This window comes from Arthrobacter sp. P2b, assembly GCF_900168295.1.
Taxonomy (GTDB): domain Bacteria; phylum Actinomycetota; class Actinomycetes; order Actinomycetales; family Micrococcaceae; genus Arthrobacter.
In genome coordinates this window covers 227,413-282,605 of sequence record NZ_FVZL01000001.1, presented here as the reverse complement: position 1 = coordinate 282,605, position 55,193 = coordinate 227,413, and the positions used below count along the sequence as shown (strand labels likewise).

55 protein-coding genes (2 of these 55 only partly in view) are annotated in these 55,193 nt (G+C 66.5%); 19 read left to right on the top strand and 36 right to left on the bottom strand.

The genetic code is table 11. The features are described 5' to 3' along the window. Positions 1–1,158 carry the end of an FdhF/YdeP family oxidoreductase gene (locus B5520_RS01245; RefSeq protein WP_079595241.1) on the top strand. It extends 1,194 nt beyond the left edge of the window, so the window shows 1,158 of its 2,352 coding nt (coding positions 1,195–2,352); its start codon lies off the left edge, out of view; the stop codon is at positions 1,156–1,158. A 169-nt stretch (positions 1,159–1,327) separates the two neighbouring features. Next, positions 1,328–2,152, top strand: a complete 825-nt coding sequence (locus B5520_RS01240) for a PhzF family phenazine biosynthesis protein (RefSeq protein WP_079595240.1) — start codon at positions 1,328–1,330, stop codon at positions 2,150–2,152. A gap of 82 nt (positions 2,153–2,234) precedes the next feature. Here the strand turns inward: B5520_RS01240 and B5520_RS01235 are convergent, their stop codons facing one another. The 4 genes from B5520_RS01235 to uraD form a co-directional block, all read right to left on the bottom strand. Then, positions 2,235–4,742, bottom strand: a complete 2,508-nt coding sequence (locus B5520_RS01235) for a GcvT family protein (protein WP_079595239.1) — start codon at positions 4,740–4,742, stop codon at positions 2,235–2,237. Between the two features lie 219 nt (positions 4,743–4,961). Continuing rightward, positions 4,962–5,774, bottom strand: coding sequence for an IclR family transcriptional regulator (locus B5520_RS01230; RefSeq protein ID WP_079595238.1), 813 nt, complete (start codon positions 5,772–5,774; stop codon positions 4,962–4,964). A 143-nt stretch (positions 5,775–5,917) separates the two neighbouring features. Next, complete coding sequence (gene uraH, locus B5520_RS01225) at positions 5,918–6,256, bottom strand: hydroxyisourate hydrolase (RefSeq protein WP_079595237.1); 339 nt, start codon at positions 6,254–6,256, stop codon at positions 5,918–5,920. After that, positions 6,253–6,750, bottom strand: a complete 498-nt coding sequence (uraD, locus tag B5520_RS01220) for a 2-oxo-4-hydroxy-4-carboxy-5-ureidoimidazoline decarboxylase (protein ID WP_079595236.1) — start codon at positions 6,748–6,750, stop codon at positions 6,253–6,255. The genes uraH and uraD overlap by 4 nt, the downstream gene beginning before the upstream one ends. A gap of 266 nt (positions 6,751–7,016) precedes the next feature. Between uraD and B5520_RS01215 the strand changes: the two genes are divergently transcribed. After that, positions 7,017–8,243: a GAF domain-containing sensor histidine kinase gene (locus tag B5520_RS01215; protein ID WP_079595235.1), complete on the top strand. Its 1,227-nt coding sequence runs from the start codon at positions 7,017–7,019 to the stop codon at positions 8,241–8,243. A 45-nt stretch (positions 8,244–8,288) separates the two neighbouring features. Here B5520_RS01215 and B5520_RS01210 read toward each other — a convergent pair whose 3' ends face one another. From B5520_RS01210 to B5520_RS01195, 4 genes are read right to left on the bottom strand one after another with little or no spacing between them, the layout of a single operon-like run. Next, entirely contained in the window at positions 8,289–8,714 is a 426-nt protein-coding gene (locus tag B5520_RS01210; RefSeq protein WP_079595234.1) for an ATP-binding protein, read from the bottom strand. Beyond that, complete coding sequence (locus tag B5520_RS01205; RefSeq protein WP_079595233.1) at positions 8,707–9,039, bottom strand: STAS domain-containing protein; 333 nt, start codon at positions 9,037–9,039, stop codon at positions 8,707–8,709. The genes B5520_RS01210 and B5520_RS01205 overlap by 8 nt, the downstream gene beginning before the upstream one ends. Beyond that, positions 9,029–10,999 (bottom strand): glycosyltransferase family 2 protein, encoded by a 1,971-nt coding sequence (locus B5520_RS01200; RefSeq protein ID WP_079595232.1) that lies wholly within the window; start codon positions 10,997–10,999, stop codon positions 9,029–9,031. Before B5520_RS01200 ends, B5520_RS01205 begins: the two co-directional genes overlap by 11 nt. After that, positions 10,996–12,108 carry a PP2C family protein-serine/threonine phosphatase gene (locus B5520_RS01195; RefSeq protein WP_079595231.1) on the bottom strand — a complete coding sequence of 371 codons (1,113 nt, stop codon included), beginning with the start codon at positions 12,106–12,108 and terminating at the stop codon, positions 10,996–10,998. The genes B5520_RS01200 and B5520_RS01195 overlap by 4 nt, the downstream gene beginning before the upstream one ends. 263 nt (positions 12,109–12,371) lie before the next feature. On the opposite strand from B5520_RS01195, the gene B5520_RS22950 reads away from it, so the two are divergent. Together B5520_RS22950 and katG are read left to right on the top strand one after the other, a co-directional pair. After that, positions 12,372–12,824: a hypothetical protein gene (locus B5520_RS22950; RefSeq protein WP_254865436.1), complete on the top strand. Its 453-nt coding sequence runs from the start codon at positions 12,372–12,374 to the stop codon at positions 12,822–12,824. Between the two features lie 332 nt (positions 12,825–13,156). Continuing rightward, positions 13,157–15,451 carry a catalase/peroxidase HPI gene (gene katG, locus B5520_RS01185; protein ID WP_079595230.1) on the top strand — a complete coding sequence of 765 codons (2,295 nt, stop codon included), beginning with the start codon at positions 13,157–13,159 and terminating at the stop codon, positions 15,449–15,451. A 62-nt stretch (positions 15,452–15,513) separates the two neighbouring features. Here the strand turns inward: katG and B5520_RS01180 are convergent, their stop codons facing one another. From B5520_RS01180 to B5520_RS22310, 10 genes are all read right to left on the bottom strand, one after another. Continuing rightward, positions 15,514–16,086, bottom strand: a complete 573-nt coding sequence (locus tag B5520_RS01180) for a GNAT family N-acetyltransferase (RefSeq protein ID WP_079595229.1) — start codon at positions 16,084–16,086, stop codon at positions 15,514–15,516. Positions 16,087–16,098: 12 nt separating this feature from the next. After that, positions 16,099–16,914 (bottom strand): glycoside hydrolase family 16 protein, encoded by an 816-nt coding sequence (locus B5520_RS01175; protein ID WP_079595228.1) that lies wholly within the window; start codon positions 16,912–16,914, stop codon positions 16,099–16,101. Positions 16,915–17,122: 208 nt separating this feature from the next. Further along, on the bottom strand, positions 17,123–17,602 hold the full coding sequence (gene bcp / locus B5520_RS01170; RefSeq protein ID WP_079595227.1) for a thioredoxin-dependent thiol peroxidase: 480 nt from the start codon (positions 17,600–17,602) through the stop codon (positions 17,123–17,125). 80 nt (positions 17,603–17,682) lie between these two features. Next, positions 17,683–18,357 carry a winged helix-turn-helix domain-containing protein gene (locus B5520_RS01165; RefSeq protein ID WP_079595226.1) on the bottom strand — a complete coding sequence of 225 codons (675 nt, stop codon included), beginning with the start codon at positions 18,355–18,357 and terminating at the stop codon, positions 17,683–17,685. A gap of 9 nt (positions 18,358–18,366) precedes the next feature. Beyond that, complete coding sequence (gene allB, locus B5520_RS01160) at positions 18,367–19,710, bottom strand: allantoinase AllB (protein ID WP_079595225.1); 1,344 nt, start codon at positions 19,708–19,710, stop codon at positions 18,367–18,369. Further along, positions 19,703–20,899, bottom strand: coding sequence for a glycerate kinase (locus tag B5520_RS01155; protein ID WP_079595224.1), 1,197 nt, complete (start codon positions 20,897–20,899; stop codon positions 19,703–19,705). The genes allB and B5520_RS01155 overlap by 8 nt, the downstream gene beginning before the upstream one ends. A gap of 21 nt (positions 20,900–20,920) precedes the next feature. Then, positions 20,921–22,711 carry a glyoxylate carboligase gene (gene gcl, locus B5520_RS01150; protein ID WP_079595223.1) on the bottom strand — a complete coding sequence of 597 codons (1,791 nt, stop codon included), beginning with the start codon at positions 22,709–22,711 and terminating at the stop codon, positions 20,921–20,923. A 283-nt stretch (positions 22,712–22,994) separates the two neighbouring features. Next, complete coding sequence (locus B5520_RS01145) at positions 22,995–23,873, bottom strand: 2-hydroxy-3-oxopropionate reductase (protein ID WP_079595222.1); 879 nt, start codon at positions 23,871–23,873, stop codon at positions 22,995–22,997. A 111-nt stretch (positions 23,874–23,984) separates the two neighbouring features. Further along, positions 23,985–24,785 (bottom strand): hydroxypyruvate isomerase family protein, encoded by an 801-nt coding sequence (locus B5520_RS01140; RefSeq protein ID WP_079595221.1) that lies wholly within the window; start codon positions 24,783–24,785, stop codon positions 23,985–23,987. Positions 24,786–25,038: 253 nt separating this feature from the next. Further along, positions 25,039–25,551 carry a hypothetical protein gene (locus B5520_RS22310; protein WP_139386195.1) on the bottom strand — a complete coding sequence of 171 codons (513 nt, stop codon included), beginning with the start codon at positions 25,549–25,551 and terminating at the stop codon, positions 25,039–25,041. 546 nt (positions 25,552–26,097) lie between these two features. On the opposite strand from B5520_RS22310, the gene B5520_RS22665 reads away from it, so the two are divergent. Next, positions 26,098–26,268, top strand: a complete 171-nt coding sequence (locus B5520_RS22665; RefSeq protein WP_176156719.1) for a hypothetical protein — start codon at positions 26,098–26,100, stop codon at positions 26,266–26,268. 9 nt (positions 26,269–26,277) lie between these two features. Here the strand turns inward: B5520_RS22665 and B5520_RS01130 are convergent, their stop codons facing one another. Both B5520_RS01130 and B5520_RS01125 read right to left on the bottom strand, forming a co-directional pair. Then, a complete protein-coding gene (locus B5520_RS01130) occupies positions 26,278–27,567 on the bottom strand; it encodes an MFS transporter (protein ID WP_079595219.1) in 1,290 nt (429 codons plus the stop codon). Between the two features lie 70 nt (positions 27,568–27,637). After that, a complete protein-coding gene (locus B5520_RS01125) occupies positions 27,638–28,870 on the bottom strand; it encodes a M20 metallopeptidase family protein (protein WP_079595218.1) in 1,233 nt (410 codons plus the stop codon). A gap of 138 nt (positions 28,871–29,008) precedes the next feature. On the opposite strand from B5520_RS01125, the gene B5520_RS01120 reads away from it, so the two are divergent. After that, complete coding sequence (locus tag B5520_RS01120) at positions 29,009–30,037, top strand: Lrp/AsnC family transcriptional regulator (protein WP_079595217.1); 1,029 nt, start codon at positions 29,009–29,011, stop codon at positions 30,035–30,037. A gap of 3 nt (positions 30,038–30,040) precedes the next feature. On the opposite strand, the gene glgX is transcribed toward B5520_RS01120, so the two are convergent. Further along, the gene (gene glgX / locus B5520_RS01115; protein WP_079595216.1) at positions 30,041–32,227 is read right to left on the bottom strand and encodes a glycogen debranching protein GlgX; all 2,187 of its coding nucleotides are present in this window, start codon (positions 32,225–32,227) and stop codon (positions 30,041–30,043) included. 166 nt (positions 32,228–32,393) lie between these two features. Here glgX and B5520_RS01110 point away from each other — a divergent pair, with 166 nt between their 5' ends. Continuing rightward, positions 32,394–32,693: a putative quinol monooxygenase gene (locus B5520_RS01110; protein ID WP_079595215.1), complete on the top strand. Its 300-nt coding sequence runs from the start codon at positions 32,394–32,396 to the stop codon at positions 32,691–32,693. 101 nt (positions 32,694–32,794) lie between these two features. Continuing rightward, positions 32,795–33,691 carry a Rieske 2Fe-2S domain-containing protein gene (locus tag B5520_RS01105; RefSeq protein ID WP_079595214.1) on the top strand — a complete coding sequence of 299 codons (897 nt, stop codon included), beginning with the start codon at positions 32,795–32,797 and terminating at the stop codon, positions 33,689–33,691. Between the two features lie 7 nt (positions 33,692–33,698). Here the strand turns inward: B5520_RS01105 and B5520_RS01100 are convergent, their stop codons facing one another. Genes B5520_RS01100 through B5520_RS01085 form a run of 4 tightly spaced genes read right to left on the bottom strand, consistent with a single transcriptional unit; the run spans position 33,699 to position 37,757 of the window. Next, entirely contained in the window at positions 33,699–34,904 is a 1,206-nt protein-coding gene (locus B5520_RS01100) for an N-acetylglucosamine-6-phosphate deacetylase (protein ID WP_079595213.1), read from the bottom strand. Between the two features lie 2 nt (positions 34,905–34,906). After that, positions 34,907–35,671 (bottom strand): copper homeostasis protein CutC, encoded by a 765-nt coding sequence (locus B5520_RS01095; protein WP_079595212.1) that lies wholly within the window; start codon positions 35,669–35,671, stop codon positions 34,907–34,909. 2 nt (positions 35,672–35,673) lie between these two features. Then, complete coding sequence (gene nagB / locus B5520_RS01090; protein ID WP_079595211.1) at positions 35,674–36,453, bottom strand: glucosamine-6-phosphate deaminase; 780 nt, start codon at positions 36,451–36,453, stop codon at positions 35,674–35,676. Between the two features lie 53 nt (positions 36,454–36,506). Continuing rightward, positions 36,507–37,757, bottom strand: a complete 1,251-nt coding sequence (locus tag B5520_RS01085) for a PTS transporter subunit EIIC (protein WP_079595210.1) — start codon at positions 37,755–37,757, stop codon at positions 36,507–36,509. Positions 37,758–37,988: 231 nt separating this feature from the next. On the opposite strand from B5520_RS01085, the gene B5520_RS01080 reads away from it, so the two are divergent. Further along, the gene (locus B5520_RS01080) at positions 37,989–38,219 is read left to right on the top strand and encodes a glucose PTS transporter subunit EIIB (protein ID WP_079595209.1); all 231 of its coding nucleotides are present in this window, start codon (positions 37,989–37,991) and stop codon (positions 38,217–38,219) included. Continuing rightward, complete coding sequence (locus B5520_RS01075) at positions 38,219–38,677, top strand: PTS sugar transporter subunit IIA (RefSeq protein ID WP_079595208.1); 459 nt, start codon at positions 38,219–38,221, stop codon at positions 38,675–38,677. Before B5520_RS01080 ends, B5520_RS01075 begins: the two co-directional genes overlap by 1 nt. Positions 38,678–38,713: 36 nt before the next feature. Here the strand turns inward: B5520_RS01075 and B5520_RS01070 are convergent, their stop codons facing one another. Then, on the bottom strand, positions 38,714–39,466 hold the full coding sequence (locus tag B5520_RS01070; RefSeq protein ID WP_079595858.1) for a GntR family transcriptional regulator: 753 nt from the start codon (positions 39,464–39,466) through the stop codon (positions 38,714–38,716). 111 nt (positions 39,467–39,577) lie between these two features. Beyond that, positions 39,578–40,876 carry an MFS transporter gene (locus B5520_RS01065; protein WP_079595207.1) on the bottom strand — a complete coding sequence of 433 codons (1,299 nt, stop codon included), beginning with the start codon at positions 40,874–40,876 and terminating at the stop codon, positions 39,578–39,580. A gap of 172 nt (positions 40,877–41,048) precedes the next feature. On the opposite strand from B5520_RS01065, the gene B5520_RS01060 reads away from it, so the two are divergent. Together B5520_RS01060 and B5520_RS01055 are read left to right on the top strand one after the other, a co-directional pair. Beyond that, positions 41,049–41,891 carry an IclR family transcriptional regulator gene (locus B5520_RS01060; RefSeq protein WP_079595206.1) on the top strand — a complete coding sequence of 281 codons (843 nt, stop codon included), beginning with the start codon at positions 41,049–41,051 and terminating at the stop codon, positions 41,889–41,891. A 146-nt stretch (positions 41,892–42,037) separates the two neighbouring features. Then, positions 42,038–42,865 (top strand): hypothetical protein, encoded by an 828-nt coding sequence (locus tag B5520_RS01055; RefSeq protein ID WP_254865435.1) that lies wholly within the window; start codon positions 42,038–42,040, stop codon positions 42,863–42,865. 45 nt (positions 42,866–42,910) lie between these two features. On the opposite strand, the gene B5520_RS01050 is transcribed toward B5520_RS01055, so the two are convergent. Further along, positions 42,911–43,519, bottom strand: coding sequence for a dTMP kinase (locus tag B5520_RS01050; protein ID WP_079595205.1), 609 nt, complete (start codon positions 43,517–43,519; stop codon positions 42,911–42,913). Positions 43,520–43,742: 223 nt separating this feature from the next. On the opposite strand from B5520_RS01050, the gene B5520_RS01045 reads away from it, so the two are divergent. Both B5520_RS01045 and B5520_RS01040 read left to right on the top strand, forming a co-directional pair. Continuing rightward, the gene (locus B5520_RS01045; RefSeq protein WP_079595856.1) at positions 43,743–44,015 is read left to right on the top strand and encodes a hypothetical protein; all 273 of its coding nucleotides are present in this window, start codon (positions 43,743–43,745) and stop codon (positions 44,013–44,015) included. A gap of 1 nt (position 44,016) precedes the next feature. After that, positions 44,017–44,949, top strand: coding sequence for a threonine/serine dehydratase (locus B5520_RS01040; protein WP_079595204.1), 933 nt, complete (start codon positions 44,017–44,019; stop codon positions 44,947–44,949). Between the two features lie 34 nt (positions 44,950–44,983). Here the strand turns inward: B5520_RS01040 and B5520_RS01035 are convergent, their stop codons facing one another. After that, positions 44,984–45,322 carry a hypothetical protein gene (locus tag B5520_RS01035; RefSeq protein WP_079595203.1) on the bottom strand — a complete coding sequence of 113 codons (339 nt, stop codon included), beginning with the start codon at positions 45,320–45,322 and terminating at the stop codon, positions 44,984–44,986. Positions 45,323–45,473: 151 nt separating this feature from the next. Between B5520_RS01035 and B5520_RS01030 the strand changes: the two genes are divergently transcribed. After that, positions 45,474–46,412, top strand: a complete 939-nt coding sequence (locus B5520_RS01030) for a hypothetical protein (protein WP_079595202.1) — start codon at positions 45,474–45,476, stop codon at positions 46,410–46,412. A gap of 77 nt (positions 46,413–46,489) precedes the next feature. Here B5520_RS01030 and B5520_RS01025 read toward each other — a convergent pair whose 3' ends face one another. From B5520_RS01025 to B5520_RS01015, 3 genes are all read right to left on the bottom strand, one after another. Continuing rightward, positions 46,490–47,131: an NADPH-dependent F420 reductase gene (locus B5520_RS01025; protein ID WP_079595855.1), complete on the bottom strand. Its 642-nt coding sequence runs from the start codon at positions 47,129–47,131 to the stop codon at positions 46,490–46,492. 70 nt (positions 47,132–47,201) lie between these two features. Beyond that, entirely contained in the window at positions 47,202–47,879 is a 678-nt protein-coding gene (locus B5520_RS01020; protein ID WP_079595201.1) for a YitT family protein, read from the bottom strand. Further along, complete coding sequence (locus B5520_RS01015; protein WP_079595200.1) at positions 47,876–48,970, bottom strand: histidinol-phosphate transaminase; 1,095 nt, start codon at positions 48,968–48,970, stop codon at positions 47,876–47,878. The genes B5520_RS01020 and B5520_RS01015 overlap by 4 nt, the downstream gene beginning before the upstream one ends. A 91-nt stretch (positions 48,971–49,061) precedes the next feature. Here B5520_RS01015 and B5520_RS01010 point away from each other — a divergent pair, with 91 nt between their 5' ends. Together B5520_RS01010 and B5520_RS01005 are read left to right on the top strand one after the other, a co-directional pair. Further along, positions 49,062–49,544 carry an Lrp/AsnC family transcriptional regulator gene (locus B5520_RS01010; protein WP_079595199.1) on the top strand — a complete coding sequence of 161 codons (483 nt, stop codon included), beginning with the start codon at positions 49,062–49,064 and terminating at the stop codon, positions 49,542–49,544. A 227-nt stretch (positions 49,545–49,771) separates the two neighbouring features. Then, entirely contained in the window at positions 49,772–51,766 is a 1,995-nt protein-coding gene (locus B5520_RS01005; RefSeq protein ID WP_079595198.1) for a rhamnogalacturonan lyase, read from the top strand. Between the two features lie 85 nt (positions 51,767–51,851). On the opposite strand, the gene B5520_RS01000 is transcribed toward B5520_RS01005, so the two are convergent. After that, positions 51,852–52,781, bottom strand: coding sequence for an SRPBCC family protein (locus B5520_RS01000; protein ID WP_079595197.1), 930 nt, complete (start codon positions 52,779–52,781; stop codon positions 51,852–51,854). 172 nt (positions 52,782–52,953) lie between these two features. Then, positions 52,954–53,109 carry a hypothetical protein gene (locus B5520_RS22660; RefSeq protein WP_176156718.1) on the bottom strand — a complete coding sequence of 52 codons (156 nt, stop codon included), beginning with the start codon at positions 53,107–53,109 and terminating at the stop codon, positions 52,954–52,956. A 238-nt stretch (positions 53,110–53,347) separates the two neighbouring features. Here B5520_RS22660 and B5520_RS00995 point away from each other — a divergent pair, with 238 nt between their 5' ends. Next, positions 53,348–53,959: an NADPH-dependent FMN reductase gene (locus B5520_RS00995; protein ID WP_079595196.1), complete on the top strand. Its 612-nt coding sequence runs from the start codon at positions 53,348–53,350 to the stop codon at positions 53,957–53,959. Between the two features lie 75 nt (positions 53,960–54,034). Here B5520_RS00995 and B5520_RS00990 read toward each other — a convergent pair whose 3' ends face one another. Both B5520_RS00990 and B5520_RS00985 read right to left on the bottom strand, forming a co-directional pair. Beyond that, complete coding sequence (locus B5520_RS00990; RefSeq protein WP_079595195.1) at positions 54,035–54,508, bottom strand: sensor histidine kinase; 474 nt, start codon at positions 54,506–54,508, stop codon at positions 54,035–54,037. A gap of 187 nt (positions 54,509–54,695) precedes the next feature. Further along, positions 54,696–55,193, bottom strand: the final stretch of a protein-coding gene (locus tag B5520_RS00985) for a rhamnogalacturonan acetylesterase (RefSeq protein WP_254865434.1). The gene runs 711 nt beyond the window's last position; 498 of the gene's 1,209 nt are visible here — the last part of the coding sequence; its start codon lies beyond the right edge, outside the window; its stop codon occupies positions 54,696–54,698.

Here is a 55,193-nt window from a genome sequence, read left to right as displayed (position 1 = left end):
CAGGGCAACTTCGGCAAACCAGGCGCCGGCGCCTGCCCCGTGCGCGGCCACTCCAACGTCCAGGGCGACCGCACCATGGGCATCTGGGAAAAACCCAAGGAATGGCTCCTCACAGCGCTCGACACCGAGTTCGGCATTACCTCCCCGCGGCACCACGGCTACGACGCCGTGGAGTCCATGGAGGCGTTCGAACGCAACGAGGTGGACGTGTTCGTCTCGATGGGCGGCAACTTCTCCCTGGCCTGCTCGGACACCGAAATGCTGGAGGCAGGGATGCAGCGGATCGGGCTGACCGTGCACATCTCCACCAAGCCCAACCGCTCCCACATCGTCCACGGCCGCACCTCGCTGATCCTTCCCACCCTGGGCCGGACCGACAAGGACGACAAACACCCCAAGGGCGCGCAGTTCCTGTCCGTGGAGGACTCCATGTCCGTGGTCCACTCCACGCAGGGCCGGCTGACGCCGGTCTCGGAGCACCTGCTCGCCGAGCCGGTGATCGTAGCCCGGATGGCTGAGGCCACCTTTGGCCCGGACCACTCCGTGGACTGGAAGGCCATGGCCGAGGACTACGACGTGATCCGGGACCACATCGAACGGGTCCTTCCCGGGTTCGAGGACTTCAACGCCCGGGTCCGGACCAAAAACGGTTTCGTGCTGCCCAACCCGCCCCGGGACACCCGCTCGTTCGCCACGGACATCGGCCGCGGCCGGTTCACCGTCAGCCCGCTGGAATACCTCACCCCGCCGGCCGGGCACCTGGTGCTGCAGACCATCCGCAGCCACGACCAGTACAACACCACCTACTACGGCCTGGACGACCGCTACCGCGGCATCTCCGGCGGCCGCCGCGTGATCCTCATCCACCCCGAGGACCTCGCCGAACAGGGCTACAACGACCGCGACCTCGTGGACGTCGTCAGCACCTTCGGCGGCGTTGACCGCCGCGCGGAGAAGTTCCGGCTCGTGGCCTACCCCACCGCGAAGGGCTGCGCCGCCGCGTACTTCCCCGAAGCCAACGCCCTGGTCCACAAGGAAAACGTCGCCCGGGAATCCAACACCCCGGGCTTCAAAGCCATGTTCGTCCGCTTCGAACCGCACACCGAAGCAACAGCGGAGGATGCTGCCGGGGCGCTGGAGCCGGCCACGGCCGGATAACCCGCGGCTACCCCCACAAACAGCGACGGCGGCCTTCCGTTTAGTGCGGAAGGCCGCCGTCGCCGTGTGCGCCAAGGCCACTTCCTCCAACTGGCTCTAACTTTGCAGTCCAGTCCGCCGCTACGGTAGTGGGAATGTTCCCGGCTATACGTAGGAAAGCGGACACAGTATGCGCATACCCCTGATCCAGATTGACGCCTTCGCCACCCGGCCTTTCGAAGGGAATCCGGCGGCCGTGATGCCCCTGGAGCGCTGGCTGGACGACAGCGTCCTCCAGCAGCTGGCCGAGGAGAACAACCTCTCCGAGACCGCCTTCATCGTCCCGGAGATCCCGGATGGGGCCACGCCCTTCGACTTTGTGCAGCCCGCCTACCACCTCCGTTGGTTCACGCCGGCTATCGAGGTGGACCTGTGCGGGCATGCAACCCTGGCCACGGCGTCGTACCTCTTCACCGATGTCCACCCGGACGCCAAGCGCCTGCAGTTCTGGAGCCGCAGCGGCTGGCTGTATGTGGAGCGGGACGGCGAGGGCTACGTCCTGGATTTCCCTTCCGAAATGCCCGAACCGGTGGCCGTCGACCCGGTTGTCAGCGAGGCCCTCGGGGTTCCGGCGCTGGAGGCTTTCCTGGCCACCGACCTCATCCACCTAGTCGAGGATGCCGAGACAGTGCGCACGCTGTCGCCCGATTTTGGCGCGCTTGCGAAGCTGCCCGTCCGCGGCGTTGTAGTGACCGCTGCAGGCGGTGAAACAGGCTATGACTTTGTCTCCCGGTTCTTCGGTGCCCGGGCCGGCATCGACGAGGACCCCGTGACCGGTTCGGCCCACTCCCAGCTTGCGCCGCTTTGGGCCGGCCGGCTGGGCAGCACAGTCCTGGCCGCCCGGCAGCTCTCGGCCAGGGGCGGCACGGTGCTTTGCCGCGTGGAGGGCGCACGCACCCTGCTCTCCGGCACGTGCGTGCGGTACCTCGAAGGGGCTGTGCAGCTGGGGGGTTAGCGGAACCCAAAGGTGGTTGAGCCCGCCGGGTTTCGACAGGCTCAACCACCGGGGGTTTCGGCGGGCCCAGCCACTGCTTTGCTTAGCCGCGCAGGCGCTCCATGCCCGGGTCGAACAGCGGTTCGGCGGTGACGGTGGCGGCCACGCGCCGGCCGAAGTATTCGATCTCCACGGCGTCCCCGACGTCAACGGCGGACGGCAGCCAGGCGTAGGCGACCGGTTTACCGATGGAGAAGCCGTAGGCGGCGCTGGTGACGTAGCCCGAGGCTTCGCCGTTGACGTAGACAGGCTCCTTGCCCAGCACCACTGAGGTGCCGTCGTCGACCGTCAGGCAACGCAGCGTCTTGGCCGCCGGCTGCGACTTGCGGTCGGCCAGCGCATCGCAGCCCACGTACCCAACCTTGTCCTTGGCCACGGAGAAGCCCAGGCCGGACTGGTAGGGGTGGTGCTCCGTGGTCATGTCCGTGCCCCAGAGCCGGTAGCCCTTTTCCAGCCGCATGCTGTTGAAGGCGCCGCGGCCGGCGGCGATGATGCCGTGCTCCCGGCCCGCTTCGAAGAGCAGGTCCCACAGCTTCAGGCCGTATTCGGCGGTGGTGTACAGCTCCCAGCCGAGCTCGCCCACGTAGGAGAGCCGCATTGCCGTGACGGGAATGCCGCCGATGTTGATTTCCTTGGTGCGGAAGTACTTCAGGCCGTCGTTGCTGAGGTCGTCGGTGCTGACCTTGGCCATCACTTCACGCGCCAGCGGTCCCCACAGGCCGATGCAGCAGGTGCTGCCGGTGATGTCCGTGACATGCACCCACCGCGACGGGTCCCCGGCGGACTGCTTCCGCGCCTCCATGCGCAGGTAATCGAAGTCCACGTTGCTGTTCACGCCCAGCTGGAAGTCCTGCTCGCCAAGCCGCGCGATCGTCACGTCGCTGCGGATGCCGCCGTCGTCCGCCAGCAGCAGGCAGTAGGTGACTGCTCCGGGCTTCTTGGCGATGTTGCCGGTGCTGAGGCGCTGGAGCAGGTCCAGGGCTCCGGGGCCGGTGACGGCGAGCCGCTTGAGCGGCGTCATGTCGTACAGCGCGACGGCGGTACGCGTCTTCCACGCTTCGGCTGCGGAGATGGGGGAGTGGAACATGCCGGACCATTCATCCCGTTCCGGGGCCTGCCATTCGGCGGGCAGCTCCTCCAGCAGGCCGCGGTTGGCCTCGAACCAGTGCGGCCGCTCCCAGGCCGCGGACTCCAGGAAGAACGCCCCCAGTTCCTTCTGCCGGACGTTAAAGGGGCTCACGCGCACGTCCCGCGGGGCTTCCCGGGGCTGTAGCGGGTGCAGGATGTCGTAGATTTCCACGAAGTTCTGCTGGGATGTTTCGCTGACGTATGAGTCGGAGGTCTGCACCTTCTCGAAGCGGGAGATTTCACAGCCGTGCAGGTCCGTGCGGGACTCGCCTTCCACCAGCATCTCGGCCATCGCCTTGGCCACGCCGGCGGAGTGGGTGACCCACACGGCCTCCGCCACGAAGAACCCTTCGACGTCGGGCGATTCGCCCATGAGCGGGCCGCCGTCCGGGGTGAAGGAGAAGATGCCGTTGAAGCCGTCGTTGATCTGTGTCGCGTGCAGGGACGGCAGCAGGTCCTGGCAGTCCTCCCAGGCGGGGGCGAAGTCTTCCAGGGTGAAGTCCAGGCGGGACGGCATGTTGTGGTCCGACATCTCACCGGCACCGACGCGCGGCAGCCGTTCCATGTCCACGGGCATGGGTTTGTGCGCGTAGCTGCCGATGCCGATCCGGTTGCCGTGCTCGCGGAAGTACAGGTCGCGGTCCTGGTAGCGGAGGATGGGCTTGCTGGCGCCGTTCGGAAGCTCGTTGACGTCGCGCAGCCCCTCGAGCGGAGTGGTCTTGACGTACTGGTGCGCCAGGGGAAGGAGCGGCACCTGCAGGCCCACCATCTTGCCGAGCTCGCGGCCCCAGAACCCGGCGCAGGACACCACGATGTCAGCCGGGATCACGCCGTCGGACGTTTCAACACCCGTGACCTTGCCGCCCGACTGCTCGATGCCCGTGACCGGTGTGGAGCCCAGGAACGTCACGCCTGCCGCGCGGGCCTTGGCAATCAGGAGCTGGACGGCGCGGGCTGCGGACGCCAGGCCGTCCGAGGGGACGTACAGGCCGCCCAGGACCCGCCGCCCGTCGGCCAGGGCTCCGCTGTTCAGCAGCGACCAGTGCTTTTCGCATTCGTCCGCGTCGATCAGCCGGCCGTCAACACCCCAGGAGGTGGCGTAGCCGAGCTTGCGCTTCAGGTCCTCGAGCCGCGCCTCGGTGGTGGCCAGCTCGAGCCCGCCCACCTGGTTGAAGCAGGAGACGCCGTCGGCGCTGAGCGAGAGCAGCTTGTTCACGGTGTAGGTGGCGAACTCCGTCATGGTCTTGGACGGATTGGTCTGGAACACCAGGCCCGGTGCGTGCGAGGTTGACCCGCCTGCCAGTTCCAGCGGACCCTGCTCGACGACGGTGATGTTGGTCCAGCCGCGGCCGGCGAGTTCGTCGGCAAGGTTGGTGCCGACGATGCCGGCTCCGATGATGACGACGCGTGGTGATGCGCTCATGGTCTGTGGTTCTCCTGGGGGCGGTGGCGGGAGCTGGCTGTCCAAGCTGCGGTGGCGTTAAACGCGCCGCTCGCTATGAGCAACACGCATCACTATATGCAACACCGTGACGCAGCGCACACGAGATGTCAAGGGTCTTTGCCTTTGTTGCTTGTTAAACACCAAAGGGCTGCGGCCCTCCGCTTTCACGCGAAGAACCGCAGCCCGTCTCGAAGTGGTTCAGCGGCCGCCGGTGTAACCCATCTTTGCGCTGATCTGCAGTCCCGCCTGCTTGAGTGCATCGATGAGGCCGGGCGTCTCCTCGGGAATGAAACGGAAGGCCGGTCCCGAGATGCTCACGGCCCCGACGACGACGCCCAGGTGGTTGAAGACCGGAACGGCGGCAGCCGTCAGGCCGATCTCGAACTCCTCGTTCACCACCGCGTAGCCGTTCCGGGCGACGTCGAGCAGCTGGGTTTCCAGCTCTTTCCTGCTGGTGATGGTCCGCGGAGTCCGCGCCGACAGGCCGGTTTCCTTCAGGATCCGGTCGCGCTCGTCCGCGCTCAGGGCGGCGAGCAGGACCTTCCCGCTGGACGTTGCATGCAGGGGTGTCAGGCTGCCCACCCAGTCGTACGTGGCAAGCGTTGACGGGCCCATGGCCTGGTCCACGTTGACCGCGTAGTTGGAACGCAGGACGGCCAGGTTGACGGTTTCCTTGAATTCCAGGGCCAGGCTCTCCAGCACGGGCCGGGCTTCCTGCACCAGGCTCAGCCGGCCGGGTATGGAACTGGCGAGGCGCAGGATGCCGAACCCCAGCTGGTATTTGCCGCGGTCGCTGTTCTGGTGGACCATCTCGCGGCTCACCAGGGATCCCATCAGGCGGGAGACGGTGGACTTGTGGATCCCCATTTCTTCGGCAATTTCGCTCACGCCGGCATGGCCTTCCCGGGCCAGGATCTCCAGGACGGTCAGTGCCCGTTCCACGGATTGGACTCCGCCGTGCTGGGTGCCCTCGGTATCGGCGTCGGATTCAAGGTCATTGTTCGAAGCCATGATCCACTCTCACGTAGTTTCTGCGGCTCACTGCCCGCCACAAGGCTGCAAAGCGGCCCCTCGGTTAGTCTCCTTCCTGATCCTATGACGGGATCTGTGACGGGGCCGACATTGCGTTAATCCGCTTGACGCCGCCCGCCCGCCTAACTGCCCCGGTAGGTGGAGTAGGCGAACGGGCTCAGGAGCAGCGGCACGTGGTAGTGCTCGGGCCCGGTGACTGCAAAGACCAGATCCACTTCCGGGAAGAATGTGGCCGTCTGCATCCCCGCGTAGTAGTCGCCCGTGGCGAAATTGAGTTTGTAGTGGCCGGGTTCCAGCTGCTCGGGGCCCAGGTCTTTCGCCCTGCCGTCCGCATCGGTGCTGGATGCTGCCAGCCGGCGCCAGGTGCCGCCGTCGTTCTGGAAAAGGACGACGGCGACTCCGGCCGCCGGGCGTCCGGCGCCGGTGTCCAGGATGTGGGTGGTGACGTGGGAGACGCTCATTCGCTGATCAGTCCTTCCAGCCGCAGGACGGCAATTTCACGCAGCTGCTGGGCCACGATGGTGTCCTCCTGGGCGGGGGTGTTGGTGAGGCGTTCGTTGAGGGACTGCAGGATTTCCGGGGCGGTGCGCCCGGCGGCGCGGATCAGGAAGACCCGGCCGAACTTTTCCTCGTAGTCCCGGTTGCCCTTGGCCAGGGCCTCCGCGGCCGCGGCATCGGCGGGGTCGACGCCGGCCTGCTCGGAACGGGACATGGATGCCTCGGTGGTGCCCGCCGTCGGGCGTTCCCCGATCCGTGGATGGTGCGCCATCGCTGATTCCACCTCGGCAGCGGTGAACGGGTTGGCCGCTTCGGATGCGAAGGCCAACAGGGCTTCCTTGCTGGCGAAGGGCCGGGCGGCGGCGACGGTGTCCACCCATCTGGTGATGTCGATGCAGGGCCGGAGGGTGTCCGCGGCGGCGGCCGGGTCCGCGGTGTTGAATTCGGCAAGCTTCATGCTGGCTGGTTCCTCGGTACGAATGCTGGCATCCATGGTGACGGCTATGCGGAGGCCGGACTTCCCGGCACCCGGCAGCGATGAGATCGCAAACCAGGCTTCCGCATCATGGAACTGTTATTTCAGCATACGTAATATCTAAGGGCAGTCAACGACTGGTGTCAAGAGAGTACAACGGCTGTTCCGCGCAGCCGGTATTATCGCGGAGGGGCCGCAGGCCGTGTCAACCAATAATGGAATATCAAGTGAATACGGACGGGGCGGCTATGCAAATGCTGACCGAACAGGATGCCGGGCGGGACGTTGACCTGCGGGAGTACGGGCTGGTGCCCGCGAGCCCCGGGACCATACCGGCGCTGGTCGATGACCGGGCCCAGCGTGCCCTCAATAACCTGGTGCGCCTCGCCGCATCGTTGTGCGGTGTCCCGTACGGCGTTGTCAACATCATCACGTCCAGCCAGCAGCTGCAGGTTGCTGCCTCGGGAATCGACGCCGGCATCTGCTCGCGCGAGGATTCCATGTGCGCCACCGTGTTTATGGGCCCCGGCACCACCGTGGTGCGTGACGCATCCCAGGACCCGCGCTTCGCGGCCAACCCTTTCGTCACAGGGGAAATTGCCGATGTCCGCTTCTATGCGTCGGTGCCGCTGAAAACCTCAGCCGGGCTGGTGCTGGGCTCCCTGTGCGTGTTTTCCACGGAGGCTGCGCTTCCCACGCCGGATCAGATAGACCTGCTGGAGGTGCTGGCGCAGCAGGCAGTGGAGCTCTTCGAGCTGCAGCACCGCACCCTCCAGTTGAACGACGCCCTGGCCGAGCTCCGGCGCAGCAACGCCATGCTGGCAGAGTTCGCGGGACGTGTCAGCCATGACCTGCGGACGCCCCTGACCACCATCCTGGGATACGTGGAGCTCGCGGAAGATGATCCCGGCATCGCACCGGACCATCCGTCCATGGAATACCTGGGGCTGATCGCCAGTGGCGGGCGGCGCATGCTCGGAACCCTCGATGACGTGCTGGATTACTCCCGCACGGACGGCTCCCTGAACCGGGAGCGGGTGTCCCTGCTGGCGGTGACGGCAGAGGCTGCCCAGGACCTTGGCGTGGACCTCGGGCTGGGCAGCGGCATCCTGTGCGAAGACGCAGAGCTGTTTGCCGACCGTGCGCAGCTGCGCACCCTGGTCCAGAACCTGCTGGCCAACGCCATGAACTACCGCAGCCCGCAACGCGCCCTTGAAGTAGCGGTGACTGCCGGCACCTGCCCCCGCGGGGTCACCGTGCACGTGGCGGACAACGGCAAGGGCATCCTGCCGGCCGACCGGGAGCGGGCACTGCAGCCGCTGGTCCGGTTGAACCGTCCCGGTGACGGCCCCGGGACCGGTCTTGGCCTGGCCACCTGCCGGCGGATCGCCCAGTCGCACGGGGGAGAACTGGCCATCAGTGAGACGCCCGGCGGCGGCACCACCGTATCGGTGCACTTTCCCGCCGGTTCCTGAAACGCGAAGGGCGCCGGCCCGCTGCCCGGGCCGGCGCCCACGTTCCTAGTCGCGGGACGAGGTCCGCGACAGTACCCAGGTGTTGGTGCCGTCCTGCCGCTCGAAGGTGACGGTGGTGACCAGCGCCTCAATGAGCGCCAGTCCGCGGCCGGACTCAGCATCCTCGCCGGGCGCCCCGGGTTCCATCGGGCCGAATGGCGGCTTGGCATGGTACGCGCTGACGCGGGCCTGCAGCACGGTGGGCCGGACTTCGATGTCCACGCCCAGCTCCACGGGGTCCTGCCCTGCCGGCTCGGCGTGCTGGACGATGTTGGACGCGGACTCGATCACCGCCGTCGTGAACGTCATCTGGTCCATGTCCCCTACGAACGGGACGTCCAGCCAGAGGCTGTCCAGGTCATTGTGGACTGATTCGATGGCGTCCTCCGCAGCCAGTCCCCGGTAGCTGCGCGAGGCGAGGACCTCAGTCATTGCTGAACGCCTCGGCGGCGGAGGCGTAGGCGGTCAGCACCTTGTCCATGCTGGTGAGCTGCAGGACCATCTTGACCTGCGGCTGGACGGCCGCGATCCGGAGGTCGCCGCCTGCCTGCCGGGCCGCCTTAAGGCAGCCGATCAGCGCGCCGAGCCCCGAGGAGTCCATGAATGCGGTGTTCTCGAGGTTCACCACGATCCGGTTCGATCCGCCGGCGATTACGTCGGTCACAAACTCGCGCAGCTTGGGCGCGGAGACCATGTTGAGCCGCCCGTCCGCCTTGACCTCCGCATATGAGTCCTTGACCTCATAGCTAAACTCCATCGGGATTCCTCTCTGTGTTTGCAGGTTCTGCGGCCGGTTCGTAGCCCTTGTAGAGCACGGCGCGGACCAGGATGCTCATGACCACCAGGTCGAAAATGACCCACGCCACGTTGACGAGGGTGCCCAGCGGTTCGGCCAGTCCGGTGGCCAGGCGGATGATGCCGACGACGGCGGCCACGGCAAGCAGGACCGACACCACGATCTGGGGCTGGATGAGGCTCCAGCTGGGTCCGCCGCTTTGGCGGGCTTTGGGGGTGACGGCGAATCCGAGGGGACGGCCGAACCACACGTTCCGTGCCGCCGTCGAACACGCCTTGATCCAGGTGGGGAACAGCGCCAGGCTGTACTGCTGGCCGCGCCAGGTGGGGATGCCGCGGCCGGCGACGGCGAACAGGAGCTGGTTGACCACCATGAACGGGATGAACCGGACAAAGAAGTCCCAGCTCAGGCTGGTGACCGGCAGGATGCCCAGCAGGAGGTAGATGATGGGGGCCGCGAAGTAGATGACAGCCGCATAGCCGCTCAGGTACGTCCACATGGTGGCGAAGTACATGAGCCGCTGGCCGAGCTTGAGGCCCTTCTGCACCAGCGGGTTTTCCCGGAGCAGCACCTGGATGGTTCCCTGTGCCCAGCGCAGCCGCTGGGTGAGCATCGTCTTCAGGTCCTCCGGGGCCAGGCCGTAGGCGAGGACCTCGTGGTGGTAGACGCTCTGCCAGCCCATGGCGTGCATGCGCATGGCAGTTGCCATGTCCTCCGTGACGGAGATGGTGGCCAGCGGCATCACCGGCTGGGCTTCGTCGTTGCGTTCCACGGAGAGCGCGTCCAGGACGGCCTGGACGGATTCCAGGGCGCCCAGGGGGGACCAGTCGCGGCGCGACATCCGCTGGACGGCGTCGTCCGCCACCACGGGCACGCCGGATTCGCCCACGTGGGCGAGTTCCATGGCGGCGATTTCCTCCAGGTCGGACTGCAGCGCCTCGACGTCGGCCAGCACCAGGGTCTGGACGGCGGAGTCCACGCGGCGGCGGACCCGGTAGGTGATTTCGCTGAGCGGTTGGCCGGCTTCGAGTTCCTGCTGGGCCTCGCGGGTGGCGGCCTCCACTTCGTCCAGCACCTCGGCCACCAGGGGCGTTTCCACGTCGGCGGACTTCCGGGCCTGCCTGATGGCCGAGCGGGAGGCCGCCAGCGCGCGGCGGATGCTCTTCTCGGTTTCCTTCACATAGCCCACCAGGCCCAGCTGCATGAGGGCTTCGCGGCGCAGGATGGCGTTGGAGCCGCAGAAGAAAGCGGCGTTCCAGCCGTCCTTGCCCTGCTGGATGGGGCCGTAGAACAGGGGTGCCTGGCTGCCGAGCGGGTCATCGGCGGGAACGTTGCTGAAGTACTGGGGCGTCTGGACCAGGGCCACCCGGCGGTTGTTGAAGTAGCCGAGGGTCTTTTCCAAAATGTCCGGCTCGGGGATCTGGTCCGCATCCAGGATCAGGAGGAACTCCCCGTCCGTCTGCATCAGTGCGTTGTTGAGGTTGCCGGCCTTGGCGTGCCGGGGGAGGTCCGGAGTCCAGTCCCCGCTGCGCGTGACGTAGCCCAGCCCGTGCTCTTCGGCAAGGGCCTTGAGCTCGGGGCGGGCGCCGTCGTCCAGGATCCAGGTGCTGTGCGGGTGCCGGATCTTCTGGGCGGCCAGCGCGGTGGTCATCACCATATCCAGGTCTTCGTTGTAGGTGGTGATGAAGACGTCCACGGTGGCGTCCGCGGGAGGCGGCGGTGCGCCCTTGCGGATCTTCAGTTTCCAGACCGTCATGCCGAAGAGCATCACGTCGATGAGGCTGTAGGTTTCGGCGATCACCAGCGGCAGCGCGATCCACCACGCATCCCAGTTCAGGGAGGCCGCCCAGCGCCAGGCGATGTAGTTAAGGCCGGTGAGGACGGTCAGCACCACCACCAGCCGCGTCCAGAAGCGGGTCATGCAGCCACCTCCTGCGGCAGCCGGCGGACCACCACCACCGTGACATCGTCCTCGGCGGTCTCGGCCGGGGCAAGAGCCATGATGGCACTGCTGGCTGCCTGCGCAGAGCCGTTGCCCTGCGTTGCCTGCTGGACAGCCGCGGTGAAGTCTTCCACGGAGTCGAAGACGTCCAGCACGCCGTCGCTGACCACCACCAGGGAGTCCCCGGGAGCCAGTTCCAGCCCGGATTGCGGCCACTGCGTTCCTGCCCAGGCGCCGACGGGCGGGCCGCCGGAGGGGAGGCGGTAGGCGGTCCCGCCGGACTGGACGTGCAGCGCAAGCCCGTGTCCGGCGTCGACATAGCTGACGTTCCCGGACGCGGCGTCAAGGCGGGCGTGGAACAGCGTAACGAAGGAGTTGGATGAATCGAGGTCCGTGGCGATGGCCTTGCTGGCGGAGGCGAAGGCCCCGTCAAGGTCCGGACGGTGCCCGGTGGACCGCATGACGGCCCGGACCGTGGCGGCGATCAGCGCAGCACCCATGCCCTTGCCCATGGCGTCAGCAAAGGTGAGGTGGAGTCCCTCGGGGGTCTGGTACCAGTCGTAGAAGTCGCCGCCCACGCTGCGGGACGGGCGGAAAACGCCGGCAACGTCGTAGCCTTCCACCCGGATGTCTTCCTTGGGCAGCAGGCTCTGCTGGACTTCGGTGGCGCGCTCCAGCTCACTGCGGGCCGCGGAGTCCGCCGCGGCGGACGGCCGGCGGCGGAAAAGGGCGTTGATCCGGGACTGGAGTTCGCGCGGGCTGAACGGCTTGCTGATGTATTCGTCCGCGCCGTTGTCCAGGCCGGTGAGCTTGTCCAGCTCATCGGCGCGGGCGGTCAGCATCACGATAAAGGCATCCGAAAACTCGCGAAGCAGCTTGCACACTTCCAGGCCGTCCAGGTCCGGCAGGTTCAGGTCCAGAGTCACCAGGTCCGGCTGGCTGCGGCGGACTTCCTCCACTCCCACCAGGCCCGCAGCCGCGTAGGTGACCTCGAAACCCTGCTTCGTCAGGACACGGACCAGCAGCCCCCGGATGTCCGGATCGTCCTCGATCACGACGGCGCGGCGGAGTTCGGAGGGAGAGACCATTCCTACTTTCTACAGTATTAACCGGCCCGCGGCATGTCACACGCGTACAAAGTGCGAAGCAGCCTTCGCATGTGCCGGCAGCGCCCTATTCGCGGGTTCGCCCCGGGCGCCGGGAACACTGCCGGATCTTGCGCAAATCTTGGGATGCACTTGCCCGGACGTTGAGCAAGGGCCGGGACACTCGTAGCCAGGCAGCAGTCTCCGCGGGCGGGTCAAAGGCGACCCGCCCGCGGGCTGGACGGCTTGGGGAAGGCAAAGCGGCTATGGCACACCACAATTTCAGGAACCACAAAGTGGCGCTCGCCGCTGCGCGGCCGGACGCGTCCACAGCGGACGGGGCCGCGCCCGAAGTGTCCGCGGTGGATGCAGCCGCGAAGCCCGAAGTTCGGATGGAGCACGCAGCCGCGAAGCCCGCCGTCGGACTCGACTTCATAGTGCGGGAGGTACTGGCGGCCGGCGCGGGCAAGGCCAAAGCGCTGCTGCGCCTCTACCTGCACTCCCGGAAGGTGCGGGCCGCCGCCCAAGCACTGGCCGAGGCGCTGGCTGAATCACGGGACGTCTGGAACTGGCCCGGGGACCGGCTTCCGGTGGGGGCGGAGATGTCCCAGCAGGTGGAGAAGCTGACCCGCCGCCTGAAGCTGGAAACCGAGGCGCATTACCGGCTTGAGGCACTTTTCAGGACTGCGGCCGGGGGCCGTTCCGTACCGGCGCTTTAAGTGCCACACTTAGGAGCAATCGAGTGGCTGGGGGATACAGTCAGGAGATTGCCATGGGTTGGTGGACAGGTTGGGCGTACCTTATTGCCGGCCTTATGACAGTTGACGCGCTGCTCCTGGCGTTGTGGGCGATCGACGAAGACTGGCCCGGCAAATGGTGGAAGAAACCATAACCCCCTCCCCGTGATTCCTGGTCCTGGCAGTGCACCGGGCAAGCGATCGTTTTCCATGCCCAACTGGACTCTCGCTGTGGCTTCCGCTCATGGTCAAATAGGAGGGTTGAACCGGCTGCCCGAGTCCGACCACGGCCTCGGCCATATGGAAGGAAGCACATGACCGATCGTCAGGACCACCCCCCGGTCCCTACCCCGGGAAGCGCCCAGGGCCTGGACAGCAAGGTTGAGGGTGGCTGCCCGGTTGCCCATGACAGCGTGACCTCGCACGGCAGCGAGAGCGAAAATCCCGCCATCGATTCGCCGCAACCCAAGGCTCACCGGCCGCGCACCGTCGCCGACTGGTGGCCGAACCAGCTCGACCTCTCCGTGCTCCACGCGCACAACCCGGCCGGCAACCCGCTCGGCCCCACTTTCAGCTACCGCGAGGAATTCCAGAAGCTCGACGTTGAGGCCCTCAAGCAGGACATCACCCAGGTCCTGACCACCTCCCAGGACTGGTGGCCCGCGGACTTCGGCCACTACGGCGGCCTGATGATCCGGCTGAGCTGGCATGCAGCCGGCACCTACCGCGTCCACGACGGCCGCGGCGGTGCCGGGGACGGCAGCCAGCGGTTCGCGCCGCTCAACAGCTGGCCGGACAACGCCAACCTGGACAAAGCCCGCCGGCTCCTGTGGCCGGTGAAGCAGAAGTACGGCCAAAAGCTCTCCTGGGCAGACCTTCTGGTCCTCGCCGGCAACGTGGCCCTCGAGTCCATGGGTTTCAAGACCTTCGGCTTCGCCTTCGGCCGCGAGGACGTGTGGGAGCCCGAGGAAATCTTCTGGGGCCCGGAGGACACCTGGCTCGGCGACGAACGCTACATCGGCGAAGGCCAGATGGCAGAGGACGTGGGCTCCACCGAGATGGGCCTGATCTACGTCAACCCCGAGGGGCCGATGGGCAACCCGGATCCCAAACTCGCCGCAGCGTTTATCCGCGAGACGTTCAAGCGGATGGCGATGAACGACGAAGAGACCTTCGCGCTGATCGCCGGCGGACACACCTTCGGCAAGACCCACGGCGCCGCTGACGCCGACGCGCATGTGGGTCCCGAGCCGGAGGCTGCCAATCTCGAGACGCAGGGGCTGGGCTGGCTCAGCACCTACGGCAGCGGAAAGGGCGGCGATACGATCACCTCCGGCCTTGAGGTCACCTGGACGGACCGGCCCACCCAGTGGAGCAACCGCTTCCTGGAGATCCTGTTCGAGTACGAGTGGGAACTGGTCAAGAGCCCGGCCGGAGCCCACCAGTGGGTGGCCAAGGATGCCCCGGAGATCATCCCGGACGCGCACGACCCCGCGAAAAAGCACCGGCCCACCATGCTGACGACGGACCTGTCGCTGCGCTTCGACCCGGTCTACGAGGAAATCGGGCGGCGCTTCCTGAAGAACCCCGACGAGTTCCAGCTCGCCTTCGCCAAGGCCTGGTACAAGCTGCTGCACCGTGACATGGGACCTGTCGGCCCGCACATGCTCGGACCGTGGGTTCCGGAGGCCCAGCTCTGGCAGGACCCGGTCCCGAACGTTGACCACGAGCTGGTCAACGAGGAGGACATCGCCTCGCTGAAGGCACGGCTCCTGGACTCCGGCCTGACCGTCCCGCAGCTCGCCGGCACGGCGTGGGCCGCGGCCTCCACCTTCCGCAAGACCGACAAGCGCGGCGGCGCCAACGGTGCCCGGATCCGGCTGGAACCCCAGCGCGGCTGGGAAGTCAACGAACCGGAGCAGCTGGCCACCACGCTGCAGAAGATCGAGGCGGTGCAGCAGGAGTTCAACTCGGGCCAGGCCGGGGGCAAGAAGGTTTCGCTGGCGGACCTTATTGTGCTGGGTGGCTGCGCAGCGGTGGAGAAGGCGGCGAGGGACGCCGGGTTTGCCGTCACCGTGCCGTTCCGGCCCGGCCGCACCGACGCCTCCCAGGACCAGACCGACGTCGAGCAGTTCCAGTACCTGAAGCCGCGCGCGGACGGGTTCCGCAACTACGTGCGCCCCGGCGAGAAGCTCCAGCCGGAGACCCTCCTGCTGGACAAGGCGTTCATGCTGGACCTGTCGGCACCGGAAATGACGGTGCTCGTCGGCGGCATGCGGGCCCTCGGCACCAACGTGGGCGGTTCCAGCCACGGCGTCCTCACCGACAGGCCGCAGGTCCTGACGAACGACTTCTTCGTCAACCTGCTCTCGCCGGGGACCAAGTGGAAGGCCTCGGAAGGCGAGGAGAACGTCTACGAGATCACCGACGTCTCCACCGGCGAGCTGAAGTGGACGGCCACGCCGGTGGACCTGGTCTTCGGGTCCAACTCGCAGCTCCGGGCGCTCGCAGAGGTCTACGCGAGCGAGGACGGCGGGGAGAAGTTCGTTAACGACTTCGTGGCGGCCTGGGTGAAGGTCATGGAGCTGGACCGCTTCGACCTGGGCTGACCCCCAAGGCACTGGATGGTCTGTCCGGGCCGGCTGCACCTGCGGCCGGCCCGGACGCCGTCTTACCGCAGCGAAAGCCGCATCAGCACCCGCGGAAAGCCGTTCAGCACCGAGTCCGTGTCCGCCGCCTTGGTGAAGCCTGCGTCCTCGAAGAGTTTGCGGGTGCCAACATAGGCCATGGTGAGGTCCACTTTCTTCCCGCCGTTGTCCACCGGATAGCCTTCGACGGCGGGCGCCCCGTACGAGCGGGCGAGCTCCACCGCGCCTGCCAATAGTGCGTGCGAAATGCCGTTGCCGCGGTGGCCGGGCCGGACACGGATGCACCACACGGACCACACATCCAGGTCATCCACGTGCGGGATGCGGCGGTTGGTGGCGAAACTTGTGTCCGCGCGGGGGTGGACCGCGGCCCACCCCACTGGCTCGCCGCCGTCGTACGCCAGCACACCCGGCGGCGGATCCTCCGCCACCAACTGCTTTACCAGCTCCCCGCGCTCCGTTCCGTGCAGCGCCTGGTTCTGCTTGGACGGGATGCGGTAGCTCAGGCACCAGCAGACGTTCGCGTCGGGCCGTTTGGGCCCGACGAGCGCGCGGACGTCCTGGAAACTGGTGGCCGGACGGACCTCGATGACCATGCGGCCATCCTGTCATTGGGCCGGGGAAGCGGCAACGGGATTCGGTTCGCGACGGTAACCGCGGACCCAGTCCACCAGGAACTCCTTCGGATACGTGGACGCCGACGGGGATGCGCCTTCAAACTCGTAGACGTTGAGCATGAGCTGCATGGGATAGTCCGGCGACTGTTCCACCGCGGCCACAAACCGGTCATCAACATAAAAATCGACACCGTCCGCCGTCCAGTCGGCGCTGTAGGAATGAAATTCGGTCACGTCCGCAGCCAGTTCTATTTTCCGGAAATCGTCCTGGATACGGGGGTCCCCGAAGGGATGCACTCCCATGCCGACCTTTGCGGTGCCGGCACCAATATCCGAGCCGAAGATCTCGAAGATGCAGATCTCGGCGGAGTGTTCCGGGATGTCTTCGAAGCCGATCATCCACAGGGCAACCATGCAGGCGGGATCGGCGATGGCGGCAACGCGGGCCTCGATGAGCCCGTCGTGCGGGGTGTACAGCCGCTGCTCTGCCTGGGCCTCGGTGACCCTGAGGCCGGGGGTGAAGTGGTGCTGGCCTTCGGTGCTCCCCAGCGGCCCGGAAAAAACACCTGTCTGGAGGTTGGAAACGCGCAGGCCCCCGTTGTGCTCAGGGGACCACGGAGCCTGGTCCTCCTCGATCATCAACGCCAGCCCGTCGGAGGTGAAACGGTACCTGGCGCGGGCGCTATCGGAGTTGCTCCACTGCGGAAGGTAGCGCGGGATCCACTTGCTGCTGTCCAGGTCCGGTCCTTCAAACTCGTCCTCGAACTGCAGGACTAACCCGCTGCGGTCCAGTTCTTTCCTTGCCATCCGGGTCCTCCTTTCAAAGCAGCTGCAGGGCGACATTGCCATTGTGCCCGGTCCACCGGGCTGTCGGCTCCGGCTTTGCCCGGAAAACGCCTAACGCCCCCGCAGGATCTGCAGGGGCGTTAGGGGAAAACACGCAGGACGTGATGGAGCGTCCTGAAAAAACACGCAAGACGTGATGGAGCGTCCCGGTGGTGGGAAGACGGGGAGGTTAGATTCCCAGGGCTTCCTTCAGCGCTGCGACGTGTCCGTCAGCCTGGACCTGGTACTGGGCCAGGGTGACGTTGCCGTCCGGGTCCACCACCACGGTGGAGCGGACGATGCCCTCAACGATCTCGCCGTTGACCAGCTTCTCGCCCCGGGCGCCGTAGGCCAGGGCAACCGCGTGGTCCTCGTCGGAGAGCAGCGGGAAGGTCAGGGAGAAGTCGCCGGTGAAGCCGGCCAGGGCCTCCGGGGCATCCGGGGAGATGCCGATGACCTCGTAGCCCTTGCCCTGCAGGGAGGCCAGGCTGTCGCGGAAATCGCAGGCCTCGGTGGTGCAGCCGGGGGTGGCGGCCTTGGGGTAGAAGTACACGATGACATTTTTGCCACGGTAGTCGGCCAAGGCAGTCTGGCGGCCCTGGGCGTCCTGGAGGGTGAAGTCAGGGGCCTGGGTTCCGGGCTGAAGCTTGGTGGTCAGGGTGTGGCTCATGGCGTTCCTTTGGAAGGGTTTGTCATTACTGGCAAGACATCAAGTGAAGCGGCTTCCCGCTCAGTCATACAACTCCGGCGTCATATGCAGTATTCCGCCGGGCCGCGAACTGTTGCCGATTTTCCCGGCACGAACTGGTATCCGCCGCCGCGGACAGTGGCCACGGCATGGCGCGCATTGCCCAGTTTCCGGCGGATCCGGCCCACGTAAACATCGATGGATCGAGCCGAGGCGCCGGGGGTTTCGAACGAGTCCAGGAACTCCTGCAGCTCCTCCCGGCCCACCGTGCGGGACAGGTGGGTCACCAGGTAGCGGAGCACCTTGAATTCGACGCCGGTGAGCGGCACCGGCCTGCCGTCCAGGAGGACGGTATCGGCGGCCAGGTCCACGGCCATGCGGCTGACGGGGCCGGCCGACGGCGGCAGCCGGGTGCCGCCGTCGTCGTCCGTTTGTGCGCCACGAGAGGCGGCGCTGGGGTTCTCCGCTGCGGAGGAAGGCTGAGAGGAGTCGTCTGCGGCTCCTTCCGCCGAGGCGGAGACCCCGGACGTGGGAGCTCCGGCAGCAGGCCAATGGACTTCCGCCTCCGGAGCAGTCTGCAGGGCCCTGGCAAGGACCAGTTGGGCGGCGCGGGCAAGGAGTTCCGGGCTGGTGCCCTCCCCGGGAACCACCCACACGGCGAGGCCGCGGGCGGCAGCTTTGGGCTGGGCCAGCCGCGGACGGTAAGCCGTCCGCGGATGGTGGACTTCCACTGCCATGGCGCGTCCTTACACTCCGCCGCGGCGGATCAGCTTGCCCGTGGGGGTCTGGCCGTCCACCACGGCGCCGCGCAGGAACGTCTTGCGGACCACTCCGGAGAGCGCCTTGCCGTCGTACGGGGTGATGGGGTTCTTGTGCTTGAGCTTGGAGACGTCCACCACGAAGGCCTCATCCGGCGCGAACACCGCGAAGTCGGCGTCGTAGCCCAGCGCCAGCTGGCCCTTGTTGGTGAGCCGGGCCAGGTTGGCGGGCTTCTCCGCCATCCAGCTGACAACCTGCTCCAGCGGGATGCCGCGGTGCCGGGCTTCGCTCCAGATCAGGGACAGGCCCAGCTGCAGCGAGGAGACCCCGCCCCAGGCCACGGCGAAGTCGCCGTTTTCCAGGTCCTTCAGGTCCAGGGTGGAGGGGGAGTGATCCGAAACGATGCAGTCGATGGTGCCGTCCTGCAGGCCCTGCCACAGCAGCTCCCGGTTGGAGGCCTCGCGGATCGGCGGGCAGCACTTGTACGCGGTGGCGCCGTCGGGGATTTCCTCGGCCATCAGCGTCAGGTAGTGCGGGCACGTCTCCACGGTGAGCTTGACGCCGTCGCGCTTTGCGGAGGCGATCATGGGCAGCGCGTCCGACGACGACAGGTGCAGGATGTGCGCACGCGCACCGGTCCAGCGGGCCCGTTCGATGACCTCGGCGATGGCCTTGTTCTCGGCGCCGCGTGGGCGGGAGGCCAGGAACGTGGAGTAGTGGTCGCCGCCGGGGTGGGGTGCGCGGTCGATGGCGTGCGAGTCCTCGGCGTGGACGATCATGAGGGAATCGAAGGACTTCAGCTCGGCCATGTCCTCCTCCATCTCGTCCGCGTCCAGGTGCGGGAACTCGTCCACGCCCGAGTGCAGCAGGAAGCACTTGAAGCCGAACACGCCGTCGTCGTGCAGGGGGCGCAGGTCGGCCTTGTTGCCGGGGATGGCGCCGCCCCAGAACCCGACGTCGATGAACGCCTGGTCCTCGGCCACCTCGCGCTTGAGTTTGAGGTTCTCCACCGTGGTGGTGGGTGGTACGGAGTTCAGCGGCATGTCGATAATAGTGGTGACGCCGCCGGCTGCGGCGGCGCGGGTGGCGGAGGCGAAGCCCTCCCACTCGGTGCGGCCGGGCTCGTTGACGTGGACGTGGGTGTCCACCAGGCCGGGAAGCAGGGTTTCGTCGTCGGCGAGTTCGATGATTTCGGTGCCGGCCAGGCCGTTGCCCAGCGGCTCGAGCGCAACGATCTTGCCACCGCGGACGCCCACCTCGCGCGGGGCGATTCCGGCGGTGGTCATGATGCGCCGGCCCCGGATGACCAGGTCGTAACGGTCTTCAGACATGGAGGTCCTCCTTGGTACTTGCGGTGCGGGCGGGCCGTTCGGCCGCCAACCTCCCGCTGATCTGGGTGCCCAGCTGCTCCAGAAGCTGTCCGGCCTCTGCTATGCACCTGTCTACATTGCTTTCGAGCTCTGTCAAAGCGTAAATCTCCTCGAACCCGGCGGCGACTGCCTGGTCTTCCGCCAGCGTGGTACGGCCGCAGACGGCGATGACCGGAACGCCCTGTGCAGCGGCTGCCCGGGCCACACCCATGGGGGTCTTGCCCAGCAGGCTCTGCTCGTCCAGGCTGCCTTCCCCGGTAATCACCAGGTCGGCTCCGGCCAGGCGTTCGGCGAGTCCCGTGAATCCGAGGACAACGTCGATCCCCGGACGCCGGGTTGCGGCCAGGGCGGCGATGGCTGCGAAGCCAACCCCGCCGGCCGCCCCCGCGCCGGGAGCCTCCGCGGCCTTGACGGCGCGGAATCCGATTTCCCTGGCCAGGACTTCGACAAACCTGGCCAGGGCGGCGTCGAGCATGCCGACGTCCTGTTGTGTGGCGCCCTTCTGCGGGCCGAAAACCGCCGCGGCGCCCTGGGCGCCCAGCAGGGGGTTGTCGACGTCGGACGCCAGCACAAAGCGTGTGTCCACCAGACGGGGTTCAAAGTGGGTGAAGTCGATGCTGTGCAGGTTGGCCAGCGCAGCACCGCCGGGGGGCAGTTCGTTGTTCCTTGCGTCCAGGAACCGTGCGCCGAGCCCCTGCAGGAGCCCTGCACCGCCGTCGGTATTGGCGCTACCGCCCACGCCCAACACGATCCGGCGGCAGCCGGCGTCCAGGGCCGCGCGGATCAGCTGGCCGGTGCCCAGGCTGCTGGCCGTCGTGGCATCCGCGGACGTTGGCTTTCCGCCGCGGGCCACCTGCGGCACCAGCGCCAGCCCGGAGGCGGTGGCCATCTCGATGACGGCCTCGTGGTCCCGGACGGCGAAGTCCGCGCGCACCGGCTGGCCGGTGGGGCCGCTCACCGTTGCCGTGCGGCGGATGAAGCCGGAGCCGACGGCGGCGTCGAGGGTGCCCTCGCCGCCGTCGGCCACCGGAATCCGGACGACGTCAAGGTTGCCGCCGGCGCCACGCTGCAGTCCCTTTTCCAGGTGCGTGCAGACGTCCGGGGCGGAGAGCGATCCCTTGAACTTGTCCGGGGCAATGACGATGCGCATGGCAGTGCTGTCTTTTCTGGTCTAGGCCTGCAGGGCCAGGATGGCGGTGGGGGAGTCGGCGGCCGTCTCAGCCAGTTCCTCGAACTCGTTCACGGCGTTGATTTCCACACCCATGGAGATGTTGGTGATCTTTTCCAGGATCACTTCAACCACCACGGGAACCTGGAACTCGCCCATCAGCGCCTTGGCCTTGTCGAACGCGGCAGCGAGGTCGTTGGGGTCCTCCACGCGCACGGCCTTGCAGCCCAGTCCCTCGGCCACCTTCAGGTGGTCCACGCCGTACCCGCGGGTGTCCTCGGACAGGTGCGCGCTGTTGATGTTTTCGAACGCCAGGGACACGTTCTGTTCCATCTTGAAACCGCGCTGGGACTGGCGGATCAGGCCGAGGTAGGAGTTGTTCACCACCACGTGGATGTAGGGGAGGTTGAACTGCGCGCCCACGGCCAGTTCCTCGATCATGAACTGGAAGTCGTAGTCACCGGAAAGGGCAACCACGGTCTCGTCCGGCTTGCCGCGCACAACGCCGAGCGCTGCCGGGGCGGTCCAGCCCAGGGGGCCGGCCTGGCCGGCGTTGATCCACTTGCGCGGCCCGAACACGTGCAGCATCTGCGCGCCGGCGATCTGGGACAGGCCGATGGTGGACACGTAGATGGTGTCGCGGCCGAAGGACTTGTTCATCTCCTCGTACACGCGCTGCGGCTTGATGGGGATGTTCTCGAAGTGGGTCTTGCGGTGCAGCGAGGCCTTGCGGTCCTGGCACTCGGCAACCCAGGCGCTGTAGTCCGGCAGGGACCCGGCCGCCTTGCGCTCCCTGGCGAGCTCAACCAGCCCTGCCAGCGCCGCACCGGCGTCGGACGCGATGCCCAGGTCCGGCGAGAACACGCGGCCGATCTGCGTGGGCTCGATGTCGATGTGCACGAACTTCCGGCCTGCCGTGTAGGTCTCCAGGCCGCCGGTGTGGCGGTTGGCCCAGCGGTTGCCGATGCCGATCACGAAGTCGCTCTGCAGGTAGTTCTCGTTGCCGTAGCGGTGCGAGGTCTGCAGGCCCACCATGCCGGCCATGAGCTGGTGGTCGTCCGGGATGGTGCCCCAGCCCATCAGCGTGGGGATCACCGGAACGTTGAGGATCTCGGCCAGTTCCACCAGCTGCGCGGACGCGCCGGCGTTGATGATGCCGCCGCCGGCCACGATCAGCGGGTGGCTGGCTGCGGTCAGCATGTCCAGGGCCTTTTCCAGCTGCTTGCGGGAGGCCTTGGGCTTTTCGATGGGCAGCGGCTCGTAGGTGTCGATGTCGAATTCGATCTCGGCCAGCTGCACGTCGATGGGCAGGTCCAGCAGCACCGGACCGGGGCGGCCGGAGCGCATCAGCTGGAAGGCCTTCTGGAAGGCGCCGGGAACCTGGCCGGGCTCCAGGATGGTCATGGCCATCTTGGTGACGGGCTTGGCGATGGACTCGATGTCCACGGCCTGGAAGTCTTCCTTGTGCAGCTTGGCAACCGGGGCCTGGCCGGTGATGCAGAGCATGGGGATGGAATCTGCCCAGGCGGCGTAGAGGCCGGTGATCATATCGGTGCCGGCGGGGCCGGAGGTGCCGATGCAGATGCCGATGTTGCCGTCCTTGGCACGGCTGAAGCCGTCGGCCATGTGGCTGGCGCCCTCAACGTGGCGGGCCAGGGTGTGGCGGATGCCGCCGTGTTCCCGCATGGCGGAGTAGAAGGGGTTGATTGCCGCGCCTGGCAGGCCGAACGCCTCGATGGCGCCTTCCTTTTCCAGGATGGCAACCGCTGCATCAACGGTACGCATCTTGCTCATGGTGTGCTCCTTGGAAGCTTTTGGTTGGGCCCGGTGGTTGAGCCTGCTGAAACCTGTTTTTGGGTGTGCTGAAGTAGCCCGGCGAGCCGTCGCGGGGCAGTTTGGGGGAGTCGGCGTAGTAATTTACGACGGCGGCCGGCGTGTCCGTGTCAATGTGCCCCGTTTTGGGAGGGGGGCTGGTGGTTGAGCCTGCCGAAAACTGGATTTTGCTCCCCACCCGCCCCCTTGCCTCGCAAGCTCGGCCAGGGAACCCTGCGGGCGTGGGCCCAGGCTCAATCACCGGTTACTCGCGGCCGGAGAGCTGCAGGACCTGCTTGAAGAGTCCGGAGTGGTCCAGTGCGCCGTGGCCCTGGTTGACGGTGGCGGCGACGAGCTGTGCGACGACGGCGCCGAGGGGGACGGCGACGTTGGCTTCGCGGGCGGCGGAAGTGACGATGCCCAGGTCCTTATGGTGCAGGGCGAGACGGAAGCCGGGGTCGAAGTTGCGGTCCAGCATCTTCTGGCCCTTCTGGTCCAGGACCTTGGAACCGGCCAGGCCGCCGCCGAGGACCTTGAGGGCGGCGTCGGTATCCACACCGTAGGCCTCGAGGAAGGCGATGGCCTCGCCGAGGACCTGGATGTTGACGGCGACGATCAGCTGGTTGGCTGCCTTGACGGTCTGGCCGGAGCCGGAGGGGCCGACGTGGACGATGGTCTTGCCGACGGCGTTCAGGACGTCCGACGCTCCGTCGAAGTCTTCCTTCTCGCCGCCCACCATGATGGAGAGGACGGCGTCGATGGCGCCCTGTTCGCCGCCGGAGACCGGTGCGTCGAGGGGCCGGATCCCGGCTTCGCGGGCGTCGTCGCTGAGCCGCTTGGCGACGTCGGGGCGGATGCTGGAGGCATCGATCCAGAGCGTGCCCTTCTTGGCGTTGGCGAAGACGCCGTCCTTGCCGCTGACCACGCCCTCAACGTCGGGGGAGTCCGGCACCATGGTGATGACGACGTCGGCGTCCTTCACGGCGTCGGTGATGCTCGTGGCGCCCTTGCCGCCTTCGGAGACCAGCTTGTCGATCTTGTCCTGGCTGCGGTTGAAGCCGGTGACGGTGTGGCCGGCCTTGACTAGGTTGATGGCCATGGGCAGGCCCATGATTCCGAGTCCGATGACTGCAACGTTGCTCATGATGGTTCTCTTTTCTGAAGTCTGTGGGGGGTTACCCAACTAGGTCGCAGTAGATGTCGTTTTGAGGGCTCTAAACGACATCTACTGCTACTCAGTTGGGCGGGGTGGGGATTACTGGCTGACGCGCTGGCGGATTGCCCAGCTGAAGGCCGTTTCCTGCGGTTCCTTGTATTCGAGGCCGATGTAGCCGTCGTAGCCGAGTTCGCGGCTGCGGGCGATCCACTCGCCGAGGGGAAGCTCTCCGGTGCCGGGTGCGCCGCGGCCGGGGTTGTCGGCGATCTGGATGTGGCCGAAGTCCTTGGCGTGGTTTTCGATGACGGACTCGACGTCGTCGCCGTTGACTGCCAGGTGGTAGAAGTCGGCGAGGAGCTTGACGTTGGTGGCGCCTGACTCGGCCTTGACGCGGGCGATGACCTTGAGTGCGTCGTCAGCGGTGAGGAGCGGATACTTGGGTGCGCCGCTGACGGGTTCGAGGAGGACGGTGCCGCCGATGCGGGAGACGCCTTCTGCGGCAGCTGCCAGGTTCCTGGCGGCCAGCTCGTCCTGCTCTTCGGGGCTGAATTCGTCCTGCCGGTTGCCGTAGAGGGCGTTGAAGGCCTTGCAGCCCAGGCGCTCGCCGATGCCGGCCACGACGTCGATGTTGTCCTTGAATTCGGAGCAGCGTCCCTTCCAGGAAACCAGGCCGCGGTCACCTCCGGGCATGTTGCCGGCGTTGAAGTTCAGGCCTGTCAGCTGAACACCGGCGTCCTTGATGGCGTTCTCGAAATCGGTGACCTGGGCGTCGGCGGGAACGGAGGACTCAAACGGCCACCAGAACTCGACAGCGTCAAAACCCGCTGCCTTGGCGGCTGCCGGGCGCTCAAGCAGGGGCAGCTCCGTGAGGAGGATGGAGCAGTTCACTGTGTACGTCATCGTAGGTCCTTCCGGGGAGGGCTTTGATCTATCTTCCCGCGCTTCCCCGGCCCTTCAACCGTTTCCGCTTTGTGGAATTTAGATTCTGCTTTATGAAAAGTGTAGGGAAGGGTGGGGCGGCGAGTCAAGGGGGCGTTCCAACCCCAGGCCGTCCTCCAACCAATGACGAACCTCGTTACAAAGACGAACCGTGGCACAAATAAGGAGCCAGGGGCTTGTGCCCCTGGCTCCCGTATGAGGGTCCTTCTATTCACTAATGATGCGAGTTGACGCCCGTCAATGTCTCGCTCTTTACCCATCCGGACCACTCAAGCCGGCCATGTCCTTTATCCACAGCGAACCTGATCTCGTGGTAAACCTCTTCCGGGCCACGGCGGTCAAGCCTACGGCTCACCTGGTCGTACCTGTCTTTGACCTCCTTGCGGTCGGCGCGGTGCACATAGATGTGGAATGCGTCGTGGTTGCCATCGTGCAGCCTTGTGTCGCGACCGCGATCCTTTTCATAGCGCTTCTGCTGGATGTGGACGACCTTTCTTCCGTCATCGCATTTCACGCTGATCGGGAAGTTCACCCAATCGCCGCGTGCATCGGTCGGTTTCAAAGGTTGGACGTTGCAGCCGTGTCGGTGGTCGCGGTCGCGGTCGTCATGGGCTGCAGCCGGGGCGGCGACAGCCGCGGCACCCGCGAGCAGACCGAATGAAAGGACCGGAACCAGGGCGATCTTTGCCCGGGTTGAACGGGTTTTCATAGTTGGAGTGATGGACATTTTTTGTGCTCCTGTAAGGATGCGATTCACCATTTTTGGACAGGTTGAGGCCGACGCGACTGAACAAGCTCGTGGTTGATCAGCGTGGCGGCCGCAGCCTGCCCGTCCCATTTTTTTAATCAGCGGCCCCGTCCGAGGCGGGGGGCTTAACGTCGGATCCGTCTGAGTGTTTGTGATCCGGTACGTTCAATCCTGCACCCGGATTTTGGCGCTGCGCTAGGGCCACGCCTACCCTTTTAAACCCCGCATTTTAGGGGGAAAAACCCTCTGGTTTTCCAGTTGCAGCAGGAGTAAGCGCCGTGCCGTTCGGCTCCAAGGAAATTCCAAGTGGACCACACAGGATTCCCCCAATCTCCACTCGCTACCGTCAGGTGCATGGTTACTTGTTCAGTGCTTCGGTGTACGAATCCCGGCTCCGCCTTCACTGCGGGAAGCCACCCGGCTGCCACTCATCACCGGGCCCATATTTGTGGTGAACATCAGGCGCTGATCGAATCCGGCTCCCCTTGGGACATGGAGGGGTGCTCCATCCTGATAGGCCAGGACATGCCGCAGATCCTGGAGAACTGGTTTGCCCGCCCCAGCGTTGGGTCCGAGGGCTTCAGGCTCACCCTCGAAGTCGCTGGCCAGGTCAAGCCCTTTGAACTCTTCCTGACGCCCACCGAGGCAAAGGTTCTGGCCTCGTTCCTGTGTGCAGCTAATGGTGACGCTGCCTGAGGGATGGAGCTAGTGCGTAAGGTCCTTGCCCTTCGTCTCAGGGATGGTGAAGACAAACGCTGCGCTGATGGCCAGCAGCACCACCGCGTACACGTTGAACACCTGTGGCGCGCCCAGGGTCGTCCCCAGCCACTGCTGCAGGTACGGGGCGGTCCCGCCGAAAGCGGCCACACAGATGGAGTACGGCACGCCGACGCCGACGGTGCGGATGGACGTGGGGAACAGCTCGGCGTAGACGGCCGGGACAATAGCGGCGCTCGCGGCGATGAAGACCAGCATGACGGACATGCCTACGGCCAGCTGCCAGGCCGAGTCCTTCAGGAGCCAGGTCATGGGGAAGTGCATCACCGCGGAGCCGATCGCGCCGGACCACAGCACCTTCTTGCGTCCAATCCGGTCTGAGAGCTTGCCCCACACCGGCAGCGCGGCGATGAACACGACATTGGCGATTACGCCGGCCCACAGAGCTTCGCCGCGGTCGATCTTCAGCGCGGTGGTGGCGTAGCTGGGTGCCACCACGCCCCAGATGTAGTAGATGACCGTGAGGCCTACCGTCAGCCCGATGACCTGCAGGGCCTGCTTGCGGTGGCGGACGATCTGCGGCCAGATGGGCGCCCGCTTCTGAGAGGTGGTTTCGCCCTCGAATGCCTCGGTTTCATGCAGCCGCGACCGCATGATCAGCGCGTAGAGGCCCATCGCGGCGCCCAGCAGGAACGGGATGCGCCAGCCCCACTCGTTCATTGCCTCGGTGGTCAGCGCCATGTTCAGCACTGCGCCCAGCAGCGTGCCGAACAGGATCCCCACGGTTCCCGAGGTGTAGATCAGCGTCGCCCAGAATCCCCGGTGCTCCTTCGGAGCCATCTCGGAAAGGTACGTCTGGGATGACGGCAGCTCACCGCCGTGCGCCAGGCCCTGGACGAGCCGCGCCACCAGCAGCATGAGCGAGGCCCAGGCGCCGACGCTGGCGAATGTGGGTGCGATGCCGATCATGAGGCTGCCCAGCGATGCCAGGCCGACGGCGAGCGTCATGGATGTCTTGCGGCCCACCCGGTCGCCGATCCAGCCAAAGAGGAAGCCGCCGAAGGGCCGTGCCACGAAGCCGACGGCGAAGATCGCCAGGGTGGACAGGACGGCCGACGCGGGGTCCGCCTTGCTGAAGAGCTGGCTGGCGATGAACGGCGTGAAGGTGGCGTAGATGGCCCAGTCGTACCATTCAACGGCGTTGCCGATGCCTGTTCCGACGATGGTCTTCGCGGTGGACGTGCGTCCAGCCTGCTGCTTGTGCGCTGTGATGGACATGATGACTTCCTGGTGGTCGGTTCGAAGGTGCTTCGAGGGGGATGCCGGGCAGCGGCGCTGCTGCCGGTGGTTACGACGCTGTTGAAAGTGCGGCAAGCCGCGAGATGGCGAGCTGGGCGTAGAGCGCGGCTCCGTCAGCCAGCACGCCGTCGTCGAACGTGGCGTAGGGGGAATGGTTGAAAGGGGAGGTGGCAGGGTCGCCGCCCGGAGCAACGGCGCTGAGGCCCACAAACGTGCCGGGGACCTCGGCCAGCACCCGGGAGAAGTCCTCGGAACCGCTGAGTGGGGTGGCCCAGCGTGAGAGGCGGCTTTCACCGAAAAGCGTGGAGATGACCTTCTCCGCCGTGTGCGTTTCGTCCTCATCCGTGATGGTGAGGGGGTACTCCTGCTGGTAGTCCACGTGGACCTCAACCCCGTGCGCAGCCGCAATGCCCTTGAGCAGGCGCGGGACCGCCTCCATCATTTTCAGCCGCGAGGACTCGGAGAAGGTCCGGACGGTGGCCTCGATGCGGGCCGATTCGGGGATGACGTTCCGCTTTGTGCCGGCGTGGAGTACGCCCACGGACAGGACCACGGGATCGAACATGTTGAACTGCCGGGTGACCATCACCTGCAGGGCCGTCACCATCTCGGCGGCGACTGTCACCGGATCTTTGGCCGCATGCGGGGCGGAACCGTGGCCCCCGGCGCCGAGGATGGTGACCTCGAGTCCGTCAGACGCGCTGAGCATAACGCCCGGTTTGGTGCAGAAGGTGCCGTGCGGCTCGAGCGAGGAGAACACGTGCATGCCGTAGGCAGCCTGGACCCGGGTTCCGGCTGCGTCCAGGACACCTTCGCCGAGCATGTAGCTGGCGCCGTCGAACCCTTCCTCGCCGGGCTGGAACATCAGGACGACGTCGCCCGCCAGCTGGTGCCGTTGCTCGGCCAGGAGGGTGGCGGCTCCGGCGAGCATGGACGTGTGCAGGTCGTGGCCGCAGGCGTGCATGGCGCCGTCGGTCCTGGACGTGTAGTCAACACCGGTCTTCTCCTGGACCGGAAGGCCGTCCATGTCCGCACGGAGGAGCACCGCCGGCGGCTGCTTCCCTTTTCCATTCGCGGCTGAGCCGGTGCCTCCGCGCAGGACGGCGGTGACCGACGTCGTTTCCTTGCCCAGCGTGATCTCGAAGGGCAGGCCGTCCAAGGCCTGCAGGACACGTTCCTGCGTGCGGGGAAGTTCCAGGCCGATTTCCGGCTGCCGGTGCAGGTCGTGGCGCAGGCGGATGAGGTCGTCCTGCAGGTCGCGGGCGTCGGCGGTAATCGTCACGAATAACTCCTTGGCATTGGCTTTCCGGCTTGTGGACTATTGTGAAGTGGTGTGGTTCACAATCCGTGAAAGCGCAGAAAGTATGCAGGCTCTGCATTCTGCAGACAGGATTCGTGCAGAAGAGGAGCAGGACTAAGCGTGGAATTGAGCGAGGAAGACCTGGCCCTGATCCAGGTCCTGCAAACCTCTCCGAGGTTGGGCTGGGCCGACGCCGCAAAGGTCCTCGGCGTCCATGCCACCACGCTGGCGGCACGATGGGAACGGCTGAAGTCCGGCGGCGCGGCCTGGGTGACCGCGCATCTGGCGGGTGATCCGCAACAGATGCTGCTCGCCTTTGTGGCCGTGGACTGCGACATGAACCTGCGGGACAGCGTCACTGCCCAGCTGGCCGCCATCCCGGAGATCATCACCGTGGAAGAGGCGGCGAGCAACCGGGACCTCATGCTGACCGTGATCACCAGGTCGCTGGAGGAGTTCAGCAGCAAGGTGATTGCCCAGCTGAAAACCATCGAAGGGCTCACCAAGTACCAGACGGCACTGTGCACCCGGCTCCACACCAGCGCCGATGAGTGGCGGCTCAACATTTTGAGCCGGGCGCAGCTGGCGACCCTGCGGACGCTGGGTCAGCCGGGCACGTCGGACGGAAAACAGGCTGTGGCGGGGCAACTCCCCGAAAGCCACCTGGACCTGCTGCCGTTCCTGGCCCGGGACGGCAGGGCAACCGCGGCCGAGATCGCGCGGGATTTGGGGCGGCACCCGGCTACGGTGCAGCGGCAGCTCAACCGGGTGCTGGCCAGCGGAATTCTGTTGTTCCGGTGCGAAATTGCCCAGGGCTACTCTTCCTACCCGGTCACGTGCCAGTGGTTCGCCAACGTCCCCGCAGGCCGGCATGAGGAAGCGGCTGCTGCCATCCGCACCATCAGCAACGTCCGGCTGAGTGCCTCCACCACGGGGCCCACCAACTTCGTGATCATTATGTGGCTGCAGTCCCTCGCAGACGTAATGACGGCAGAACTGGCCCTGCAGCAAAAGGTCCCGGGCATGGAGCTGGTGGAGAGCGTGGTGATGCTGCGGACGGTCAAGCGAGTGGGCTGGATGCTGAACGAAGACACGACGGCCAGTGGCGCCGTCGTGGTTCAGGCCGGCGCGCTCAACGCCGCGGACTGACGCTCAGGACGTCCGCACTCCTCCTGTCTCCGGTGCCGCCAGCAGGGCAAGGGAAGCCGCCACGGAGTGGTCCGGTTTTTCCGGTGGCTTGGCGTACGCCCGGAGGACCAGGAGGGACTTGCCGGCCAGTTTCACGGTGCCGTTGGCCTCGAGGAAGCCCTGGTCCGCATGTTCACCCGCGGTATCGATCAGTTGCTCCCAGGCGGGCGAGTACTCCGCACTGGGCAGGGTGAAGTCCACGGGGTCGTCGCCGGAATTACAGAAGAGCAGGAAGTTGTGGTCGTGGATGACCCGGCCTCGGTGGTCCTTGCCCACTGCCTCACCGTTGTAGAACACTCCGAGGGCCCTGGCGAGGGGGTTGCCCCAGTCCTCGGGAACCATCTCGGACGCATCCGTGTTGAGCCAGACGATGTCCGGAAGGGGCTGCCCCAGGCTGCGCCGCACGGGCCTGCCCTGGAAAAACCTGTTGCGGCGGAAGGTTGGGTGCTCCCTGCGGAGGGTGGTGACGGCGGCGAGGAACTCTGTCAGCGGCTGGTCCGCGGTGTCCCAGTTGATCCAGGACAGCGGTGAGTCCTGGCAGTAGGCGTTGTTGTTTCCCTGCTGCGTGCGGCCGAGTTCGTCACCATGGAGCACCATGGGCACTCCCTGGGAGAGGAGGAGCGTGGCCAGCAGGTTGCGCTGCTGCCGTGCCCGCAGCGCCAGGATGCCCTGGTCCGTGGTGGGGCCTTCGGCGCCGCAGTTCCAGGAACGGTTGTGGGATTCGCCGTCGTTGTTGTTTTCGCCGTTGGCCTCGTTGTGCTTGGCGTTGTAGGAAACCAGGTCGCGCAGGGTGAAGCCGTCATGGGCAGTGACGAAGTTGATGGAGGCCACCGGCCGCCGGCCTGAACTTTCGTAGAGGTCCGAGGAGCCGGCAAGCCGGGACGCGAACTCGCCCAGGGTGGCGGGGGCGCCACGCCAGAAGTCGCGAACGGCGTCGCGGTACTTTCCGTTCCACTCCGTCCACAGCGGCGGGAAGTTGCCCACCTGGTAGCCGCCCGGGCCGACGTCCCAGGGCTCGGCAATCAGCTTCACCTGCGACACCACGGGGTCCTGCTGGACCAGGTCGAAGAAGCTCGACAGCCGGTCCACCTCATAAAACTCCCGTGCCAGTGCCGAGGCGAGGTCAAAGCGGAAACCGTCCACATGCATCTCCAGCACCCAGTACCGCAGCGAGTCCATCAGCAGCTGGAGGGCGTGCGGGTGCCGGACATTGATGGTGTTGCCGGTGCCCGTGTAGTCCAGGTAGTGCTGCTTGTCGTGGTCCACCAGCCGGTAATACGCCTCGTTGTCGATGCCCTTGAAGGACAGGGTGGGACCCAGGTGGTTCCCCTCGGCGGTGTGGTTGTAGACGACGTCGAGGATCACCTCGATGCCCGCGGCGTGCAGGGAGCGGACCATTGCCTTGAACTCCTGCACCTGCTGCCCCGGCCTGGTGCTCGAACTGTAGCTTTCGTGCGGGGCGAAGAAGCCGATGGTGTTGTAGCCCCAGTAGTTGCTGAGGCCTTTGTCCTGCAGCACGCTGTCCTGGACGAACTGGTGAACGGGCATCAGCTCGATGGCGGTGACGCCAAGTTTCTGCAGGTGCTCGATCACCGCCGGGTGCGCGATGCCCGCATAGGTGCCCCGTTCTTTTACCGGCACCTCCGGATGGGTCATGGTCAGGCCCTTGACGTGTGCCTCATATATCAAAGTGTCGTTGTAGGGGATTTTCGGCGGGCGGTCGTGCTGCCAGTCGAAGAAGGGGCTGATGACCACGGACCGCATGGTGCTGGATGCGGAGTCTTCAGCGTTGAAGGACGAAGGATCGCCGAAGTTGTAGGAGAACATGGGCTGGCCCCACGTAATGCCGCCGCTCATGGCCTTCGCATAGGGGTCCATCAACAGTTTGTTCGGGTTGCAGCGGAGGCCCTCCGCCGGATTGTAGGGGCCGTCCACACGGTAGCCGTACAGCTGGCCCGGCAGGACATGGGGAAGGTAGCAGTGCCACACGAAGCCATCCACGGCTTCCAGCCGGATGCGCTGTTCAGTGCCGTCCTCGTCGAACAGGCAGAGGTGAACAGCGGTCGCGGCCTCGCTGAACAACGCGAAGTTCGTGCCGCTGCCGTCGTACGTCGCACCCAACGGATAGGGGTTCCCCGTCCAGACTTCCATGTCAGCCTCCATCCCCAAAGAGAACACCATCCAACCACAGGGGTGCGACATCTGTTGGGAGGGGCGGCTACTGAACCAAGCGCGAACGGCAATAGAGCCGGCGCAGCCTGCCACGCAGGTCCTGTTCAAAGGGCGTTCTGTCGTACCCGTCCTGCAAACTGTCCGTATGACTTTTGCAAATGTGGGAAGCCTCGGAACCAAGCCCGGCCAGCGGGACGCCGTCGTATCCATCCTGCTCCGGCCCATGCCCGGGCTGAAGGAAGCCGGTTGCCTGCTCTACGAAGTGGGCATCAATGACGATGTGCCGGACACCGTTTTTGTGTGCGAGCTGTGGGAATCGCCGGAAGCGCATCGGGCTTCGCTGCAGCTGGACAGCGTGCGGGCAGCGATCGCCGAGGCCATGCCCCTGCTGTCCGGTGAGATGGGCGGCAACCAGTTCAGGGTGCTGGGATCGCCGCTCCGCTGACCTCCGCTCCCGGCTTTGGAACAGCCCTGTTGCCCGCGTGCGCCAGCGGCTAAGGTCGCGGGCAACGACTGGACACCGGTTAACGGGGTAAGGGGACACACATGAAGCCACTGCCTGCACTTGAGCTTGTTACCCGACTCGAAGACGCCGAATGGCTTGATCCGCTGGCCAAGAGCGTCCGGAAAGCCGTGAAGAAGGTGATCCGCCCGCGGTGGGCCCGGGACATCCTCCACGGAGTGCCCATCGGCCACCCCGTTCACCCGCTCGCCGTCCAGGTGCCCATCGGCGCCTGGATCTCGGCCGCAGTCCTGGACGCGCTTCCCGGCAATGAAAAAGCTGCCACCCTGTTGATCGGGGTGGGGACCGTGAGCGTTGTACCGTCTGCCGTGGCCGGATTTACCGACTGGTCCCAACTGCACCCGCAGCAGCAGAGGGTGGGACTGGTCCACGCGGGCGCCAACATCGCTGCAACAAGCCTCTACATTGCGTCGCTGGTGCAACGCGCCCGCGGCAGCCAGGGCAGCGGGAAGGTGCTGGCGTATCTCGGGCTTGCCACAGTGAGCGCCAGCGGCTTCCTGGGTGGCCACCTCACCTACCGGCAGGCCGCTGGAGTGAACCACAGCGAGGAGATCCCGCACCGCTTCCCGTCCGGCTGGCACCCCCTCGCGCCGCTTGAGGAACTGCCCGACGGAACGCTCCACAAGCGCGATGTTGCCGGATTGCCGCTGCTCGTCTTCCGGGAGGGGGACACGGTCAACGTACTCTCCGACGTCTGCAGCCACCTCTCCGGGCCGCTGCACGAGGGCAAACTCAAGCAGGGCGCACCCGAGGCCGACAGTGGTAGCGGTGAACCCTGTGTCGTCTGCCCCTGGCACCGGAGCACCTTCTCGCTGCGGACCGGTGAGGTGCAGGCCGGGCCGGCCACCTCGCGCCAGCCGCGCTTCGAAACCCGCATCACCGACGGGCTTGTGGAGGTCTGCCTGCCCGGCGCGGATTAGCTGTCGTCTACCCGGACCGTTCCAGCGCGGTCACCCACTCGCCCCGCCGCAGCACACCGGCAAGGTTCAGGTCCGCATCAACCACGACGACGTCGGCCGGCATTCCCGCGCGCAGGTCGCCTGCCTGCGAGGACAGTCCCAGGACCTCGGCGGGAACACCGCTGGCCGCCAGCACGGCATCCTGCAGCGGCACTCCCGCAGCCACGGTGGTGCGGACAACATCCAGCAGTGTGGAGGTTCCACCGGCGATGGCACCGGTGCTGTCCACCCTGGCCACGCCCTGGTCCACCGTCACGGCCAGCGAACCCAGCCGGTACTGTCCGTCCTGCAGGCCGGTAGCGGCCATGGAATCCGTGACCAGGGCGATGTTTTCTGCGCCCACCAGGTCGAACACCAGCTTGACCGTCTCCGGAGCAAGATGGACACCGTCGGCAATCAGCTCCACCACGGCATTGCCGGCGCGGGCAGCACTAAGGCTGGCCGAGACCGGGCCGGGGGAACGGTGGTGCAGGCTGGGCATGGCGTTGAACAGATGGGTGACCGTCGGGCGGAGCCGCCCCGTAGGATTCGCCGGACCGGCGAGCCCGGCGGCCACATGCTGCAGGAAATCGGCGGCAGCGTTGTTGTCGGCGGCAGTATGCCCCAGCGAGGGGATGATCCCGCGGGCTGCGAGGAGGTCCGCCAGCCCGGACGCCCCGGGAAGTTCGGCCGCGAGAGTCATGGAGGCCAGGGAGACGCCGGCCGCGTCCAGCAGTTCGGCCACCAGGCGCGGATCCGGTTCAAGCAGCAACGCGGGATCGTGCGCGCCGCACTGCCCCGAAGCGAGGAAGGGGCCCTCCAAATGGGAACCGGCAATCAGGCCCTCATCTGCCACAGTCCGCAGCGCCGTGAGGTTCCGGACCAAGTCCTCAGGCGACCCGGTCACCAGGCTGGCCAGCAGTGTGGTGGTGCCCCGGCTGTGCAGGTAGCGCGCCGCGGACCGGGCACCGTCGGCGGAACCCTCCGAGAAGTCCGAGCCGAGCGCGCCGTGGCAGTGCAGGTCCACCAGGCCGGGCAACAGAATCCGGTCAGCTGAATCAGGGGAACCTTGCCCCGCAAAGCCGGACGCCGGACCCGCGTAGGTGATGCGGCCGCCGTCGACCGCTACAACACCATCGGCCACGTCCATGCTTCCGGTGACCACGCGGCCACGGAGTACCAGTTGGTTACCCATCGCTAGCGGCCTCCCGTTGTCAGTGCTGCCGCCATCCGGGCTGCAAGGGCGGGGTCTGCGGCAGCCGCCCGGTCCGCACCCGACATGCCGAGGCGTGGCCGCGCGGACGTGTGCACGGCATGGACGCCGGTCTCGAGAAGTGACGGTACCAGCTCAAGCGTCACCCCGCCGCCGGCCATGATCTGGACCGCCGGCGCGTGCGTCCGTCCCAGCTCCACCAGCCGGCCCAGCATGCTGAGGCCGGCCGCGCAGTCCGGGCTGCCGCCGCTGGTGAGCACCCGGTCCACGCCGGCTGCTTCCAACCGGGCCAGTGCATCCGCCGGGTCGAATCCAAGAGCGAGGGCGGCATCGAACGCGCGGTGGAACGTGACCTCTGCGGATGGCTTGTACCGGCGTGCCACCTCGGCTATCCGGCGGATAGCCGGAGCGTCCGGGCCGCCGTCGGCTGCGAGTACGCCCACCACCACCCCTGCGGCGCCGGCATCCATTGACGCAGCCACGTCACGCTCGATGACCTCCAGTTCCTCCCGCGTATAGCTGAAGTTGCCCGGGCGCGGCCGTACCAGGACGTGGACGGGAAGGCGCGCGCGGCACGCCTGCTCCACCGCGCCGATGCTGGGGGTGATGCCCTCGGTCTCGGCAAGGGCTGCGCAAAGTTCCACGCGGGCGGCGCCGACGGCGGCAGCCAGCCGTACGCCGTCGGCATTTTCCACGGCAAGTTCAAGCTGCGGCGGGCCGATGACAGTAACGGGTGCGCCGCGTCCCATGCTCAGAGCCCCTGCCACGCCGGCTTCCGGCCGAAAGTGTCCGTGTAGTAGTCCCGGTGCGCCAGCCGGGAAGCCGCCGCCTCGTCCACCAGCACAGAGACGTGCGGGTGCAGCTGGAGCGCCGAAGCCGGGCAAAGGGCAGCAACAGGGCCTTCGACGGCGGCCGCGATGGCTTCCGCTTTTGCCTCCCCCGTGGCCAGCAGCAGCAGGTGCCGGGCTTCGCGGATGGTGCCCAGCCCCTGCGTCAGGACGTGGTCCGGGACGTCCGCCGGGTCACCAAAGAAGCGCGCGTTGTCCTGCCGCGTCTGGCGGGTGAGCGTCTTGATCCGGGTGCGCGAGCCGAGCGAGGACATGGGCTCGTTGAAGCCCACATGCCCGTCGGTCCCGATGCCCAGGATCTGGATGTCCACCCCTCCCGCCGCTGAAATCCGGGCCTCGTACTGTTCCGCCTCGGCCTCGGGGTCCTCGGCCATCCCGTCCAGGCCGTGCACTGCGTCCGCACCAAAGTCCACGCTGGCCGTGAACTCGTCCCGGATCACGGAGTGGTAGGACTGCGGGTGTGCGCTGGGCAGCCCCACATATTCATCGAGGAGGAACGCCTGCGCCTGCGCGAAGCTCAGGCCGCCGGTCCGGTGCCGTTTGATGAGTTCCTGGTAGGTGCCCAAGGGCGTGGACCCGGTGGCCAGTCCGAGGACGGACGGGCCGCTGCGGACCTGCTCTTCGATGGCGTCTGCGGCCGTGCGGGCGACGTCGGCCGGGGTGGGAAGGATGATGATTTCCATGCGGTGAAGCTGCTTTCGGTTGCAGGTGCAGTAGGGGGAGGAGCGGAACGCCGTTACTTGGCGGCGTCCGTATCCACGCTGACTTCGTCGTCCTCACGGCCGGGCGTCCGCAGGTTCCAGCGTTTGATGACGATGGAGAAGAGGAAGTAGTAGATCACCGCATAGCCCAGTCCGATGGGGATGAGCAGCCAGCCGTTCTCTGATTTTCCGAAGTTGAGGACGAAGTCGATCAGCCCCGCGGAGAAGGTGAAGCCGTGATGGATGTCCAGGGCGTTGACCAGTGCCATGGAGGTGCCGGTGAGAACTGCGTGGACGATGTAAAGCGGGAAGGCGACGAACATGAAGGAGTACTCCAGCGGTTCGGTGATGCCGGTGAAGAACGCGGTGAGGGCGGTGGAGAGCATGATGCCGCCCACGATCTTCTTCTGTGAGGGCTTGGCATGGCGCCAGATGGCGAGGGCTGCTGCCGGCAGGCCGAACATCATGATGGGGAAGAAGCCGGTCATGAAGATGCCCGCGCTGGGGTCGCCGGCGAAGAAGCGGTTGAGGTCGCCGCGGACCAGCTGGCCCGATGCGTCGGTGTAGTCGCCGATGAGGAACCAGACGGCGGAGTTGAGAATGTGGTGCAGGCCTGCGGGGATGAGCATGCGGTTGGCGAAACCGTAGACGCCGCCTCCGGCCACGGCGTTGCCGGCTACGGCTTCACCCACTGCCGAGAGGCCTGCGTTGAAGAGCGGGTAGAACAGGGCAAGGACGACGCCGGCAACCAGGCTGGTGACGGACGTCAGGATGGGCACCAGGCGGCGGCCGCTGAAGAAGCCCAGGAAGTCCGGCAGTTTGGTGCGGTAGAAGCGCTGCCAAAGCATGGCGGACAGCAGGCCCACCACAATGCCGGCCAGGACGCCGTAGTTAATCATCGCGGGCTTGCCGGCGGGGTCAAGCTGACCGGCCAGGACCAGCGGGGACATGGCCTTGAAGACGCCGTCGATCACCATGTATCCCACCACTGCTGCCAGGGCGGTGGAACCGTCGGCCTTCTTGGCCCAGCCGATGGCGATGCCGACGGCGAAGATGAGCGGCAGCCAGGTGAACACAGCATTGCCTGCCGCGGAGATGACGGCAGCGCCGCCTTCGAAGCCCGGTATGGCGCCCAGCAGGTCGGCCTGGCCGATGCGCAGCAGGATGCCGGCTGCGGGGAGGACGGCGATGGGCAGCATCAGGCAGCGGCCCAGACGCTGGAGGGTTGCGAAGGCCCTGTTCGGCTTCTTCTCTGGAGCCAGGGCGGCGGTCTCGGATGTTGACATGGTTACACCTCTGCGGGGATCGGGTGGGGGCTTGTGGAGAAACGGTTCCAGCCGGTACTGTCTGGTTATGACCAGTTCAGTGTGATTCATCCCACGAGCGCCTGTCAAGGGAGAAGATCTTCCGGGCAGCCGCTGACAGTTCCGATGAACCGGCACATAATTGGTCGCACTTGGGCCGCCGGTCCTGGTGCTGAAGCAGTGCTCCCCGGGGCACCGTCAGAAAGGGCAGCCATGTCCAAAGCAGAAAAGATCATTGAGGGCCTGGGCGGAGCCGCCAACATCGTGGAAGTCGAGGCCTGCATTACCCGTCTCCGCACCGAGGTCAAGGACGGGTCGCTGGTCAACGAAGCCACCCTGAAGGCCGCAGGAGCCCACGGCGTCCTTGCGGCCGGCACCGCAGTGCAGGTTATTGTGGGCCCGGAGGCGGACAACCTGGCCGAAGACATTGAGGACCTGCTCTGATGCCGGAAACGCTGGTTGTCCACGCGCCCATCAGCGGCAGCATAGTTCCCTTGTCCGACGTCCCGGATCCCGTTTTCGCAGGCCAGATGGTGGGTTCCGGCGCGGCCGTCGAGCCGCCGGCAGGCGAGGCGTTCGACGTCGTGTCCCCGGTTGCCGGAAAAGTGGTCAAGCTCCTGCCGCACGCCTTTGTGGTAGTGGAGCCAGCCGGGCGGGGAGTGCTCACCCACGTGGGCATCGACACCGTCAAGCTCAAGGGCGAAGGCTTCAAGCTGCTGATTGCCCAAGGCGACACCGTGGGCGCCGGTGAGCCCGTGATGCATGTGGACCCTACCGCCGCCCTGGCGGCCGGTTACTCGATGGTGAGTCCCGTCGTCGTCCTCGATACCAAGCCGGACACCGCAACGCTGGCGTCAACCGGCGCGGTGTCCGCGGGTGCCCGCCTGTTCTCGTTGGACTGACGCCTGCCCTGGGCCGGCACTCGCCGGGAAGTCCGTTTAGAGCCGGACTTCCATGTTCAGCGAGTAGCGGTCCGAGCGGTACCAGGAGCGGGAATGTTCAATGGCCAGGGACCCTGAGTAGGAAACCCGGTCAAACGCCAGTACCGGCGCGCCCGTCCCGGTTCCGAGGAGCGCCCCCACGTCGGCGGGGGCGCCCTCGGACCGCACGCTTTGCCGCGCCCGGTCGATCTGGTGGCCGAACTGCGCCGCCAGGGCCTTGTACACCGAGCCGGTCAGGTCGATGTCCAGCAGGCCACGGGCGTGCTCCGGGTTGTACCAGGCGTCGTCCACGCTGACCGGCCGGCCGTCCGCCAGGCGCAGCCGCTTCAGGTGGATGGCCTCGGAACCCGGCAGCAGGCTGAGCGCTTCGGCGGTGTCCTCCGGGGCGGTGCCGGTTTCCGCCACCAGCACCACCGTGCTGGGGACGTGCCCCATGGACTCCATTTCCTGGGTGAATGATGCCAGGTGCAGCGTGGACTGCACCGGCGAGTCCGCCACGAACGTGCCCTTCGCCGGAACCCGGACCAGGTGCCCCTCGTTGACCAGGCGTCCGATGGCGGCCCGTACCGTGATGCGGCTGACGCCGTAGGAATCCATGAGGGTCCGCTCGCTGGGGAGCCTGGCGCCCGGCTCCAGTTCTTCCTTGGCGAGCTTGAGGATGATCAGCCGCAGCTGTTCGTGCTTGGGGACCTGCGAGTTGTTGATGGCCGCGCCGGCCGCCCCGGCGGTGCTCCTTGATGTGGCGGACAAAGCGGGCCCCTCCTGATCCTGGAGCGGTCCGGTGAGGACCACTTCTTCGGATTATTCCACAGGAGGGGCCGCAGTGGCTTTGCTTGGCCGCTACAGGCCGGGCGGGAGAGGTCAGGCGACCAGCTCGGCGTCCCGGTCCAGAGCTGTGCGCCGGGCGGCCTTGGTGCGGAGGGCCAGCATCAGCACCGCGCCCAGCACGGCCGGTGCGGCAAAGGCCATGGCGGCCGCGGGCACTCCACGGCCGAAGCTCACCAGCAGTGCGCCGTAGGTGGGCCCGGCGATGGCACCGATGCGTCCCACCGCCAGCGCCCAGCCCAGCCCGGTGGCGCGCGTGGCCGCAGGGTAGAACTGGGCGATGTAGTCGTTGATCATGTTTTGCGTGCCCAGCCCGCCAAAGCCTGCGACGGCGGCGAGCACCGTCATGACCGCGGCGGGCGGGTTGACGGACATCAGGAGCAGGGCGGCGGCGGCACTGGCGAAACCAACGATCACCAGCGGCCGGGGTCCGAATTTCTGGCTGGCAACCGAGGCCAGGACGGTGCCCACCACGGCGCCCACCGAGTAGGCCAGAAGGAAAGACACGGAGGAGCCGACGCCGAAGCCTGCCGTCCGCATGATCTGCGGGAGCCAGGTGCTGACGCCGAAGATGGTGAGCAGGCTCAGTACCGTGATGGCCCACAGCAGGAGGGTGGTGCGGGCGGTGCCCTGGGCAAACAGTGCACGGGTGGGGGAGATGCGGACGGCGGCTGCCGGCACGTCGGCCGTGCGGGGAAGGCCGTATATGGCTTCAATCCGGTCTGCCTCCACGGTGCGAAGCTGGGTCCGCAGGAACGACGGCGACTCCGGCAGCAGGAACCAGGCGAACGGAACCAGCAGCAGGCCGCCCGCGCCGATGGCGTAGACCGGGCGGAAGCCGCTCGATTCCAGCAGGGCCAGCGAGGTCAGGGAAGCCACTACTGTGCCTGTCGCCGGCCCGGTGAGGACGGCGCCCAGGACCAGGGACTTCTTCCCCGGCGGGGCGAACTCGTTGGTGAGCGCCACCGCCGTCGGAAGCAGGCCGCCGACGCCGAAGCAGGCGATGAAGCGGAATACCGCAAACAATTCCCAGGTGGGGGCCGCGGCGCATGCCAGCATGGCCAGCGAAAACAGGGCCAGGGCGCTGACGAAGATCCGCCGCCGGCCCAGCCGGTCCGTCAGGGTTCCGACGATGAGGGAGCCGAGCAGCATTCCCACCAGCGCGATGGACCCTACGGCGCCCGCGGCGGCAGGCGTGACGTTGAACGGCGGCTGGCCGATCAGGCCGGGAAGGGTGGCGCCGTAGACGTAGAGGTCATAACCGTCGGCGAGCAGGCCAAGCCAGCACAAGACAAAAATTCCGAGCAGGGATTTCCTGGGGGCATTGGAGTTCATCGTTGATTCCAATCGGGGGAGGGGCGGCAACAGGATCGCCGGCGGGACGTCCATCAGCCTGTCCCCGAACCCAAGCTTCCGAAATCGTACTTTTCACTCAGTGAAAAGTCACTTTGTGGCGGGGGCCACAAACGGAAGGCTTGGAGGAGAACATCAAGGGCGTGGAGGCATTGTGGCGGGAGCAGGCAGGGTGGCCGGAGTGGTTCCCCAGGGTGCCGGCCAGCCAGTGGTGGTCCGGGCGCTCAGCCTGCTGGGGCAGTTCACGGAACAGCGCCGTGCACTCAACCTGTCCGAGCTGTCCCGTCTTGCCGGCCTCGCCCCGGCCACCACCCTTCGCCTGGCCCGGCACCTCACGGAGTGGGGCGCCCTGGAAAAGTTGGAGGACGGGCGCTATGTGGTGGGTGTCCGGCTCTGGGAGATTGCGTCGCTCTCGCCCCGTGGCCACGGTGTACGGCAAATAGCGCTGCCGTACCTTGAGGACCTGTACGAGGTGACCCGCCACCATGTGCTCCTCGCCGTCCGCGAAGGCAGCGACGCGGTACTCATCGACAGGCTCTCGTCCAGGACCGCAACCGAGGTGGCCTACCGCGTAGGAGGCCGGCTGCCCCTGCGGACGACCGCCGTCGGGCAGGTGCTGCTTGCCCATGCCGGACCGGAACTGCAGGCCGAGGTGTTCGCGCAGCCTGGGGGTGCCGAGCCCGGGTCCGGAAGCATGCCGGCCAAGGACCTGCGCGCGGCGCTCGCCGGAGTCAAGCACTCCGGTGCCGCCGTGGTCCGCAGGACCCATCCGTCACGCACGGTGTCCGTAGCGGCGCCCGTCCACGGAGCGGACGGCGACGTTGTCGCGGCGCTGTCCATCGTGGTTCCGGATGCGGCCACACCGGCCCATGAACTGGTGCCCCTGGTAAGGGCTGCTGCCCGGGCCATTTCCAGGAACCTGGGGCACCAGGCGAAGGCCAGCGGCGCGTGGCGGCATCCGCCGTCCACCCCATCCGCCGTCAGCGGCACCCCCTGACCGGGACCCCCTGATGCGGACACGGCCCTAAAGTTATCGCTCCGTGACGTGCCGATCCGGCCCGAACCCTTTAGGCTGGAAACACTAAGCATGCTTTCTATCTCGAAAGGGTTGTCCTCATGCGAAAAGCTCCAGCACTCGGACTGATGACCGCTGCAATGCTGGCCCTTGCCGGCTGCACGGGAGGCGGCGGCGGTTCCAGCAGCCCCAGCCCCACGCCGACGCCGACGCCGTCCGCCACCGAAGACGCAAAGGTGTACACCGAGGATGAGCTTCGCAACCTCATCTCCGGCAAGACCGACGCGGACGGCAACGAACTCAAGCTCTACTCCAAGGAGCAGGTGGACCAAGGCGGGAACCTCGCCAACCTGCTCCTGAGCACGGCCACTGTGGATCCCGAGGACTGCAAGGACATTGCCACCGCGGGCCTGCTGGACACCGTGGAAAACGGCGAGGTGGCCGTCGCGATTTCCGAAGGCAACTCACCCCGCACCCTCTCCGCCCAGTCCGGCAGCGAAGGGCCTGACGCAGAGCAGGTCCTCACCGACATCAAGGGCAAAATGAGCCAGTGCGCCACCTTCACGGTCCAGGCGCTGGGCCAGAGCTACGAAGTGTCCAGCGAGGAACTGCAGGCGAACACCGATGCGGAGGAGACGTTCGCGACCCTCAGCACCCGCAGCGGCGAGAACCAGCAGAAGCTGATGCAGGTTTCCGCGGCCGAGGACAGGCTGCTGGTAGTGGCCACCAAGAGCGGCGCGGACCTGGGTGACGCAGACAAGAAGGAACTCGAGGACCTCATCAATGAGGTGCTTGAACAGGCCGACGACGGCGGCGCGACGTCCAGCCCGACGTCGACGTCCACGTCGCGTTCCACGGGCACTGCCTCGCGTGACGAGTCACCGTCACCAACAGTGACGGTCACCGAGACGGTTGACAGCGAAACGCCGACGGCATCGCCAACCGCCTCGCAGTAGCAGGGGAAACCAGAAAGGTGGGCGGGACCTGGTCCCGCCCATCTTTCACTTCGTGGCTGCTTTCTTTGCCGGAGCCGGGATGCGGCCGGCGACGTCTCTGACAACGGACTCAAGGCGGTCAGCTAGATCCAAAGCCGGAAGGGTGGCATCCACCTTGACGAAGCCTTCGTATTCCGGCAGCCCCGCGTAGGCATCCCGGAAGGCGGTGAGGTCCTCCAGGGTCTCGGCGTCTGTCCCGCGGGCAACAATCCGCCGGTGCGCCTCACGCGGGTCCACGTCCAGGTGGATGACGGCATCAGGGTGCGGCAGCACGGCCAGGAGCCACGGCAGAAAGCGGCCGCGGGGTAGGCCTTTGGTGGCGCGGAGGGCCAGCTGGCAGTAGAGGTGGCGGTCCATGACCACCAGCCCGTCGAAGCGGCTGGCCCGCACGTGGGAGACCAGAACATTCCAGACGCGGAAGATGGTTTCGATGCCGTCAGCCAGGCGGTCCGGCAGCCGGATCCCCCACTTTGCGGCGAGGACCGACATGCTGCGCCGGCCCGCATGGTTGTTCAGCAGCAGTACCTTGCCGCCCTTGGCTTGAACGGCGGAAACCAGGGCACGGGCCGCCGTGGACTTGCCGGAACCGTCGATTCCGGTAAGAACAATAATCACGTGGCCTCCTTCCGCCATGGGGTTAAACGCCGGGGACGCCGCGGAAGTCCCGGTTGAGTCGCAATTCACAGGTAACGGGCCGGTATTCACAGCTTACGCCGGACAATTCACAGGTCCGGCCCTGCTGCCTGCCCGAACCGCGTGTGCAGCCGTAGGCTGGAAACCGGTGCCGGGCTTCGGTCCGGCCCCGGCAGCCAGTTTTCCTACGGTGAAAGGCAGGACCATGACCGCTTCCAACGACGAACCCCAGAACACCGCGGACCTTCGGGGGCCCGGCGATCCTGACGAAGCCAAGGGTGCTCAGGATGCCGTAACGGAGGCCCCGCAGAGCGGGCAGCACCCCGAGCTTCCCCACGCGTCCAACATCCGCGAGGAGCAGCAGGCGCACGCGGCCGGCACCGTACCGGCGTCGTACGTGGGAAGCGGCGACCCTGGCCAGGACGACAAGCCCGAGGAAGCGCTGGAGGAACCGGGAACCTGGGACGACGAGGTCTGACATGATCACCCGCGCCGACGTGGACCGGGCCGCGCGCCGGACCGCAGGCCTCACCCGGCTCACCCCCGTGATGGAGGCTGACCGGGACGCGTTTTCCGGCCCCGTCTGGTTCAAGTGCGAATTTATGCAGCACACCGGGACCTTCAAGGCCCGCGGAGCCCTCAACAGGATCCTGGCCAGCAAGGAACGCGGCGAATTGCGCCCGGAGGTGGGCGTGGTGGTGGCCTCCGGCGGAAATGCCGGGCTCGCCAATGCCTACGCGGCCGCGCAGCTCGGCGTGCCTGCCACCGTGTTTGTTCCTGCTGCCGCCCCGGAGGTCAAGGTCAGGAAGCTTAAGGCCATCGGCGCCATGGTGGTGCAGGGCGGCGCGGAATATGCCGTCGCGTACCAGGCGGCCGTTGCGCATGCCAAGGAAACCGGCGCGGTCTACTGCCATGCCTATGACCAGCCGGAAATCGCGGCCGGCGCAGGAACGGTGGGATCCGAACTGCTGGACCAGGTGTTTGGCGTGGAGACCGTCCTGGTGGCCGTGGGCGGCGGCGGACTGATGGCAGGGATCGCCGCTGCCGTGGAGGGCCATGCCAAGGTGGTGGCGGTGGAACCCGCAACGGCGCCCACGCTGCACGCGGCGCTGTCCGCCGGAAAACCGGTGGACGTGCCGGTCTCCGGAGTGGCCGCGGACTCTTTGGGCGCCCGCAGCATCGGTGGCATCGGCTTCTCCGTGGCGGTCCGCACCGGCGTCGAAAGCGTCCTGGTGTCCGACGACGACATCATTGCCGCCCGTGCGGCCCTCTGGGACGGCTACCGGATGGTGGTGGAGCACGGTGCCGCGGCCGCGTACGCCGCGCTGGCCTCCGGCGCCTATACGCCCCGCCCGGATGAGCGCATGGCTGTCATCCTGTGCGGCGCCAATACGGATCCGGCCACCCTGTAGTCCAGGCGGCCGGGTCCGGTCAGCGAAGAAATACTTAGCTGCAGAACTGGCTGTACGTGCTGCCGGCCTGCTCGTAGCCTGCCTGGAGTTCGGCGAGCTTGGCCTCGTCCGGCGTCTCCTTGGCCTGCTCGTCCGTGTATTCGAGGATGGACTCCAGTGCGGGCTTGAGATCGTCCGATGCCACCGCGTGGATGGGGCGGATCTGGTTGGCGAGGCGGTTCATGCCTGTCTTGCCGGCGTTGTTGGCGGGGTTCGACACAACGGACTGGATCCGCTCGCAGGTTTCAGCGGTGGACAGTTGGTTGGAGGCGGAGCAGGCCGTGGCGGAGACAACGAGGCCGGCGGCGAACAGGGCTGTGGCGAATTTCTTCATGGGTCCCTCAGTAGTCGATTGAGGTTTCGATTGTAAGCAGAAGGGGGGCTTTGATGCCTTGGCGGGCCTATCCGGCAGTCTTAAACTGGCAGCACCATCGTGCGGAGCTGCCGCAGATCGGCCCCGCGCATCCGCCAATCAAGGAAGCATCATGCGCCGAAACGTACAGCGCCGTACCGCGGTCGGATTCATCGCTCTTCTAGCTTTGCTGTTGCCCACCGCACTGCCGGCAACAGCCTCACCGCCGTCCCGGGACAACGTCATTGTGCTCGACGGCGCCACCTCCGCCGAGGGCATCGCGGCCGGCGAGGGAACAACTTTTTACGCCGGGGAGCTGATGAGCGGCGATATTTTCCGCGGCGACCTTGGTGACAGGAAGGCCAAGCGCTTCATTGACGTGCCGGCTGGCAGGATGGCCGTCGGCATGAAGGCGGACACCAGGAACGATCTGCTGTTTGTAGCCGGTGGTATGACGGGCAAGGCGTTCGTCTACAACACCGAAACCAAGGCAACGGTCGCCGAGCTCACCCTGTCCACGAAGGAAGGGGCGTTCATCAATGATGTGACGCTCACGGACGACGGCGCCTGGTTCACCAACTCCAAGTACAACGAGTTGTACCTGGTCAAGGTCAGCCGCTGGGGTGAGGTACGCAAGAATGTCAGGACGCTGACTGTGCTGGGCGAGGCAGGAGCAGCCCTGGCAGCCGCTGACTTCGGCATGAATGGCATTGCGTCGGCCAGGGACGGCCGGGTGCTGATCGTTGCCCACAGCAAGAACCAGGCCCTCTACACAGTGCATTCAAGGAGCGGGGAAAGCAACAGGATCAAGGGACCGAACCTCCAGTTCGTGGACGGGATCCTGGTGAAGCGCCACACGGTATGGGCAGTCCAGAACATGTCCAACCAGATCAGCCGGCTGGAGCTCGCCGATGACCTGTCCTCCTTCACGGTCAAGGACGTCATCACCAGCAAGCACTTCGACGTCCCCACAACTGTTGCCAGATTTGGGGACACCCTGGCCGCGGTCAATGCCCAGTTCGGCCGGCCGGCCAGCCCGCATGAGGTGGTCCTGGTCCCGGCCTGGGGCTAGATCCAACACAAACCGGCTGCCAGCAGACGCGCGTTCGCGGGGCTGCTGGCAGCCGGTTTCCGTGTCCGGATACAGCGCTAGACGGTCCGCGTTGCCATGGCCAGGTTGTCCTTGAGCTCCTGGGCGTTTTGCCGCACCACATAGGCCGGGCGGTCCCGCTCAACCCGCCAGCTGTCCTCCAGCAGGCCGATGTTCACGGTGTCGAAGCCGAACTCGTCGTACAGGCGGGTCACCAGTTCGGCGGCTTCCGGGTAGTCGCTGGCTGTTGCCAGGGCACGCCGGTCCTCGCTTCCGGTAGGAGTCCCGTCCGTGGTGATGTCGGAAGCCATGATGTGGTTGAAGCCCTTGGCCACCTTGGACTCCGGCAGGTGTTCCTGAAGCAGCCCGGACGTGGTGGCTTCGCCGTTGTCCAGGGCGGGGATCCGGCCGTCCCGCTCCCAGTAGTAATTGTTGGTGTCGATCACGATTTTGCCGGCCAGCGGCTCCACCGGAATGTCCTTGTAGTTCTTCAGCGGGACGGTGACCACGGCGAAGTCGCCGGCCGCCGCTGCTTCTGCCGGGGTCGCGGCACGGGCCTTGGCGCCGAGCTCGGCCACGAGGTCTGCCAGTGTCTCCGGCCCGCGGGAGTTGCTGATGACGACGTCGTAGCCCAGTTCCACCGCCTTCCGGGCAACTTGGCTTCCAATATGTCCTGCACCGATGATTCCGATTGTTGTCATGTGGGCGGCAACCACGGCCCCTCCGAAGATATTTCTGGCCGTTTCGGGGAATAAAGGGGCGGCCTGGCGGCTACCTTCCCAGGTAGCGGCCGGGGCGGTGGTTCAGGGCGACGATGAGGTTCAGGAGGGTGGCGCCGGCCGCGGACAGCAAAACCATCAGCGGTGGCACCAGTGCCAGGGCGGCCAGCACGATGGCCACGTCCAGCACCATCTGCACATACCCGGCACGCCACTTCAGTTTGTCCTGCAGCAGCAGGGCCAGAATATTGAACCCGCCCAGGCTGGACTTGTGCCGGAAGATGATCAGCAGTCCGACGCCGGCCAGCAGGTTTCCGCCCAGCACCCCATACACGGGATCGATGTCCAGCGCGCCGAGCGCCGCCGGATGCATGCTGGCCATGACGGAGACCAGGGCAACGGAGGCCCCGGTGCGCAGCGCAAAGTTCCAGCCCTTCTTCCACACCGCCAGGCCGAAGAACGGCAGGTTCACCGCCATGAAGATGACGCCGAAGGGCAGCGGAATGGTGTAGCTGAGCAGCAGGGCCAGGCCGGCGGTCCCGCCGGTGACGGCTTCACTGGATTTGAGCAGGTACAGGCCCAGCGACGCAGCGAACGTGCCGGTGAGGATGCCGAGGACGTCCTCAGCCAGGGAATGGCGGACGGCCGACGGCGGCGTGGCGTGTGCCGCCGTCGTTCCTTCTTCCGGCGTGGCCGGGACAGCGGTGGTTACAGTCAACGAGGTGCTCACTGGGCGGCAAACCTCCCGCGGTCCGCAAGGACGGCAAGCACCCGATCATTCGTTTCCCTGTCCGCCAGGGTGATCCGGAGGCCGTCGCCCGCGTAGCCGCGGGCCAGGATGTCCGCCGCGGCAAGCGCGCCCAGCAGCTGCTCCCGCAGCTCGTCCGAGGCGCGGAGCCAGTAGAAGTTGGCTTGGCTGTCCGGGACGTTCCAGCCGAAGCCGCGAAGCGCTGCGATGACACGGGTGCGTTCCTCGGCCACCGCGCTGGTGCGGGCCAGAATCTCGTCACCGGCCGCCAGTGATGCGACGGCGGCGGCTGCTGCCATCCGGTTGACGCCGAAGGGGATGGCGGTGCGGCGGAGGCCGTCGGCCACGGAAGGCCGGGCAATGGCATAGCCGATCCGCAGGCCGGCGAGGCCGTAGGCCTTCGAGAAGGTCCGCAGGATGCACAGGTTGGGATACCGCCGGTAGAACTCCAGGGAGTCCAGGCCGGGCCCGCGCTGGTATTCGATGTAGGCCTCGTCCAAGACCACCAGGACTCGCGGCGGGACGGCCCGCAGGAATTCCTCGAGCGCATCCGCTTCAATGGACACGCCCGTGGGGTTGTTGGGGGAGCAGAGGATCACCAGCCGGGTGCGGTCCGTGATGGCGGAGGCCATGGCGGCAAGGTCGTGCTGCTCGTTGTCCAGCAGCGGTACGGGGACGGGCGCTGCGCCGGCCACCGTGACCAGGATGGGGTAGGCCTCGAAGGACCGCCACGCAAAAACAACCTCGTCTCCGTGGTCACAGACCGCGGAGATGATCTGCTGCAGAACCCCAGAGCTGCCCGGCCCCGCCGCAATTTCGTCGGCTGACACCGAGTGGTGGCGGGCGATCGCTTCGCGGGCATCCACTGCTCCCATGCTGGGGTAGCGGTGCATCCGGGCTGCCTCTGCCGTGATGATGTCGGCGACGGACGGCAGGGGAGCGAAATGGCTCTCGTTCGAGGCCAGGGCAGCGGTCAGTGCCGACTCTGCGCTCTTGCCGGCAACATACGCGGGAAGGCTGGCGACGGCGGCGCGGAGTCCGGGCGCTGCCGCTTCGGGGAGGGTGCTGGTCATACAGGCATCGTGTGACACGGGGTGGAGTCTGCGCAACACAGCCGTTCCCGGCAGGACAGATCCGGGCTTCCGGATGGACTGAGGTGGCAAAATGCTCAGTATGCACCACATTGATGCTCTTGATGCCGAGATCCTCCTCACACTTGACCGGGATCCGCAGGCCACGGTCCTGTCCCTGTCGCGGACACTCGGCGTGGCGCGCAACACCGTCCATGCCCGGCTCCGGCGGCTGGTCAGCGACGGCAGCCTGGCCCCGTTCAGCCAACGGGTCCGCACCGAGGCGCTGGGCCTCCCGCTGATCGCATTCATCTCGATTTCGATCAGCCAGTCCTCAAGTGACGAGGCGGTGGCGGCGCTGCGCACCATCCCCGAAATCATCGAGATGCATGCCACCACGGGCGACGCCGACCTGCTCGCGAAGGTGGCCGCGAAGGACCCGGCCGACCTGCACAGGGTCACCAACAGCATGCTGGCGATTGCCGGCGTCGTCCGCACCAGCACGGCCATGTCGCTGGTGGAAGTGATGCCCACCCGGACCCTGCCGCTGCTGCAGGCGGCGGCTGGGCGGGAGTAGGCCGCAGTCCTGCAGATGAACAGCAATAGAACAAATTCTCCCATTTAGTACCGGAAAGTCCTTGACCCCGCACAAGGGCCGCTGATAAACCTAAAGGGCAGAAAGCGTTTTCCACGCACCTGGACCTCCCCGGCAGATTAGACCTAGGGGGCTCTGGGCCCCGCAGTGAAACGTTCCAAACTGTCGTGCGGCAGACTCAGCTGCCGCCGCATCAAAGGAGATGTTCTTTGCCTTATCCCTCGAAATGCTCCCTTCGATCCAGGGCCGGCAGGGCCTGGAAAGCCGCACCCCTTGCCGCTGCCGCCTCCCTGACCGTGGCGGCGCTCGCCTTCACCGGCGTTCCCCTGGCCCAGGCAAACCCCAGCCTTCCGGCTGCATCCGGCAAGGCCGACCTTAAGCGCCAGGTGGAGAACCTGGACCGGGCGCCGGTAGCCGTGTTGACGGACCAGGGCGTCTCCCTGGGCTGGCGCATGTTGGGCCTGGACCAGGACAGCGTCGGGTTCCACGTGATCCGCGACGGAGTCCAGCTCACCGAAGAGCCCATCCGCAACACCACAACCTACGTTGACCCGGCAGGAACCGCAGCCTCGAAGTACGTCATCAAGACCGTGGGCAACGGCAACGGGCAGGACAAGCTCAGTGCCGAATTCACGCCGCTGGCGCAGAACTACCTGTCCATCACGCTGGACAAGCCGGCCGACGGCGTCAGCAAGGATGGAAAGCCGTACACCTACACCGCCAACGACGCCACCACGGCGGACCTGGACGGCGACGGCAGCTACGAGATCATCCAGCTCTGGAACCCGTCCAACGCGCAGGACAACTCGAAGTCCGGCTACACGGGCAACGTCTACGTTGACGCCTACAAGATGGACGGCACGAAGCTCTGGCGCATCGACCTCGGGCACAACATCCGCGCCGGCGCCCACTACACGCAGCTGCTGGCCTACGACTTCGACGGCGACGGCAAAGCCGAGGTCTCCTTCAAAACCGCGGACGGCACCAAGGACGCTGCGGGCACCGTCATCGGCGACGCCGCGGCGGACCACCGCAACAGCGGCGGCTACATCCTGTCCGGCCCCGAGTACCTCACCGTTTTCAACGGCGCCACCGGAACCATCATGGACACCGTTCCCTACGACCCGCCGCGCGGCACCGTGTCCGCCTGGGGCGACGGCTACGGCAACCGCGTGGACCGCTTCCTCGCAGCCGTGGCCTACCTCGACGGCGAGAAGCCCTCCCTGATGTTCAGCCGCGGCTACTACACCCGCACCGTCCTGGTCAGCTACGACCTGGTGGACGGCAAGCTGGTCAAGCGCTGGACGTTCGACTCCGACGCCGCAGGCAGCGAGTACAAGGGCCAGGGCAACCACAACCTCTCCGTGGCGGACGTTGACCAGGACGGCAAGGATGAGTTCGTTTTCGGTTCCATGACCATCGACGACAACGGCGCCCCGCTGTACAACACCAAGCTGGGCCACGGCGACGCCATCCACACCAGCGACCTGGACCCCTCCCGGCCCGGCCTGGAGACCTTCGCCGTGCACGAAAGCATGAGCCAGAGCGGCAACCGCGGCGCCACCTTCCGCGACTCGGCCACCGGCGAGGTGCTCTGGAGCATCCCGGCCACCCGCGACACCGGCCGCGGCGCCGCCGGGGACATCGATCCCCGCCATGCCGGAGCTGAAGGCTGGGCAGTGGGCGGCGACGCCGCCTGGAACTCGCCCGTGGGCCAGCTGCGTTCGGCCAAGGGTGAACTCATTGCCGATAAGATTCCTGCCGCCAACTTCCTGGCCTGGTGGGATGGCGACCTGCTCCGCGAAATTGTGGACCACGACTTCGACGCCGTTGCCGGCGTGGGCGTGCCCACCATCTCCAAGTGGAACTGGGAAACCGAGTCCAGCGACAGGCTGCTGACTGCCAGCGGCGCCCGCACCAACAACCACACCAAGGGCAACCCCTCACTTCAGGCGGACCTGCTGGGTGACTGGCGCGAGGAACTGGCCTTCCCGTCGTCGGACAGCACGGAACTGCGGATCTACACCAGCACCTCACCCACCGAGGTCCGGCTCCGCACCCTCATGCATGATCCGGTGTACCGCACCGCCGTGGCCCGGGAGAACGTGGCGTACAACCAGCCGCCCCACCCGAGCTTCTTCATCGGCGAGGGCATGGAAACGCCGGCCATGCCGTCCGTGACCTACGCAGGCACGGACAAGTAAAAAAAGCAGGAACGGCAAAACGCCGCCCGCCTCGGGAAAGAGGCGGGCGGCGCTTTTGCTGTACGGCTAACGCGGCTCAGGCCGGTCAGTGCTGGCCGAGGTTGCCGCCCACGGGCGGCAGCCCGCCGTCGGGACGGCGGTCCTGCTCGCGGCGCTCGCCGGCGCTGAGGTTCTCGCCTTCCAGCGTCTCGTCGGACTCGCCGGTGGTGTCCACCAGGCCGTTGGTCTGGTCGAAGGCGTGCCCGATCCTGTCATCACCCAGGTCGGCGACCGAACCGGTGGAGCCGGCTGCCGCCGTCGTACCGGTTGTTGTGGTGCCCGTGACGGTGGTGTCGGTGGTCAGCGGCGTAACGGTGGCCGGCTCCCCGGGAGCCACCGGAGTTACCGTTTCGTCCGCAGCCGCAGTTTCGCCCTTGTTGCCGCCGGCTGCCATGGCTGCTGCTGCGCCCGCTGCTGCGGCAACGCCCAGCCCGGCTGCCACCTTGCCCGAGACGCCTGCCTTGCCGGAGTCCCCGCGGGATGCCGCGGCATCCTCAACGCCGGGCGTGCCAAAGGTGGCGCCGGGGTTGACGGTGCCGCGCCAGGCGCCGCTGGCGTAGCCTTCATCCTCAATGAACTCCTTGAACCGCTTCAGGTCTGCTTCGGCCTGCCGGTCCACCACGTTGAGCTTGTCGCCCACCTTCTCAATAAGTCCTTCGGGCTCGTACTCGAGCGTCAGCTGGATGGAGGTCTGGCCGCCGCCGATGTCCTCGAACTCGACAACGCCCGCGTTCGTGGCGCCTTCCGTAGCTGCCCAGGCAACCTTGCGGTCCGGTACCTGCTCAAGGATCTTCGCTTCCCACTGCCGGCGGACGCCGCCGATTTCGGCAACCCATTCCAGCCGGTCGTCACTGAGCTGGGTAACGCTCTTGACGCCGCCCATGAAATGCGGGAACTCCTCGAACTGGGTCCACTGGTTATAGGCCGTGCTCACCGGTACGTTCACCAGAATGCGTTTTTCCACCTTCGTGCTCATAACGTCTCCTTTACTTGTCACCGGGAACTGATGAGTCGGTAAAAATCATCAGCATGCTTACCAACATACCTTTTGGGGGCGCTGGTTTCCAGAGCATGGGAAAGACGACGGCGGCGGTGCCTTCCGAGGTGAGGTTCCGGTCAGTGCCGCTAGGGTGAGCCGGTGAAGGGTTTTATGAGCTCTTCTTGGCTTCAGGAGTCTCGGGCACGTCCGCACCCTCGGCAGGATCCTGGGTGTGGACCCGGATGTCTGTGGGGTCGGCGTCCGGATCGCCCTCGGCAGGGGCCTCGTTATGGACGCGCTGGTCCTGCAGTGGATTTTCGGTCATGGCTGCTCTGCTCCTCCGGAGGACGCGGTGGACATGGTGGGGACTGCGATAGTGATCATTGAGCGCTTCCGGCAAGGGCCTGTCAAGAACCTTCCGTCCGCTCTGGCCGGGGCCGTTCTTCTGTGCTGGACTGGTGATGCACTGAGCACCAACCGCCGCCGCTGGTCGGTACAGCGGCGGCACCTTTTCCAGACGAACATGGACGGCCGGCGTGACCGGCCAGTGGAAGGAAACACTCATGGCACCGTTCAAGATCGGATACTTCGTGGGGAGCCTGGCTACCGGCTCCATCAACCGGGTTCTCTCCCAGGCGTTGATCAAACTGGCTCCGGAGGACCTGGAGTTCACGGAAATCCCCATCAAGGACCTCCCCTTGTACAGCTACGACTACGACGCCGACTTCCCGCCCGAGGGCCGCGCCCTCAAGGAGGCCATCGAGGGGTCCGACGGCATCCTGTTCGTGTCCCCGGAGTACAACCGGTCCATCCCCGGCGCACTCAAGAACGCGATCGATTGGGGCTCCCGGCCCTGGGGAAGCAACTCGTTCGCCCGCAAGCCCACCGGCATCATCGGTGCCTCCGTGGGCAGCATCGGTACCGCGGTGATGCAGTCCTCGTTCCGCAGCGTCCTCAGCTTCCTGGATGCCCCGCAGCTGAATGCTCCGGAAGCCTACATCCACTACAACGCCGACGTCTTCGGTGAGGGCGGCGAGGTCAAGGACGAGGGGACCGCCAAGTTCCTGCGCCACTACATGGACGAGTACGGGGCCTTCGTGGCCCGCGTCCTGGCTGCCAACGCACCCGGCCACATCGGCGACCTCGAGCACGACTCCGCCAAGCTGACGCGCTAGCTTCCGCGCGATCCCGGGACATGCAGATGCCCGCCGTCCCAGCGACGGCGGGCATCGGTCTTTCGGCTGGTGGCCTCAGTCCAGCGGCAGGGTAACGGTCACGCTGGTGCCCTGCCCCGGCGAGGAGCAGATGTCCACGCTGCCGCCGGCTTCGTGGACGGCCACGGACATCAGCCGCAAGCCGTAGCCGTGGTGGCGCCCGCAGGTGGCGAGCCTGCTGTCAAAGCCCGAGCCGTCGTCGGCCACTACAAGGCGGATGCCGTGGTCCACCGCGGCAAGCTGGACGGTAAGCTCCGATGCTTCCGAGTACTTGTAGGCGTTGCTGAGCGCCTCGCGGGCGGACTGGTAAAGCAGGGACGCGCAGTCCGCCGGAATCTCGATGCCCCAGTGCGGAGTATCCCAGCGGACCGCGGTCCCTTGCTGACGGAGGGGCACGGTGAGCCGGTCGATGCAGCCGGCAAGCCCCAGTGTGTAGAAGTCGAGCGGATGCTGATCCGTGAGCACGCCTCCTACGGCGGTTACTTCATCAAAGGCTAATTCGTTTCCCATGACGTCCTGCTCCCCACAAGCTGTTGGTCCTTATGCGTCCAGCATGGACCTGCAACTGCGGGGGTCAGCAAAGTTTTAATCAAGATCGCATCAATTCTGGGTGCGGCATCCGGTCCTGCTGGTTGTGCTGCTTTACGGGCAAGGAACGCCGGCTTCCAGCCGCACCCCTCCGTCGATTTTTGGCTGCTTAGTCGCTGCCGGCCGGGAGGCCCTGCCGGGCCAGGTCCTCCACCACCAGGCGGGCCAGTTCGGTGGCGCCGGCGCGGTTGGGGTGCAACGTATCGCCGGCCATGAACAGGGCCAGCGTTGCCTCCGGACCGATCTCCGTAAAGTAGGCCGAAGCCAGGACATTCAGGTCCACCAGGTGCACGCCCTCCTCCTGAGCCAGGGCCACCGTGGAGTTCCGGTACCACCGGTTGACGGAGGTGTGCACGCCGTCCACAAAGTCGGTGGCGCGGCCCTGCGGAGTCACCAGCACCGGGGTGGCTCCCGTCGCCGCCACCTGCCGCACCATGTCCCGCATGATTTCCTTGAATTCCGCCTCCGTGGTGGCGTTCTTGGCGGCGGTGTCATTGATGCCCATCTCGAGCAGGAACAGATCGCCGGGCTTGATGTACTGCAGGATGGCCTCGAGCTGGCCGTCGTTGCGGAAACCGCGGGCGATCTGGCCGCCCGTGGCCATGTT

Excerpts from the sequence above, each read along its gene's own strand:
- B5520_RS01015 (WP_079595200.1), bottom strand. The coding sequence starts at position 48,970 with ATGACCAGCACCCTCCCCGAAGCGGCAGCGCCCGGACTCCGCGCCGCC.
- B5520_RS01065 (WP_079595207.1), bottom strand. The coding sequence starts at position 40,876 with ATGAACTCCAATGCCCCCAGGAAATCCCTGCTCGGAATTTTTGTCTTG.
- katG (WP_079595230.1), top strand. The coding sequence starts at position 13,157 with ATGACCGATCGTCAGGACCACCCCCCGGTCCCTACCCCGGGAAGCGCC.
- B5520_RS01205 (WP_079595233.1), bottom strand. The coding sequence starts at position 9,039 with ATGGAGTTTAGCTATGAGGTCAAGGACTCATATGCGGAGGTCAAGGCG.
- B5520_RS01105 (WP_079595214.1), top strand. The coding sequence starts at position 32,795 with ATGAAGCCACTGCCTGCACTTGAGCTTGTTACCCGACTCGAAGACGCC.
- B5520_RS01155 (WP_079595224.1), bottom strand. The coding sequence starts at position 20,899 with ATGCGCATCGTCATTGCCCCGGACAAGTTCAAGGGATCGCTCTCCGCC.
- B5520_RS00995 (WP_079595196.1), top strand. The coding sequence starts at position 53,348 with ATGGCACCGTTCAAGATCGGATACTTCGTGGGGAGCCTGGCTACCGGC.
- B5520_RS01230 (WP_079595238.1), bottom strand. The coding sequence starts at position 5,774 with ATGGCTTCGAACAATGACCTTGAATCCGACGCCGATACCGAGGGCACC.
- B5520_RS01075 (WP_079595208.1), top strand. The coding sequence starts at position 38,219 with ATGCCGGAAACGCTGGTTGTCCACGCGCCCATCAGCGGCAGCATAGTT.
- B5520_RS01040 (WP_079595204.1), top strand. The coding sequence starts at position 44,017 with ATGATCACCCGCGCCGACGTGGACCGGGCCGCGCGCCGGACCGCAGGC.
- B5520_RS01145 (WP_079595222.1), bottom strand. The coding sequence starts at position 23,873 with ATGAGCAACGTTGCAGTCATCGGACTCGGAATCATGGGCCTGCCCATG.
- B5520_RS01095 (WP_079595212.1), bottom strand. The coding sequence starts at position 35,671 with ATGGGACGCGGCGCACCCGTTACTGTCATCGGCCCGCCGCAGCTTGAA.
- B5520_RS22665 (WP_176156719.1), top strand. The coding sequence starts at position 26,098 with ATGCCGCAGATCCTGGAGAACTGGTTTGCCCGCCCCAGCGTTGGGTCC.
- B5520_RS01080 (WP_079595209.1), top strand. The coding sequence starts at position 37,989 with ATGTCCAAAGCAGAAAAGATCATTGAGGGCCTGGGCGGAGCCGCCAAC.
- B5520_RS22310 (WP_139386195.1), bottom strand. The coding sequence starts at position 25,551 with ATGTCCATCACTCCAACTATGAAAACCCGTTCAACCCGGGCAAAGATC.
- B5520_RS01130 (WP_079595219.1), bottom strand. The coding sequence starts at position 27,567 with ATGTCCATCACAGCGCACAAGCAGCAGGCTGGACGCACGTCCACCGCG.
- B5520_RS01175 (WP_079595228.1), bottom strand. The coding sequence starts at position 16,914 with ATGGCAAGGAAAGAACTGGACCGCAGCGGGTTAGTCCTGCAGTTCGAG.
- B5520_RS01195 (WP_079595231.1), bottom strand. The coding sequence starts at position 12,108 with ATGGTCTCTCCCTCCGAACTCCGCCGCGCCGTCGTGATCGAGGACGAT.
- gcl (WP_079595223.1), bottom strand. The coding sequence starts at position 22,711 with ATGAGCAAGATGCGTACCGTTGATGCAGCGGTTGCCATCCTGGAAAAG.
- B5520_RS01000 (WP_079595197.1), bottom strand. The coding sequence starts at position 52,781 with ATGAGCACGAAGGTGGAAAAACGCATTCTGGTGAACGTACCGGTGAGC.
- glgX (WP_079595216.1), bottom strand. The coding sequence starts at position 32,227 with ATGGAAGTCTGGACGGGGAACCCCTATCCGTTGGGTGCGACGTACGAC.
- nagB (WP_079595211.1), bottom strand. The coding sequence starts at position 36,453 with ATGGAAATCATCATCCTTCCCACCCCGGCCGACGTCGCCCGCACGGCC.
- B5520_RS01240 (WP_079595240.1), top strand. The coding sequence starts at position 1,328 with ATGCGCATACCCCTGATCCAGATTGACGCCTTCGCCACCCGGCCTTTC.
- B5520_RS01035 (WP_079595203.1), bottom strand. The coding sequence starts at position 45,322 with ATGAAGAAATTCGCCACAGCCCTGTTCGCCGCCGGCCTCGTTGTCTCC.
- uraD (WP_079595236.1), bottom strand. The coding sequence starts at position 6,750 with ATGAAGCTTGCCGAATTCAACACCGCGGACCCGGCCGCCGCCGCGGAC.
- B5520_RS01110 (WP_079595215.1), top strand. The coding sequence starts at position 32,394 with ATGACTTTTGCAAATGTGGGAAGCCTCGGAACCAAGCCCGGCCAGCGG.
- B5520_RS01165 (WP_079595226.1), bottom strand. The coding sequence starts at position 18,357 with ATGGCAGTGGAAGTCCACCATCCGCGGACGGCTTACCGTCCGCGGCTG.
- B5520_RS01210 (WP_079595234.1), bottom strand. The coding sequence starts at position 8,714 with ATGACTGAGGTCCTCGCCTCGCGCAGCTACCGGGGACTGGCTGCGGAG.
- B5520_RS01215 (WP_079595235.1), top strand. The coding sequence starts at position 7,017 with ATGCAAATGCTGACCGAACAGGATGCCGGGCGGGACGTTGACCTGCGG.
- B5520_RS01100 (WP_079595213.1), bottom strand. The coding sequence starts at position 34,904 with ATGGGTAACCAACTGGTACTCCGTGGCCGCGTGGTCACCGGAAGCATG.
- B5520_RS01030 (WP_079595202.1), top strand. The coding sequence starts at position 45,474 with ATGCGCCGAAACGTACAGCGCCGTACCGCGGTCGGATTCATCGCTCTT.
- B5520_RS00990 (WP_079595195.1), bottom strand. The coding sequence starts at position 54,508 with ATGGGAAACGAATTAGCCTTTGATGAAGTAACCGCCGTAGGAGGCGTG.
- allB (WP_079595225.1), bottom strand. The coding sequence starts at position 19,710 with ATGTCTGAAGACCGTTACGACCTGGTCATCCGGGGCCGGCGCATCATG.
- bcp (WP_079595227.1), bottom strand. The coding sequence starts at position 17,602 with ATGAGCCACACCCTGACCACCAAGCTTCAGCCCGGAACCCAGGCCCCT.
- B5520_RS22950 (WP_254865436.1), top strand. The coding sequence starts at position 12,372 with ATGGCACACCACAATTTCAGGAACCACAAAGTGGCGCTCGCCGCTGCG.
- B5520_RS01025 (WP_079595855.1), bottom strand. The coding sequence starts at position 47,131 with ATGACAACAATCGGAATCATCGGTGCAGGACATATTGGAAGCCAAGTT.
- B5520_RS22660 (WP_176156718.1), bottom strand. The coding sequence starts at position 53,109 with ATGACCGAAAATCCACTGCAGGACCAGCGCGTCCATAACGAGGCCCCT.
- B5520_RS01085 (WP_079595210.1), bottom strand. The coding sequence starts at position 37,757 with ATGTCAACATCCGAGACCGCCGCCCTGGCTCCAGAGAAGAAGCCGAAC.
- B5520_RS01235 (WP_079595239.1), bottom strand. The coding sequence starts at position 4,742 with ATGAGCGCATCACCACGCGTCGTCATCATCGGAGCCGGCATCGTCGGC.
- B5520_RS01045 (WP_079595856.1), top strand. The coding sequence starts at position 43,743 with ATGACCGCTTCCAACGACGAACCCCAGAACACCGCGGACCTTCGGGGG.
- uraH (WP_079595237.1), bottom strand. The coding sequence starts at position 6,256 with ATGAGCGTCTCCCACGTCACCACCCACATCCTGGACACCGGCGCCGGA.
- B5520_RS01010 (WP_079595199.1), top strand. The coding sequence starts at position 49,062 with ATGCTCAGTATGCACCACATTGATGCTCTTGATGCCGAGATCCTCCTC.
- B5520_RS01055 (WP_254865435.1), top strand. The coding sequence starts at position 42,038 with ATGACCGCTGCAATGCTGGCCCTTGCCGGCTGCACGGGAGGCGGCGGC.
- B5520_RS01180 (WP_079595229.1), bottom strand. The coding sequence starts at position 16,086 with ATGGTCATCGAGGTCCGTCCGGCCACCAGTTTCCAGGACGTCCGCGCG.
- B5520_RS01200 (WP_079595232.1), bottom strand. The coding sequence starts at position 10,999 with ATGACCCGCTTCTGGACGCGGCTGGTGGTGGTGCTGACCGTCCTCACC.
- B5520_RS01140 (WP_079595221.1), bottom strand. The coding sequence starts at position 24,785 with ATGACGTACACAGTGAACTGCTCCATCCTCCTCACGGAGCTGCCCCTG.